Raw genomic sequence first — 57,671 nt, forward strand, 5'->3', positions numbered from 1 at the left:
TAATATTATCTAGCATGGTTCTAAATCCAAAACATCTATAAAAGCTTTTTTAGATACTTTATTCATAATAAATTTTAAATTTTTCTATAAACGAATTTTTACTATTTTTCCATCTGTACGTTAGAGATTAAATAATTTTTAATTATATCTAAAACATCATCTATTTCAGATTTTTTACATATACATCCTAAAACTTCTTTTTTTCCTCCCGCATTAAATTTTCTGTTCTTTAGTTCTTGTATTATTTCATACATATCTATTTTTTTAGCAAGTTCAGGAGAAATTCTAAAGTATATTTGAGCTTTTCCATGAAAGTTCTTATTTACAACTACTGCCCCCTTATAACCCATCTCCCAAACGACTTTTCTAGCCACTTTAGATATAACATTATATGAGCTTTTAAATTCTACAAAGGCAATGTTTTCCCTAACATCAATATTGCCAATAATATCATTTATTGTTTTTTCTATATTCTCAACATTCTTTATCCATGGATCATATTCTAAGATTTCTTTTATTTCATAATTTAAAAGAACATTAACCGCCTTTTCTACCCAATTTTTATCCATAACTATGTAATTAGAATCTATAAGTTGGACTATCATTAAAGCTTCTTTTTTTGAAATATTTTCTTGCTTTAATAATTTATTTACTAAAGAGATTTCAAAAGCTTTTTTTCCTAAATCACCAACAGCCCCTAGAGCAGAATAAGCATCCCAGTGGTTAAAATACTCTGAAATTACAATAGTTGTAGAAGGTGATGATTTTCCTTTCAACAGTGGGTTTATTTGTATAACATGAGGGTTATTTATCTTTTTTTGAATATGATGATCAAAAAATATAACCTCTTTATCTTTAATTTTTTCCAATTCATGAGGAACGTTAAAATCTAAAACATAAATTTTTTCTGATTTCTCTATATATTTCCATATCCTTGAATCAAATGAATATTCTCCTATAGGAGGAGATAAATTTAGAAAGTTATCTATCTTCAAAACTTTTATTAGAATTGCTGCTGAAGTTATTCCATCAGTGTCCCAATGATGTATTAATAACATCCAAATCACTCCACAAATGGATTTTTAAAATTCTTTATAACTTCATAAACCTCTGGTCTCATCATATACTCTGGAGGCTGCTCTTTATTAATTATCATTTCTCTTAGCTTTGTTCCACTTATCTTTATATGATACTCTCCATCATGCGGACATATTTTAGCATTTACCATTTCTCCACATTTTTTACAGTAAAAAGCTTCATATATGAACATTGGAGTAATTCCTAAGTCGGGAAACTCCTTAAATAAATCCCAAGCTTCATATGGCCCATAGTAATCTCCAACTCCTGCATGATCTCTCCCTACAATAAAATGAGTGCATCCAAAATTTTTTCTCATGATTGCATGGTGAATAGCTTCTCTAGGTCCTGCATACCTCATCTCATATCTTACTGTTGCTAAAATAGCAGAGTTTTTTGGATAGTAATGTTTAAACAAAACATCATATGCTTTAATGATGACTTCATCTTTATAATCTCCTTTTTTCTTTTTACCTAAAACTGGATTAATAAATAAGCCATCAACAAATGTTAATGCAACCTTTTGAATATATTCATGCCCCCTATGAGGAACATTTCTTGTTTGGAATGCCACAATTCTTTTCCATCCTCTATCTTTAAATAAATCTCTTGTTTCCTCTGGTCTTAAAGTATATCTACCAAAAGGATTGGGTAATTCATTTAAAAGCTCAATTTCTCCCCCAACTAAATAATCCTCCATTTTATAAATTTTAGACACTCCTGGATGTTCTAAATCCGTAGTTTTAAAAATTTTTTGAGCAAATTCTTTTTTGTTATAAGTATAAATATCCTCAACACACATCCTTGCTATAGGTAGATCATTATAATAAAGCAGAATTTCATCCCCTTCTTTAAAGGAAGGATTTTTCAAATCAAGAACTATAGGTATTGTCCAGGGTATATCATTACTTAACCTCATACAATCTAAAACAGATTGAAAATCTTCATTATTTAAAAATCCCTTGAGAGGTGAGTATACTCCATAAGCAATATTTTCTATATCAATAGCGTTCCCATAATTAATTTTAATTTTTAGAAATTCATTTTGTTCTTCTAAAATTTTCTCTTTTTCCCTAGAAGATAATAATTTTTTAACTAGCTTCCCACCATGTGGCTTAGAAATCATTTAACCACCTTAAAAATATATATTTATATGTTTATTTATTTATATGTTAATAAATTTTTAATCTTTTTTACTTTTTCTTCTTTGATAAAAAACATTTTATTTCTTTATCTTCTTCTAAATTTGATATATTTTTTAAAACATAATATCTATGTATAAATAGATTTCGGAATTAGAGGAGTTGTCGAAAATTAAAAATTGATTATTATTGATTTATTACTTGATATTACTCTTATTAAAGTTTGTATGTTGTGAACTATCTATATTATATTAATGCATTTCATTCTCCAATCTTACTGATAATTTTAAGTAGATTTTTTCCGTCTTGACCATATCTACTATCCCAAACAGCTGAAGTTATAGAAATTAAACCATAATCTTTATAATAACAAAGCTAAGATTGAAAGTTTATCATGAATTTGTTTTATTTAACCTTCTTTTTTGTAATATACATACAATCTGTTTATGGTAGCTCCGGTAGAATCTGATATATATAGCTTATCTGAACTTTTTAGAAGTTTATCAATTATTTCGTAAGTAATAGGGAGAATTTTAGATAAATCTTCTAAAGTAATTCTTTTAAATGACCTACCAAACGTAGAATGGTCAATATACGGATTAAACAGAGTTTTTGACAATGTTTCTAAATCTCTTAAACTTATTTTAAGGATAAATTTTATAATAAAGGCTGATATATACTGATTATATGATAATAAAGGATTTCTACCGACTCTACTAAACTTATTTTTGGATTCACCAAGTTAGTTATGGATAAAATTAAAATACAAGTTTGACGTAAATCAAAAAGTGAGCATCTTCTGTCCTATTTTTTCCAGTACTATTTTTACATTTTTATCCGCTCATACATTTTATTATCTCTTTAACTATATTCCATAATTTCATAATTTTTCGACACTCCCTGATGTTGGTAAAGCTTATATACTATATAAAATAATACTATATAAAATATAAGAGCGAATATTATAAAGCAAAATTTTTGTCTTGTGAAATAACGCCTCTAAGGGAATGAAAATATAACAACGGATTATTTATTAAAAAATAAAAAATAGCAAAATAACCCTTAAATAAATTTAAACTCCTTAAAAAAATAGTAAAGATTAACTCTTTTTTTCCAAAATTTCCTCTAATTCTTCCTCTTTTATCCTCTCCCCAGTTATCATATAAACTATTCTATCTCCTATAGAAGCCACTATATTCCCACTCCTCTCCAAGTATTTGGCAGCAAAGATAATATCAGTGGCTAAGGTTAGGTTCTTAGAAGGATTCTCTAAGATTTTTGAGATCATACATCTATAGAGTTCTTCATAAAGCTCATCCATCTTTTTGTCCATGTTGTAAACATCTCTTGCTAAGCCTTCATCTCTATTCTTAAAGGCTACCATGGCATTCTTTATCATGGTTATTAAGTAATCTTTCATAACTTCCAATATTTGATTTTTCCTTTTTCCTTCATACTCTGACTTTAACAAAATTTTGCAAATCTTGGCTGCATTATCTCCAACTTTCTCAAGTTTAGAAGAGATTTTAATACAAGTCATTAACTCCCTTAAATCCTCAGAAACTGGATGATGTAAAGCTATAGCTTTTATACACTTATCTTCTATTTTTATCTCCATCAAATCTATAGCTGTGTCTCTCCTTCTTATATGCTTAGCTTTCTCCTTATCTCCTTCAATAAATGTATTTACAGCAGATTCTGTTTGATCAATACAGAGCTCAGCCATCTCTAAGATATCATTTTCAATTTCTTTTAGCATCTCCTCAAATTTTTTTGGCATCTTTCCACCTTTACCCAAATCTACCTCTTATGTAGTCATCAGTTTCCTTCTTCTGTGGATTTAGGAAGATTTGCTCAGTCTCTCCAAACTCTATTAACTTACCCATCAAAAAGAAGGCTGTATAGTCAGAGATCCTACTTGCCTGCTGCATGTTGTGAGTAACAACCACTATAGTATAATCCTTAGCCAACTCTAACATTAACTCCTCTATCTTCAATGTGGAGATTGGATCAAGAGCAGAGGTTGGCTCATCCATTAATAGAACCTCTGGCTTTACAGCTATAGCCCTTGCTATACATAACCTCTGCTGCTGACCTCCAGAGAGGGCAAAGGCATTTTTATTAAGTTCATCTTTAACCTCATCCCAGAGAGCAGCTTTTTTTAATGCCCACTCAACAATCTTATCAAGCTCTTTCTTGTCCTTAACTCCATGTATCCTTGGACCAAAGGCAACATTGTCATAGATGGACATGGCAAAGGGATTAGGCTTTTGGAAAACCATTCCTACTCTTTTCCTTAGCTCATAGACATCTACATCCTCATCATAAATATTCTTTCCATCTAAGAGAACTTCTCCCTCTATTCTAACATTATCTATTAAGTCATTGAGCCTATTAAGGCATCTTAAGAATGTACTCTTCCCACAGCCAGATGGTCCTATTAAGGCTGTAATTTTATTTTTATATATTGGCATGCTTATATTATATAAAGCCTGTTTCTCCCCATACCACAAGCTTAAGTTTTTTGTTTCCATCTTAATCTCTGGCATCTTCTCACTTTTTTATAGTTTTATATCTTCTTTTAGAGCATATCTTATAGGAACAAAGATAGAGAGGAAGATGATTAGCATAACTAAAGCAGCCCCCCAGGCTATTTTATGATCCTCTGGAGAAGGACTTTGAATTAAATTATAAATTAAAAGAGGAATAGCTCCTATAGGTTGTAGAGGGTTGAGAGAATAAGTTTCATACAACCCCCCAACTGTAAAAAGTAAAGGAGCTGTCTCTCCAGCAACCTTAGCCATTCCTATTAGAATTCCTGTTAAGATTCCTTTCTTAGCCATCTTTGTTATCACTTTAAATATCACTTGAGCCCTTGTACAGCCAAGTGCATAAGCTCCTTCTTTATAAATCCTTGGAATCTCTGACATAGCCTCTTCAGTATAGACAGCAACATAGGGGGTTAGAATTAAAGCCAATGCTATAGCCCCAGCTAAGGCTGAGTAAGTTCCCATTGGAACAACAAGGACAGCCATAACAAAGGTTCCTACTAAGATGGTTGGGAACTCTAACATAATTTGTAAAAGAACCTTTGTAGCCCTACCAATAAAGCTTTTTGGAAATTCATAGGCATAAGCTCCAGCTAAGAATGCTAAAGGAACTCCTATAAGTGTGGCTAAGACTGTTAATAGTAAAGTTCCAACTATTGCTGGTCCAATACCACCATCACTTAAAGTATTTGTTAAAAAACTTATTCCTCTTTCAGCTAAGATTGGATAACCTCTCACTATAATAGAAAAAATGATATGAAAAAGAGGAAGTACAGCTAAGAAGGTTAAAAAAGAGACAACAATTAAAAAAATTTTATCTTTGATTAATCTAATCCTCTTAGTGTTGGACATGCTCTCTCCACCTCTTGAGCAAATAAATACCAATGATATTAACTATCAGCCCAATGATAAAGAGAACTAAACCAGCTGCATAGAGGACAGAGGTCATATACTCATAGAGGTTAGCATTTCCATACTGGTTAGCTATTAAGGAAGAGATTGTATAACCAGGAGCAAACAACTTATAGGTTAAGTTAAAAGAGTTTCCAATAACTAAAGAGACTGCTACAGTCTCTCCCAAGGCTCTACCAAAGGCTAAGATAATCCCTGAAATAATAGCTGGCTTAATATAGCCAATTAAAACCTTTGTAGTTTCATATCTTGTTGCTCCTAAAGCTACTAACCCCTCTCTGTAAATTCTTGGGATCATTGCATAGGCTTCCCTTATAATAGCTGCTGCAAAGGGAGTAACCATTATTCCAAGTAAGACACCAGCAGCAAAGTAGGAATAGCCTATATAAGGAGGATAGTCAAAAAGAGGAATGAATGAGAAGTGCTCATACAAAAACTTCATTATATGATCCCTTAACAGAGGCACCAAGATAAAGGCTCCCCAGATCCCATAAATAATAGTTGGAAGCCCAGCCATAATGTCAGAGATGATAATAAGAGGATACTTTAACTTCTTAGGAGCATAGTCATTAACAAAGATGGCATAAGCTATAGATAGAGGAAGAGCTATTAAAACAGCCAACACTGCTGTATATATAGACCCCCATATAGGTGCAGCTAAACCATAAACCTCTTTTGTAGGATCTTCAGAAGCTTGCCAAACATTTTTTATAAATAAGTCTATGCCATACTTAGCTATAGCTGGATAGGCATTGATGAAATAGACAGCCAACATTATGGCAAAGATGAAAAAGATGAGTGTTATAACTGGAAGTGTAATAAGCTTAAACTCATCAAACCTTTTCTTCATAATCTCTCCTTTTTGGTAATTTACTTCATTATTTGTGAATTATTAAACTAATAGAGTAGTTGATGGAAGAGCTATAAATAATTTACTTAACCAAAATTACATTCTTTATAAGAAATTCTTTCCCTCCTTCAAACTTTAGAGATAAGCTTTTACACTTAGGACAATAGATTTCAATCTCATCCAAGATCTCTGGCTTCCCCTCATAGCCACATTTTAGACACTTGCATTTTGGATCAATGAACTTTATCTTTAACTCAGCCCCTTCACAAGCTGTTCCCTCAGCAATAACTTCAAAGGCAAACCTTAACTGATCAGGGTTAATAAATATTAGCCTCCCTATCTCTAAGTGTATCTCCTTAACCTTAGCATCCTTATAATCTTTAATACTCTCCAAGATGGAGTTTAAAATAGAGTATGCATAAGAGAGTTCATGCAAACCCTTCACCCAGTAAAAAGTTTTGATGTGAAACCATGAGAGAGATTACTGAAGAGAAGTTAAATAACTATATTGAAAAAACAAGAGAAGCTATAGAGATTATTAAGAAAGGGATGCCACCAAGGAGAAGCTTATTATATGATATAGCAAAAGATTTTTTAACCATGATAGAAAGTTATTATAAAGATGCTTTAGCATTTAAAGAAAAAGGAGATTATATAAATGCCTTTGCCTCTCTCAACTATGCCTATGGCTGGATTGATGCTGGGGTTAGATTAGGACTATTTGATGTTGGAGATGATGATGTCAGGTTTACACTTGCTAAGTGAGATATTGAACTCTCTTCTCTATATTTTACCAGCCTATGTAGCCAATGCCTCTGCCTGTATATTTGGAGGAGGTAAGCCCTTAGATTTAAATAAATGCTGGCCAGATGGTAGAAGGCTACTTGGAGATGGGGTTACAATTAAAGGCTCTTTTTTTGGTATCTTACTTGGAACTTTAACAGGTTTTATAGAAGGGCTATTTTTTAATGCTCCCTTACTTTATTTAAAGTTAGGCTTCACTCTCTCCTTAGGAGCCATTTTAGGAGATGCCATAGGAAGCTTTATTAAAAGAAGGTTAAATATAGAGAGGGGTAAGCCAGCTCCTCTGTTGGATCAGCTTGACTTTGCCATTGGAGCTTTAATACTTGGCTCTCTAATAAAACCTATAGCCATTCACCAAGTATTTATTATTTTGTTGATAACTATTTTTATTCATCTATTTGCCAACATCTTAGCTTACTCTTTAAAAATTAAGGATGTTTGGTGGTAATATGAGAGTATCTATAGATATAGAGCTAAATGACAAGCCTGGAGAGCTTTTAAAGGTTTTAACACCCATATCTAAGTATAAAGCTAATATAATAACTATTATTCACTCAAGGGAGGAAATTGTTGGGGGAAGAGTGCCAATAAGATTGGTTATTGACACTGACAAGGAAAAGTTAAAAAAGATATTGGAAGAGATTGAAAAGGTTGCTATTGTAAAAAAAGTTGATGGAGAGGAGAGAGCTATTTACTTAGATGTTGTTGTTATTGGCCATGTTGTTGACACTGATGTTAAAGATACAATAGATAGAATTAATGAGATTGGCTTAGTTGAAGACCTTGACTTAATTATGCCACACCCTGATAAAGAGTCTTCAGCCATGATGAAAATTATAGTAAAGAAAGAGAATATTAAAAAGCTCTGTAGATTACTTGAAGAGATTGAAAAGGAGAAAAACTTGTTATTTATAAAGTCAGCACTGGTGAAAGGGTGAAGGTAGCAATTATAGGCTTTGGAGTTGTAGGAAGAGGCTTAGCAAAGGTTCTTTATTCAAAGGAGAAGTGTTTAAAAGAGAGGTTTGGAGAATTTAAGGTTGTTGCAGTCTGTGATAGGTCTGGAGCTGTTGTAGATGAGGATGGCCTAAATTTAAAGGAAGTTATTGAAGTCAAGGAGAAAACTGGAAAATTGATTAACCATGATAAGGGTAGAGAGTTAAGCCCTTTAGATGTTATTAGAGAGATAGACTTTGATGTTACTGTTGAAGTCACCCCATCAAATTTAGAGACTGGAGAGCCTGCTAAAACCCATATCTTGGAAAGCTTTAAAAATAAGAAACATGTTGTGACGGCAAATAAAGGGCCCTTAGCTCTATATTTTAAAGAACTTGTGGAGAATGCTAAGAAACATGAAGTTTACTTTAGATATGAGGCAACAGTTGGAGGGGCAATGCCTATAATAAACTTAGCTAAGGAAAATCTTGCAGGGAATGAGATCTTAGCCATAAGGGGAATATTGAATGGAACCACTAACTATATATTAACAAAGATGGAGAAAGAGAAGGTGGACTTTGAAACAGCACTAAAAGAGGCTCAAGAGCTTGGATATGCTGAAGCTAACCCTTCACAAGATGTTGATGGATTAGATACAGCAGCAAAGATAGTTATTTTAGCAAATTCTATTATGGGTTTAAATAAGAGTATTAAAGATGTTAGAATTAAAGGGATAAGAAAGATAACTCCAGAAGCTCTTTTCTTGGCTAATAAGAGAGGATATACAATAAAATTAATAGGAGAAATTAGAGAGAATAGGTTAGTTGTTGAGCCTATGCTTATTCCTCTGGAAAGTCCTTTAAATGTTAAAGGAACCTTAAATGTGGCAATGTTTGAAACTGACCTTGCTAAAGAGGTTGTAGTTGTTGGTAGAGGTGCTGGAGCTGAGGAAACAGCTTCAGCTATTTTGAGTGATCTCATCTGGATTAAGAAGAGGCTCTAAGCTGTTCTCCTATTAACTCATCAACTCTCTCTAAGAACTCTTTAACCTTCTCCTTAGGAACCATAGCTCCTGAGGCTATGTTATGCCCTCCTCCAGTTCCACCAAACTCTTTAGCAATAGACATAACCTTACTTAAGTTTAACCCTCTATCAACTAACTTCTTGTTCCCCCTTGCTGAGAACTTTGCCACATCTCCCTCAATATAGTAGCCAATAACTGGCTTTTCCTTGGCTAAGATTCCTGCTACAATTCCAATATATCCCTTCCTACCTTCAAAGTACTTGATATTTCTTAAGCTCTTTAGCTCAACTCTCTTAATCTCTGACAATAAAGCTTTTTTGTAATCCCAAAGTACTTTATTCCCTATTCTTATACATTCATCATCCTCCAATCCTATCCCTATGCCAATGGAAAAATAGCCATGTCTTCCAACAGCATTTAGCATTTCAGAAAGGAGATGAGCATCTCTAACCTTATGCCTTAGTAGAACTCTCTCAATAATTAACTTCTCAGCCTCTTCAGGATATTTAAAGATAAGATGAGAAATAATTTTTTTATACTCTTCTTTACTTAAATCCTTCTTCTTAGGGTCTATCTTTAAATTTAATAGAAATTTTTCAGCCTTAGCCTCTGAGTTTAGGTCTTCAATATAAGGCTTTGTACAGTAAGCCATAGCCTTGTAAATCTCAACTCCATAAATGTTATAAATTATGTCATTGAATATTTTAATATATCTTTTCTCCCTTGCCTCATTGACTATAAACTTATTTAATCCCATGGGAGGAAATTGCATATCCCCAATCATCCCAACAATAGCCATCTGGGAGAGATCATAGTAGCCAAACTCCCTCGCAACAAAATAGCAAGTGCCACTTGCAGTTATCTCCTTAGCACCATCAAATCCATACAAGTGAGGGTTTAGCTGAACAATGTTATCTATAAACTCCTCTTCTATCTCTGGAGGATGATGGTCTAAGATGATAGCATCAACCTCTTTCTCTAATATATCATGAATCTGCCCACTTCCCATATCTGCAAAGATGTAGAGAGAGTTATCTTTACTAACCAACTTATCAATAACATTCCTTGAAAGGTGTTCAACAACCTTAACTTGAAAGGTTTTATTTGCCCTAAATAGGGTTTTGGTTAAGATTGTCCCACTACTAAGCCCATCAGTGTCATGATGAGTTATAACTTTAATAAAGTCATACTCTACGATTCTATTTTTTATCTCCTTGCTAAGCTTCTCTATCTTCTCCAACCCAGATAATTCCATAATTCTCACCCAAAGGTTAGATAAAGGAAAAGGACATATAAGAGAATTAAAATAACTCCCTCTTTTCTTCCTAATTTTCCTTTAATATAGCCTATCAATAAAATGAAGCTTATTATGAATAAAAAAAGAGCCTCCCTTTCCAACCCTGGAAGGGTTGAGAATAAAGCAGATAAGCCAATCCCTGCACCAATATCTGCTATATTACTACCTAAAACATTACCTAAAACCATCCCTCCAAGTCTTCTCTTAGCTGCTGAGATTGAAACAGCTAACTCTGGAAGAGATGTTCCAAGGGCTACTAAGGTTAAGCCTATAATAGTATCAGGGATGTTTAAATAATCAGCCAATTCCTTAGCTCCATTGACAAAAAGATCAGCTCCAACTAAAACCCCTATTAACCCTATAATAAGTAAAACTAAATTTATTGGTAAATTTATATTATCCTCTTTTTCCTCTTTCTCATTGGTGTTATCATTCTTTATACTCCATCTGATATAAAAAAGGAATAGGATAAGTAATATTAGCCCATCTAATAGAGAAAATCCTCCAAAGCTTAAAATTAGGGTTAGAAGAACAAATAATATATAGAATATTAGATTCCTTTTTAAGAATTTGTCTATTTTGACAGAGTCAAAGATTAAAGAGAGACCTAAGATTAACCCTATATTACAGATGCATGAACCTAAAATATTTCCAACAGCCAAGCCTGGGAGATGTTGATAAGAGGCTATAACTGAAGTAACAATCTCTGGAAAAGAGGTTCCAAAGGCTATAATTGTTGCTCCAATCACAAAGTTTGAGATATTAAAAAACCTTGCTATCTTCTCAGCCCCTAAGACAACCCAATCACTACAGTAGTATAGTAAAATTAAGCCTGTTAAGAAGGATAAAATCCCTATTATCATGAAAGTTTCTCCCTCTTTATCATTCTAAATTTTTTACTACCACACTCACATCTTAAGCTTTCAATTCTCTCATTTAATAGCTTATGTATTTTTCCACACTTTAAGCACTTATAGTATCTAACTGTTGGCTTAACTAAGCCAGTGTATATTTTCTCAGTGTCTCCAATATTTACTTTTAGCCTTTTCCCTATCAATCTTGCTATAAAGGTTGTGTTTCCAATAATCTCACTACCTTCATAATAGTTGAAGTTAGGGATTAGCTCAGAGATTACAAAGTTCATTTTTGTTATTTCCTCTTGAACCTTTAGCCACTCATCTATTGGCTTGTGAGAGTAGGAGAGATAAGCAACTCCTTCCTCTCCTAAGCATTCAACTCCTCTTGATAAGAATAGTTTTAGCCCATCTATTGTATATGGAGGGTCAGTTGAGAAGACATCAAAGTTATTCTTTAACTCCTCTGGCATCTCTTTCCTTAAGTCATGCTTCACTATTCTAATTTTAACTCCTTCCTTCTCAGAGAAGCTTTTAATTAAATTTAATAACCTCTCATCAATATCTACAACATAAACCTCCTCAGGAAACTGAGTTAAAGCCACTGGGAGAGAGGTTAGATCATCATCACCTATAAAAATAATTCTCTTCCCTTCTAAGTCTCCTCTCTCACACATTAAAGCAGCTCTATAGACAGAGGTTTCTGGAGTGGCATAGGATTGATCAAGGAGAGTATTAACCTCTGGCCTTTTCCTAAACCATGGCTTAACCTTCTCTAAGATTTCTTTAAAAAATTCATTTAAAACAATTCCTCTACCTTCACAGAGAGGGCACCTTAAAGAACCTTTAAATTTGAATTTTAATACATTTTCAACAAACTCTAACCCCTTTTCAGTTAATACAGCTCCATTTTCTCTTTTTAAGATTCTCTCTCTTTCCAATATTGTCCTAACCTTGGCAACAATTGGAAGAGGTAACTTACAAAGTTGAGCTATCCTTTTAGTTGAGATTGGCTGATTTCTATATATAACTCTTAATATATCCTCTACCCCCCTCTCTCCCTCAGAGATATTAACCTTCTTAGCCACCCTTTTTAATAAATTTCTATCCTCTCTCTCTTTCACTTTTCCCTTTCCCATCTTTCCAATAATCATACTTCTACCTCAAGATCCTAAAATAATCTTTTTAATCTCTTCCAATTTCTCCTTTAAAGTTTCTTCATCCTCAGCCTCTAAGTTTAGCCTTAATAGAGGTTCAGTGTTTGATGGCCTTATATTGAACCAGAAGTTTTTACAGTAAACAGAGACTCCATCAAGCTCTTCAATCTTACAATCTTTAAACACTTCTTTAATCCTCTCTAAAACTTCCCTCTGGTCTTTAACCTTAAAGTTTATCTCTCCACTATGGTAATATTTACTAAACTCTTCTCTAAGCTCTGACAATTTTTTATTTTCCATAGCCTTAACAATGTAGTATAAAGCCAATAGAGGGCTTTCAAAGTAACCAATCTCTTTAAAGTAGAAGTGGTTAGAAAGCTCTCCAGCAAATTCAGCATCTTCCTTATGCATCAACTTCTTTATAAAGTAGTGGCCAACTCTACACTTTATAGCTATTCCTCCAAACTTTTCAATGGTTTCAGGAACAACCTTAGAGCATCTTAAGTCATAAATAATCTTAGCCCCTCTTTTCTCTTTCAATATTTCCCTTGCTATTATAGCTGTTAATATATCTCCTCTTAAAGTTTCTCCAGTCTCATCAACCATTCCTAACCTGTCTCCATCACCATCAAAGATTAAGCCCAACTCACAATTATGCTCTTTAACAGCTCTCTTTATATCCTTTAAACACTCCTCTTTTAGAGTGTCTGGTAAATGAGATGGAAAGGTTCCATCTGGCTCAGAGTTTATAAAAACTTTCTCTTCTAAGATCTCATCCAATATCTCTTTTTCAGCTATTGTTGTAGCTCCATTGGCAAAATCTACAGCTATTTTATGGTTAAGCCTTCCAATCCTCTTTAAGAAAAATTTTTTATAATTATCAATGACATCAACCTTCAGCTCATCTAAATTAATCTTCTCCTCCTTAACTTCATAGTATTTAAAGTAAGGCTTAATCTCTTCCAAGGGTGAGAGTGGAATAGCCTTTCTATCACACATCTTGAAACCTGTATACTCTGGTGGGTTATGAGAGGCTGTTAAGGAAACTCCTAAATCATAGCTATCCTTGGTGGCAAAGTATAAAAGAGGAGTTGAGATAACCCCAGCATAGTAAACATTGGCATTTTCCATAAGCCCAGAGATAAAATAGGGAAGAAGCTTTTCAGAGCCTATTCTTACATCTCTACCAACTAAGATATCTTTATCCTTGTAAAGCTCTCCTATCACTCTTCCCAAAGAATAGGCAAATTTTTCATCTATCTCTTCCCTATATTTTCCCCTAATGTCATAAGCTTTAAAAACCATAAGCTATCACTTTTTTAATGTTATTAAGCTTATAGTTTTTAAGAATAATATAATAAATCTTTAGGTGATGTTATGGAAAGATTTAAAGATATAAAAAATTTAGGGAAGTTGGTTAGGTTAGAAAGAATTTTCAATAAAGAGAGTGAGAGAACTGTTATTGTCCCTATGGATCATGGAGTTTCTAATGGTCCAATAAAGGGATTAGTGGATATGAAAAAAACAGTTAATGATGTTGCTGAAGGAGGGGCTAATGCTGTCCTCTTACATAAGGGAATTGTTAGACATGGTCATAGGGGATATGGCAAAGATATAGGTTTAATTATCCACCTATCAGCTGGAACCTCCATTTCTCCAAATCCTTTAAAGAAGGTTATAGTTACAACAGTTGAAGAAGCCATAAGAATGGGAGCTGATGCTGTCTCTGTTCATGTTAATGTTGGTTCTGATGAAGACTGGGAAGCTTACAAAGACTTAGGTTTAATTGCTGAAACCTGTGAATACTGGGGAATGCCATTAATAGCCATGATGTACCCAAGAGGAAAACATATAAAAAATGAGAGAGACCCTGAACTTGTTGCCCATGCTGCAAGGTTAGGAGCTGAGTTAGGAGCTGACATAGTAAAAACAAGTTATACAGGAGATATAGATAGCTTTAGAGAAGTAGTTAAAGGTTGTCCAGCTCCTATAGTTGTTGCTGGAGGTCCAAAAACAAGAACTGATGAAGAGTTCTTACAGATGATAAAAGATGCTATAGAAGCTGGAGCTGCAGGAGTAGCTGTAGGAAGAAATATATTCCAACATGATGATGTAGTTGGAATAACAAGAGCTGTTTGTAAAATAGTTCATGAGAATGCTGAAGTTGAAGAAGCCTTAAAAGAGATTAGGAAAAAATAATTATTCTAAAAATCTCATTCCACATCTTCTACCTCTTCCTCTACCTAAACCTCTGCCTCCTGGATCAACTCTATGTATAAACTCTTCTGAAGCTCCACAGTAAGGGCATGAGGAAGGCTTAGGAGTTCCATAGGGAACTTCAATAATATTTTTGCACTTAGTACAGATAAATTTTTTCATTGTTAATCCCTTTTTTCTCTTTTTAACCTTTCTAACTCAGCCTTAATTTTCTCAATCTCTTCCTCTAAGGCCTTTTTCTCATCAATTAACTCCTTTAAGTAACTTTCTAAGTAGTCTATATCATAGTAATATATGTCCCAAGCATGAACTACTCTTCCTCTATCATCTACATAGTAAGCATGAGGACCAAATCCACATCTACATGGGCCTATGTATCTAAACCCTCTTAATAACCTTCTCCACCTTCTTCCAAACATTCCTATCACCTTTTCCTTTTCTAATTATGTCACATATGTGTAATAATATATAAAGTTTTTTATTTTGTTAGTTTGAATATTTAAAATTTACAATAAAAAAGCTTATTAATAAAGAATTTTTATAATAGTGACTTAAAAACTAACTTAAGGGAAAAGAATGAAGATTAAGCTAAATGCCATAGAAATTTTAGTTATTGTTGCAATTCTTATAACTTTGTCAGCTTTCACCTATAAATTTCTATTTCATAATGAGAAATATGTGTTTTCTGGAGATGAGATGTATAAATGTGCCTGGATGTGTAATAAAATATTAGGCCAAGGATTTCCCTTAAATGCTACAGTCATAGGAGTTTGGACAAAAAGTAAGGAAAAGTTTAATGGGACAGTTGAGATTTACTCAGCAAGGGGAGGAACATTATATGCCATCTATAACAACAGTCCAATAACCATAGGTGGAAGATTAGCTTATAAAGAAGATGTAGCTGCTGAAAAAATTATCTTAAAGCCTATTGGGAAGAAAATAGATATTTATGAGTTAGAACCAATTGAGGGAAAAGATCTTAGAGAAGTTATTAATAAGATAGAGAGCTCAATCAATGAAAGTAACATTTTAGCAGTAAAAATTAGTGGAACTATTGGAATTAACTCAAAAACTTACAAACCAGCTGATCAAATTGAGCTATTGAATAAAGTTTATATAGAAAGTTTAAAAGGAATGAGAATTCAATTTTTAGACAATGGCTTAATAGTTTCTGGAACTTACTATTTAGAAGGGTTAAAAGAGCTTAGCAAGTATGTAAATGCCTCAAAAGTAGTTACAAATAGATTAAAAATTTATGTCATAACTAATTAAAGGGAAAGAGTGATGATAGAACTAAGCCATCTCTTCCTATTGATTTCTTGTATTTACTTAATATTTTCAAATGTTTCATTATATGCTTTTTTAGCATTTCTCTCTTCAGCCATAATTTTCTACATCTCATTTAATATTGGAAAAAAATTTTCTTTTTTAGTTAAGGTAAAAGAGCTTTGCAATTATAAAAGAGATGAGAAAATTGGATTAATATTAATGGTTATAGGAATTATATTTTTAGTTCTTGACCTACTTTGGGTTAGAGACATTCCTCTTTTTAACCCAGAGGTTAGGAGATTTTTAAATGTTGGCTTTACATTAATCTCAAGGTTTTTTATCTTAGGTTGGGCAATATACTTAGCCTCTTCAAATTTAGATAAGAAGAGAGCTATAATATATACATTAATTTTTTCAGCAATGGTCATGTTAATTGGCTATAGGACAAGTGTTATAGTCCTCTTAATATCATCAATCTTTGCCCTATACTACAAAGGAGAAATTAAAAATAGAGAGTTGTTAGCTCTATTCTCTATTGTCTTCTTAATCTTTTTATTAATGTCTATTATAAGATTGATGGTTTTAAAGGTTTCAGGAAATCCTATAATTTCAAGGATCTCCTTAACCATGAGTGTCTATGATATAATCTTTAACTACTTTAATGGATCATTTAATTACTATCTACACTACTCAGCAATCCTCTCCTATTTAGGTTTGGCAAAGGCTCCAAGGGCTGTTATAGCTAACTTCTTAGGGATTTATGGAGTAACTATAACCCCTACAGTTGTAGGAGCAGTTGTTGGGGACTATGGAACCTTAGCCATAATCCCATATTTTGGAATATTGGGGATGTTTTTAGGCTTTTATTATATGATTGCCAAAAAATTGAAAGGAATCTATTTAGGAGTTTATAGTGTTTTGGCTGCTTATACTTTGGTTAGTATAGAGAGTGGAATCTTAGACTTAGATGTCATTTTCTACTACTTCTTAGGGTTGTTATTATGCATCTATGCAATATTATCAAGAAAGTTAAGGAAGTAAATATTTATCATCCTGTTTCAATTGTGATCCTTGGACATTTAGCTTTAATCATCTTAGCCCTACCATTTATTTACAAACTTGGTTTTATAAATTTGGCTAAGATAATTCTAATTTTATCTCTATTTATTTTCTTCTTCTCTCTTCCTTTTTTATTTAAGGAATACTTTAAATTTAAAAATAATAGGTTTATTTTACTACTTTCTTATACTTTTTTAGTGGCTTTCTCATTTTATGGAGCTTATAAAGTAACTAACTCTATAGCTTTATCTATAGCCTATGTTATCTTTATTTTAATTATTTTAGAAATTTTTTGTAAATTTTATAAGAATAAGTACTTTACAGACTTCCTTTTCTCCCTTGGAGTTCTATCTTTCTTATTAATTATTATAAAGTATGGAGGAATTCCACTATTTGACTATAAAATAAGGATGGCTATCAACTTAGAGCCTTTAAGATTAATAGCTATGGGATCTCTAATCTATGGAGGAATTGAAAAGAGGAGTTATTTTTTAATTGCTTTCATCTTACTTTCTTTACTTGGCTACAAAGCAGGGATTGTTATGCTCATCTTCTCCTACTTAGTTTATAAAAGGATAGATATTAAAAAAGCTCTTATAATTTTTTTATCTTTAATCCTTTTTTTGTCAGTTATTAGTCAAGTTATTTTATTAAGCTCTTCCCAAACTTGGAAATATAAATTCCTTACTCTCTTATCCTATAGAGCTTACTTTGACCTAATGGTGTTCTCAAAGATTATTAATAGTAATCTTATAACCTATGGAAGCATTATTTTTATACCAAATGGAGAGGCTAAGGTAGGAGAGTTATTATTTAACTATAGCCATAATTTTACAACCACACTTTTTGGAACTGTATATCTGGACTTTAGCTTAATTGGCTTACTCTTCTCCTTATTCCTTGGAATTGTGTCAAAATATTTATATAAAGGAGATTGGAAACTCTATTCTATCTATGCCTCTCTACTTTTAGCATACTGTGATATTGGCATTAACTATGGTTTTTTAGTGGTTCTCTTCCTATTGATGTGTGCCAATGCAAAAATAAAAATGAGGGAGCTTAAATGAAAGCTCTATTTATATATCATGAAGGGAACAAGATTATGGAAAAGTTCTACAACAACTTAATTAATGCTCCAGACTTCTGTAAGATATGTGAAGATTGTTACAACTGTAGGGGAGATTGGAGTTATAAGAATTATGTTGATAAGATGATTATAAAGAAAGCTGATGAAGAGTTTATAGATGAGCCTGAGGAATACTTTGAAGATGTGCCTAAGGCAGAGTATTACATAGCTCAGCTACATGAAGATCTTCTTTACCATCTTGCTCATCTCATTGAAGGGAAAGCTTTAATTGTTCCTTCAGAGAGCCCTCATGATTTATCCTTAGGGATGAGAAGAGAGTTAGAAAAAATTTGTAAAGAGAGAGGGATTATTTTTAAAAATCCTAAGCCCTTCTGCTCCTTAGAAGGGTTGGATGAATTCACCAACTTCTTTAAGATTGGAAAGCCAAAGGTTGAAGTAATTGTTGAAAATGATATAATAAGGAATGTTAAAGTTCTTGTTTCTTCTCCATGTGGGGAAACTTATTATATAGCTAAGAGGCTAAAGGGGAAGAAGTTGGATGAGATGGATAAAGAGATTGCTGATGCTCACCATAACTATCCATGCTTAGCTAGTATGGAACTTGATAAAGAGCTTGGAGATACTATTTTACATAAAGCTGGCTATATAGCAAGAGAAGCTTTTAAATTAGGCTAAATATTCTAAGGCTTTTTCTGTCTTTTTATCAAATAAAATTACTCTATCTTCTCTAATAATTACTGTAACCTTCTCTCCAAAATTAAATTTCTCATCTTCTGAAGTAAGGACTTTAATAAATGTATCTCCAATAGATATAGTTACTATCTGCTCTTTACCAAGAGGTTCAAAAGAATATATTTCTCCATATATTCCATTATTAAATGTTCCTTTTATTATATTTGCATCATGAGGTCTGAATCCAAGAATAACCTTGTTTATATTAAGTTTTTTAATAATTCCTTTATAATGTTGAGGTAACGGAATTTTGTTATCATTTACTATTAAAAAGTCATTTTCAACATTAGCCTCAATGAAATTCATAGGAGGATTTCCAAGAAATTTTCCAACAAATTTATATTTAGGTTTATAATAAACTTCATATGGTGATCCTATCTGAAGAATTTTTCCTTTTCTAATAATAGCAATCCTGTCAGCCATTGCTAAAGCTTCAGCTTGATCATGCGTAACATAAACAGTGGTAATTCCCAATTCTTTTTGTAGTCTTTTTAATTCAGCTCTAACTTCAATTTTAAGTAAAGCATCTAAATTACTTAATGGTTCATCTAACAATAAAACATTTGGTTCTTTTACTAAAGCTCTTGCTATAGCCACTCTTTGCTGTTGTCCTCCACTTAACTGATGTGGGTATCTATTGAGAAGGTGATCAATTTGAAGCATTTTAGCAATTTCCTTTACCTTTTTTTCAATTTCTTGTTTTGGATATTTTCTTAATTCCAAAGGAAATGCTATATTATTAAAAACTTTCATGTGAGGATACAATGCCCAATTTTGAAAAACTAACCCTATATTTCTATCTTTTGGAGGCAATTCTGTAACATCTATGTCATCAAAATAAATTTTGCCACTTGTTGGTTTATAAATTCCTGCTATTGTATATAATAATGTAGATTTACCACTTCCAGAAGGTCCCAATAATGCCATGAATTCTTTATCACGAATCTTTAAATTAATATTATCCAAAGCTGTATATCCACTAAACTTTTTAGTAATATTTTCTAAAACAATTTTAGTCATATTCTCACCAAAAAATTATTTACCCTTTAACCCCTCCAGAATAACTTTTTAGTAAAAGTTTTTGGGCAATAATGAAGAATACTATAGTAGGTAGTAAATATAATGTACCAACAGCTGCTATTAATGGCATTTGGGAAAATTCGACATTTATATTAGATTCAATAAAGGTCGCTAATGTTTGATCAAATAAGAAAGTTCTTACGTAAATAATATCTTCCCACCCTGCTAAAAATGCAAATAAAGATACAGCAAGTATCCCAGGTTTAACAAGTGGAAGCATAATCTTCCACCAAATTTTAATTCTTGACGCTCCATCAATCACTCCTGCCCATTCAAGTTCCCACGGAATATTATCAAAAAACCCTTTCATTATCCAAACTGACATTGGGATTTCAAGAGCAGCTCTTGCTAAAATAACGTATATAAAAGAGTATACTCTAATTAAATCATAACTTTTTGGTAAAGTTAAAAAATAAAGCAAATATACCCCAATAATTAATGCAACTCCTGGAAAGGCATGTAAAAGTAGTAATAAAATCATTAGTTCTTTCCTACCTTTAAAATCCATTCTTGATAGAGAATATGCAGATAAAGTACTTACAAAAGTCACTACTATAGAAACTCCTAAGGCAACTATACATGTATTTAAAATAATACTACTTATATCATTTTTAATCCCTCCTAATGTAGATAGATTCCCTTGAAAGATCATTATCCAGTTTTTTAGAGTAAAAGAAAATGATGTAAAATCCAAATTTGTAATCATATGAGTACTAAAACTTGATAATATAAGTAACAAATAGCCTAATATTATAGGAAAACTTAATATTAATAATATCAATATAGTAATATATGTATATTTCTTTTTTCCTGTTTCAATATCTCTCATTTATATCTCTCCTTTTGGCTTTTTCATCATTTTATCAAATTTTAAAACCTTTAAAGTTATAATTCCACCAATAATGCCTATTATTGAAAGAACTACCGCAGCAGCAGAAGCTAAACCCTGATCTAACACTCCTTTTCCAAATGCTGTATTAAAAACATATAATGCAAGGGTAGTTCCATAGCTATTATCCACTAAATTCCACTCAACAAGTAAGAAGATATGGGAATATGTTGTTAGCAAACTTAAAAACTGCCAAGTTAACACATAAAGAAGATGCCATTTTATTAAGGGAATTAATATTTTTCTTGAAATGTCCCAAGTTGAAGCTCCATCAATTCTTGCAGCAATTATAAGTTCTTTTGGAATTTGATTTAATGCTGAAGTAAAAACTATCATTCCAAAGCTTATTCCAACAAGACCATTTACAAAGATAATTATAGTCCAAGCTCCCCAGGGAATTATTTGCCCCCAAGGAATAGGATTGGAAATAATTCCTAATTTCATTAAAATTGAATTTAATGTTCCAATTTTACTACCATGGAAAAAATAATACCATATTAAACTATAAACTGCAATTGGTGTCATTCTTGGAAGTAACCATAAAAGTCTAAAAAAAGATCCAGATTTTTCATCTATAAAATATGTAAATAATGATAATAGTAATCCACCAAAGACATTAATAATAAGTGTAATTCCAATAAACACTATTGTAGTTAAAATAATAGCTTTAAATGTTGGATCATGTTGGAACATGTAAAATAACTTTTCATAATTGAAAAGTCCTACAAAATTATTTAAATATTTTTCAACATTCCAATTTTTCATGTCTGTAAAACTTATGTATATGGTTATAAGTAAAGGAATAAGATAAAATAACATAATCATTATTATCATAGGAAAAAGAAAAAAGGAAAGAGTTTTTATTTTTTCTCTACTATTCATATCCTATTCCCCAAAAACTTGTTATTGTGGAAATTTCCAGTTTTTAGGAACTTTTCCTATAATTTCAGTATTTTGTTTTAGATCGGGATTAGCATTAATTTTTTGTATGATAAATTCTATAGCTTCTTTAGGAGTCATTTCTCCTCTAAGAACCTTATCTACAGCTGTAGTAAATATATCAGCTAATGCTGGGTATTCAGGATGTGAAGGAGCGAAATGAGTGTAGTTTAACATATAAGTTAAACTAGCTAAGAATTTAGCATTAATTGGATTGACTGTTCTTTTAACTATGTCTTTTATGGAATTTTTGACCTCTGGACTAAAATTAATGTCTAAATTTTTAACTTTATTTATCCAGTTATCATTCTCTAATAATTTTGCAGCTTTTTCTCTAATTGGTAAATGAGCACTAATTATACAATGGATAGCGTTTATATCAGGATCATTTGCCTTTAAGACCATTAAGAAAGCTAACTTTTGATAAACATCTTTTAGTTCATTATACTTACTATTTTCCTCACCAACTTTAGAATTTATCATCCAAACAAATGGTTGGCTAAGTGTTACAGGTTTACACCCTCTTTCTCCTGCTGGGAAGAGGGAATAGCTAAACATATTTCTCAATTCTTCAGCGGTAAATGGCTTGCCAACATAATTTTTAGTTTGCCATTCTGCCCAATTCCAAGAACCTCCTATCCAGAATAATGTCTCCCCTTTAAGTACTGTTGGATGGATTTGCTTTCTCCAATCCCATACCATCATATCTTTAGGAATTAACCTATCTCTAGCAAACTTCCATTCTACATATAACCATTTGTAAACCGCTGGAACATCTAAAACCAATTTATTATTTTTCTTGTCATAGAGGGTACCATTAAAAGCATAAATAAATTGTATTAAATCTGGATGAGCTGAACCTTTTCTATGTAAAATACCCCATTTAACTAAGCCCATATTTTTAGCTTTTTTAGCATAGTTATAGATATCACTCCAAGTAATTTTACCTTCTTCAACTTCTTTTGGGAAGTTTTTAATATCAATACCTATTTTCTCTGCAACTTTTTTATTAATATATAATGGCCTAACTTCTGTATCTTGTGGCAGTGCATAAAATTCTCCATTGTATTTACAAACTTTTAAAAGAACTGGATAATAATCACTTAAATCATGTTCATATTTTTTAACATATTCATTTATATTTAAAATATAACCTTCTTTAGCTAAAATAGGAACGTAAACATAACTATTTACAAAAAAGTCTCCTGCCATACCTAATGGCTGTTTACTCAAATAATCCTTATAAAGATTTTGGAATGAAGAAACATAATAAGTGTCTACCTTAATTTTAACATCTATCCCGTTATCTTCCCAAATTTTATTTATTCTATTTGCAGCCTCTACAATACCATAAACTCTCATAACACTATTTGGATCCCCTGCTCCCCAAACTGAAAACTTTACAACTTTAATTCCATTATTTTCTAAGGTTTTTCCAATATTAATAACATCTTTTTTAAAATTTCCAGTCAATTCAACATTCTTCATGCTGCTTTTGCTGGTAGTTTCATTATTAACACAACCACTAATGATACTACAAATAATCATTCCAATCATTAAGATTACAAATATTTTTACATGTCTCATTACTAATCCACCTTAATATAATTATAAATAAAGTGGTCAATAAATGTATTTGTGTTCACAATATATATACTTTATTTTACTTAAAGATTATAAACCAGAAAAGAAATATCTTTAAATTTAGCTTATTATAAAATAGGGAAACTATGAGGATTAGAGATTTTATAAAAACAAGTGAAGGTTTGTACTTTGCTGTTAACTCCTATGTCCATCCAGAGGATAGAGTTTTTGCCTTTTTAAGATATGTGCCTTATGAGCTTGGGAAACACTACAGTGATGAGGTTAGAGAGATAGATGGAGAGAAGTATGTTAAGCTATCAGATAGTAAAATAGCCTATAAATTCTTAGAGGAGAACTTTAAAGATTATTTATTCTATGATAACTATCTAAATGTTTTAATGCATGCTGTACCTAAAGAAAAGATTGAAAAAGTTTATTATCCAAAGAGGAGGTTAGAGGAAATTATAGAAGAGCCAAAAAATAGGTTGGAGGAGAAGATTAGAAAGTTAGCTCTAATCTTTGAAGATTATGGAATTCCAATGAGTCAGATGGGAGTGACTGGATCAACATTAATAAGGCTAAATAATGAAAATTCTGATATAGACTTTATCATTTATGGTAGCAAGTGGCACAGGTTGGGAAGAGAATACTTAAAGATGGCTGTTGAAGAAGGGAAGTTAGAAAGCCTAAATTTAGAGTTTTGGGAAAAAGCTTATAAAAAGAGGATAAAAGATAATACTCTAAGCTTTGAAGACTTTCTCTTTCATGAAAAAAGGAAGTGGAATAGGGGAGTTATAGATAATACTATGTTTGACCTCCTCTTTGTTAGAGAGTGGGATGAAATTAATGAAAATTATGGGGAGAAAAGATTTAAGCCTTTAGGTTATGTGAAGATAAGAGCAAGAGTTTTAGATGACAGCTTTATCTTTGACAATCCAGCTTTATATATAGTTGAGCATGAAGAAGTAAGAGAAGTAGTTTCCTTCACCCATACTTATGCTGGTCAGTGCTTTAAAGGGGAAGAGATGGAGGTTAGGGGAAAGTTAGAGGAAGTGATAACTAAGGAAGGAAGCTATAAGAGGGTTGTAGTTGGAACAACAAGAGAGGCTTACAATGAATATATAAAGCTGATAAGATGAAGGCTAAGGGAAAGGTTATTTTCTTTGGAGAGCATGCTGTAGTCTATGGCTATACAGCTCTCTCTTTACCAATAAATTTATCCACCAATGTAAATATTAAAAAAAATGATAATTTAGTTATTGAGCTAAAGAATCTTAATAAAAAGTTAGGTTTTGAAGAGGCTAAGAAAGATAAGGACTTTAGATATGTTATTAAAGCTATAGAGCTTTTAAAGGTTAAAGAGCCTTTCTTTTTATCTGTAAGTTCAGAGCTTCCAGTGAGTTGTGGGCTTGGAAGCTCTGCCTCTGTGGTTGTAGCCACTATAAGGGCTTTATCAAAATTTTTTAACCTTAACTTACCTAAGAAAGAGATAGCCAAGCTTTCCCATAGGGTTGAGAGAGAAGTTCAAGGAAAAGCAAGTATCACTGACACTTACACAATCTCCTATGAGAGGGCATTAAAAATAAGAAATAATGAATTTAGTTTCATTGATGAATTTGAAAAAACTGTTAGAGAGGAAAAGTTGTATATAGCTTATGTTGAAGAGAGGGAAATGAAGACAGCTGATCTTATTAAAGTGGTTTCTGAAAAAGAGGAGAAGGAGGAGATTTTTAAGGAGATTGAGGAAATAACAAGGGAAGCCTTAAGCTCAGATGTGGAGAGAATTAAAGAGCTTATGTTAGAGAATCATAAGCTATTAGATAAATTAGGAGTCTCTACAAAAGGGTTAAATAGAGTTGTTAGATTAGCTAAAAAATTTGGTTGTGGGGCTAAGCTAACAGGGGCTGGGGGAGGAGGATGTGTAATTATCTTAGGGGATTTAAATGAAGAAGAAAAAGAGTTAATAGAAAAGATTGTTAAAAGCCTCTACCTTGCATAAAAATGGAGCCTCGGGCGGGGTTTGAACCCGCGACCTCCTGCTTACCAAGCAGGCGCTCTGACCAGGCTGAGCTACCGAGGCACGAAAAATAAATTTAAAAAGGTAGTATATAAATTTTACTACAAATCAAAGAATTTATAGAATTTAATAAATCAGAGTTTCTAAGATAGGATGGCCTAAAGTAATATGAAAAGAGCAAATAAAATTATTAAATTAACTGAGACAGTGTGATTACGATATTCCTTTCTTTATTAGTTCTTTACTACACTCTTTAATTACTTCATAAAACGATAGTCCATATTTCTGGCTTAAATATTCTATGCAGTTTGATACCATTACCATAAATCTAACGAATTCAATGTTACTCTTTTTAGACGTTAGATAGTTTCCTTCAATTTCTAAAATCGATTTGTCCCTTCTATGTTTTTCTTCTATCTTTGATCTCTTCATATACTCGTTTATTATGTTCTCTGCCTTACTTTTTATAGTTTGTAGAGACTAAATACATTAGTTTTCGCTTACGAAGTAAGTGAGCAACGAAATGCGAAGCATTTCGTCTAATTTCTGATTTTCCATTAACACTGCAACGATTTTAACTTTACCAACATCGGGAATATTCACGATTTTAGTAGATAATCTAAACTTTATTCCATTAATAGTCCTTAATTTAAGCTTTTCTTTCTCGAAATCTTTCCTAAACAATTCTTCTATCTTAACCTTCTTACCGAAATACTCAACTATGATGTTTTTCTTAAGTTTACCAATATATTACATTACCTAATTCTTTAGATTTCTTCATAATTTTCTTTGTCGTTACAAAAGTGTCTCCTACAACCGTCCTGATATTTATGTGAGATAGAAATCTAATAATTTCTATGAATATATCTGTAGATTTTTTACTAAGTGGTTTTATTGTGGTGTAAATTGTATATATCCCTTTTTTTTTTCGTGATAAATACAGTAGTTTATTTGTTCTTGATATGGTTTACTATGTCTTTCGATGTAGTTGTGTCTAATACTGCATCCATAAACTTTTTCACTCCATCCTCTTAGTAGTGTTGAATCGATTATTGTAGTGTATTTAAATCTATTGTCATCCAAAATACCGGGAAGGTTAGATAGTTGAGTATATAAATAAAACTCGTCTTCAGATAGTTTTTGTAGGTTTTTAACGATAGTTGTTCTGTGAATTCCCGAGATATGCTCTGAAAATGCTTTGGTAGTTTTTATCGGCGTTAGTATTCTAACCTGTGCGAACTTGGATAACTCTTCTGAACAGTTAAATCCTAACCTATTTATAGAATTAGTTGAGTATACTATTAAGTGCTGTTAGCATGGTGGTTTCACCGTTTTTTTAACGAGTTATTTGAGTGCTACATATTTCTATTTTTTGGTTTTAAAGTTAGTGTTGTTAAATCACACTATCAGTTATATTTAAATTTAATTCTTATTTGGCCATAATTTTTGAATTTGAGCATAAAAATTATGCTTTTTGTATAATTATTATGATGAATCATAAAATTTTAAGGTTAAGCATAATTATTATGATACTTTATAAATTGAAAGAATTAAAGATACAGATATAAAATAGAAAAAAAATAAAGATTAATTTGACTTTTTCCATAAAATATAACCAAGAATTATAAAGATTACCATAACAACTACATATATGTAATAATTTGTTGCTATATTTTCAAATTTTCCTTTTATTATTTTGTTATTGGAATTTTGAATATTTTTATTGTCAAATTCATTCAAATTAGCAATTTTTTTATATGTTCCATTGTTAAATATATATAATGATGAATCATTTCCAATTAAAAGAAATTCTTTCCCATTATATTCTATCTCTATAGGATTTAAACTATCAGTATCTATTTCAGTAACTTTATCATTCTTTAAATTAATTTTTTCAATGCCTAAGATGTAGTTTTTAACTCTGTATTCGTAATTATTGCTCTCTAAATTTGATAAATCTTTAATATCCACTACTTTTTCTCCAATTTTTGTTTCTCTATATTTTGTAATATAAAGAGGAGGCGTTTTATTATACTGCTTATATTTTTCCACGATCTCCTTACTAAGATTATTTTTAACTCTAATCTTTTCTATTTTCAAAATTTCTACAACTGCCTTTTTGGGATAAATTAAATAAATATTATTTCTATCTATTGGAAAAACTTTATATATGCTTTTGTTTAGGTTAATAGTTTTTATTATACTTATATTATTATCCAAAATGTATAATTTGTTCTTGTTAACCCCAATCCACTGATTTCCATATTTATTATAGACAATCTGAGATAATAAATAATTAAAATTTTTAAAATCATAAAAAGTGCCATTGTATTTCACAAAGCATGAAATGTTGTTATCTACATACTTTATACTCGTATCTTTTTTTAAATAACCAACTAAATAATCCCCATTAACATAAATGAGCCAATATTTATCTTTTGAATTGTAATCAAAAGTATAAGGTTGAAGTTCAAAATCATATGTATAATAATCCTTAAAGTGATTAACATATTTGAACAAATATTCTTCTAACTCTAAATTTAGCCCATAAAAACTATCCCCTTTATAAGTTAGCCCATATTTAGATGATTTGTTGTATTTTAATTCAATTAATATTGGCTTTGCCCCCATACCCTCTTTATTATCAAAACATGCCAAAGCCTCTTTGCCATTACTTTTCAAACTGTGATATTTTCCAAAAGGAATCCAAGGATATAGATAAAGCTTTCTATTATTGATATCCAATTTACCTATACGGCATCCATCCCATGCATCACATACAAAATAAGTTTTATTTGCTAAATAAAAACTGTCAATATAAAATAAGTATCCATAATGTTCATTAATTTCACTACTGGTGTATGTTTTATTAAAAAAAACAATATATTTTGGAGTAATATTATATAAAGTTCCATTGTATAGGTAAATGTTATTGTTGTATATGATTACCCAATTGTCTGAAGTGGTTATAAAAATCCTATTACCTGATGCATTTACTGTTATAATTGATAGTAATATAAGAAAACTTAAAAGAATGAATTTTTTTGCCATTATATCACCACTAAAAAAATATAATCATATATAAAATAATTATCTACCATTCTGGACAAGTGTATCTAACTCTATCAATTACTTCCTTTTGTGTACTAAAGTAATATGCTCTCTGTGGCCAAATATCGCCAACTACTGAATCTTTCTGTGCTTTAACATATTCACATGCCCTTGATATTTTATCAGAATCTTTAAGAACTTGATTATCTGCTTCTAATTCAATATATGATACTAAGAGGATGGAGTGAAAAAGTTTATGGATGCAGTATTAGACACAACTACATCGAAAGACATAGTAAACCATATCAAGAACAAATAAACTACTGTATTTATCACGAAAAAAAAAAGGGATATATACAATTTACACCACAATAAAACCACTTAGTAAAAAATCTACAGATATATTCATAGAAATTATTAGATTTCTATCTCACATAAATATCAGGACGGTTGTAGGAGACACTTTTGTAACGACAAAGAAAATTATGAAGAAATCTAAAGAATTAGGTAATGTAATATATTGGTAAACTTAAGAAAAACATCATAGTTGAGTATTTCGGTAAGAAGGTTAAGATAGAAGAATTGTTTAGGAAAGATTTCGAGAAAGAAAAGCTTAAATTAAGGACTATTAATGGAATAAAGTTTAGATTATCTACTAAAATCGTGAATATTCCCGATGTTGGTAAAGTTAAAATCGTTGCAGTGTTAATGGAAAATCAGAAATTAGACGAAATGCTTCGCATTTCGTTGCTCACTTACTTCGTAAGCGAAAACTAATGTATTTAGTCTCTACAAACTATAAAAAGTAAGGCAGAGAACATAATAAACGAGTATATGAAGAGATCAAAGATAGAAGAAAAACATAGAAGGGACAAATCGATTTTAGAAATTGAAGGAAACTATCTAACGTCTAAAAAGAGTAACATTGAATTCGTTAGATTTATGGTAATGGTATCAAACTGCATAGAATATTTAAGCCAGAAATATGGACTATCGTTTTATGAAGTAATTAAAGAGTGTAGTAAAGAACTAATAAAGAAAGGAATATCGTAATCACACTGTCAGTAAATTAAAATAAAAAAATTAGTTTATCTCAAATTTTATTAGCTTCCAAATTGGATGATAAATAGCTTTATAAACCTCTCTTGCAAAGTTTAAGAAGCCAGTGAAGCCAGTGAATGGATAGTTATCCTGTGGAAAGGATAAGAAAGGAATTCCTAATTTAAGGGCTAAGAACTTCTCTTTAGTCCCTCCTATAAAGATGTCTGGCTTTTTGTTTTCCATCATTATCTGTAAATCTACATTAGAGGCATCATCTACCAAAATTGTGTTATCTTCAGCATTTATATAAGCCTCTAAGTAATCCTCTAAGCTTCCAAATTGAGAGCCTATAATGATTGGCTCCATCCCTATATCCCTAAAAGCTGCTGAAAGTAAGCCAATCTTTGACCCTCCCATGAACATGCCAACTTTCTTACCCTCAAGCTTCTCTAAGTAAAATTTAAGCTCTTCTTTAATTTTGTTGTATTCCTCTTTTATCACTTCTACAGCTCTCTCCTCAATATTAAAAAACTTTCCTATCTCCAATAGGGACTTTTGAGTGTTAGAGATTCCAAAAAATGAAACCTTCATTTGAGGAATCCCATACTTCTCTTCCATATAGTTAGCTATATATTTCCCAGTTGACCTACAATGAACCAAGTTTAACTTAGCCTTCTTAGACTCTGACATGCTCTTAAGATCACAATCTCCTGTAAAGGTGCAAATAACCCTTATCCCTAACTTACTTAGTAACTCTTTTATCACTTCCAAGTCATGGGAAACATTAAACTCTCCAATAATATTTACTGTTAATTCCTCATCCTTTGAAATCTTATAAAACTTGTATCTTCTCTTTTTCTTTATTAACTCTTTAGCACTATCTACATTTCTATCAATTAGCCTAAATAAAGCTTTCATCCCTATTTCATGCCCTTTAGCTTGGGAACAGCCAGCAAAGCCAGGAGAATAGACAGGAATTACAGGAATTTTTAAAATCTCTTCAGCTTCTCTACATACAGCCTCTATATTATCTCCATTTAATGCTGTTGGACATGTCAAATAAACAAAAATAACCTCTCCCTTAAGTTCTCTTGCAGCCTCTAAAATAGCTTTTTTTAACTTTTTCTCTCCTCCATAGATAATTTCAATCTCACTTATGTCAGAGCTTGCTATTGTGTAAGTTTTTTTCCTAACAGTTGCTCCATAGTATGCACAACCTATAGGGCTATGAATAATATGAATACTATTCTTTATAGGAGCTAAGATCCACCTTGCTCCATAATAGACACAGCTCCTCTGTGTTATAACCCCTGGAGTAGACCTTGTTCCACACCTTGGTAAGCCATCCTTTTTTAATGTCACCTTGTAAGGAGTTATCTTAAAATTTTCAGAGGCCATGGTTACACCACACAGCTTAGAATCTCAATTAACTTTACATAATCCTTAAACCCTTCCCTTGGTGGGTGTAAAATATATAAAGAGCCTTCTCTGTAAATTTTAATTCCTAAAACTTCTTCCTTTTCATTTGAGAATAGAACTTCATAATCCAAAGTTTCATAGTCAGAAAAGAGTGTTAGAGAATCAACTAAACCAAGCTTTCCATTTTCATCAGAGATATTATAGATATGGCTATATCTCCCAATTAAATCAATATATGGCTTAAATTTCTCATCCTTCACCTTAATATCTTCTCCCTCCTTAACCTTAACTGTAAATTCATCCCTTGTTATGTGCTTCATTAAATAATGCTCTAACACCCTTCCCCTTGAGATATCTTTAAAGTAGGGATCTATAACTACAACATTACAGTTAGGCTTTTCTAAGCACTCCATAATTTTCAAGTCTTTTAAGATGGTTATAACACTGGCTTGATTTGCTGAGTAACTTGTTAAGTCTTTAAAGAAGAGTGGTAAGTAGATGATAGATAAGTTATACTTTGCTATATCTATAGCATTGAAAGGAAGGAACATACAATCCTCAACATTGTAAGACTCTACTCCATCCAACTCTTTCCCTAAAAATAAGGTTTTCATGCTTTTCCACCAATTTAAAATTTTAGGAAATAGGAAAGTTATTTCCTAAGGGAAATAAAAAATTATAGGTAGCTAAGTCTTGGGCTAAATAATGATCTTATAATATTCTTCAACCCCTTAAGTGAGATATTTAAATTTAAAGTTTTAAATTCATAGTCAAAGTGATAGGCATTATAAACCATTATCTTATCTCCAACCTTTATATCCTCTGGAATTGGAATAGAAAGCTCTACTATCTCCTTATTAACCTCTATCAAAGGAATCTTTTGCCCATCTCTAATTATAAATCCTCTAAATATCCCTATCTCTCCATGGCACATGGCTATTCAGCCTCTCTAACTTTAAATAGCCAATTGATTCCATACTTCCTTAGAGTCTCTTTTATAGTATCTATTATATCATCAGGTACTCCATACTTCTTTAGCTCTTCAACATCCTTAACCTCCTCTGGCTTTCCATATCCACTTTCAATTTCATCAATTAAATACCTTGCCACAATTCCAGGGATATTTTCAACCTTAACAGCTTCAAAGAGTATAGCATTCTCATGGGGAATCTCTTTCTTTTTTATGTAAAAGACAATACAATGAAAATTATCACCTTCTACAATGTTCCCATACTCATCATATTTTTTAAACTCCACTATCATACTTTCCCTTTTTTTTTACTGTTGCTTTTGATCCCATGGAACCTGTGTATCTAAGATAGTATTCACAATCTCATCAAAGAATCTTAAGCTTCCCATGTATCCAACTATTGGCCATCTGAAATAGCCAACTCTATCATAGATTGGGAAGCCCATCCTTACTAATCCAATTCCCAAGTCTTCAGCTATCTTAACCCCTCCCCTTGGATGGCCTATTAAGAGATCTACTCCAATCTTTTTAACAGACTTTTCAAAGTCCCATAAGTCAGAGAACTGAACCTCTATATCTACATTATACTCATTTGCTATCTCTTCCATTGCCTTCTTGTAAGTATTTGAAGGGGTTTGAGTATTAACCACCACTGGCTTCATTCCAATCTCACAGCAGAATCTTGAAACAGCTATGACAAAGTCAGGATCTCCAAAGATCCCAACTTTCTTATCCATTGTATAATGGACAGTATCAACAATGGCATCAATTAACTTCCCTCTCTCGTCTAACAGCTTGTCAGGAATGTCTAAACCAGTAACTTTAGCAATATTTATTATGAAGTCATCAGTATTCTTTATTCCAATTGGTAAGCCATAGTAGGCTGGAACTTTATATTTCCTCTGTAAGTAAAGAGCTCCAGCTCCACCAGCATGCTTACAGAGGGCAAAGGTTGCCTTTGCATTGGCAGCATCAACAAATTCCTCAACCTTTGTCCCACCCTTTGGATAGTAAGGAATCTCCTTTATAGGCTCTCTTAAAGGTTGGTATAGAGTTTCACTTATATCAAACAGTATTGAATAATCTTCTCCCTCTTTCAATCCAAACATGTCTAAGATTCTTTTAATTTCTAAGATGTCTCCAGGGTTCACTCCAAAGCCAGGGATAATATTTATCTTATGTGGCTCTTTCTCCTCATCTTTCTTAGCTAAATACTCCAAGAAAGCCTTTGATGCATTGTCATAGCCTTTAACATGGCTTGCCTGATAGGATGGGCAATGAACTGGAATAATTGGAAGCTTAGCCTTCTCTTCTCCAAACTCCTTAGCTATCTTCTTCCTTGCAGCTCTTATAAATGCTTCAATATCATCCCCAATAGTTTCTGAAGAACATGTAGTGACAACAGAGATTAAGTCAGGATCATATCTTGCCACTAAGTTCCTTATCCCCTCAACTAAATTTTTCATCCCTCCATAGACAGCAGCATCTTCATGGAAAGAAGCTACAGCTATGGAAACTGGTTCTCTAAAGTGTCTATTAAATGTATATCTCACATAGGTACAGCAACCCTGTGATCCCTGAACAAATGGGATAGCTCTATGAACCCCAAGGGTTGCCCACATGGCTCCAATAGGTTGGCAAATTTTATTAGGGTTTATTGTTACAGCTCTCTGCTTTTCAACATAGGTTATTCCCATAGATATCACTCTTAATTATTCTTTTTCTTAAATTCTTCAAACTTCTTCTCTCCCTCTTTTAAGATGTCCCAAATTGGATGACAGACAGCTTTGTAAATATCTCTTGCAAAGTTAACAAATCCTCTAAATCCTGCGTATGGCCCTTGTTCATAGCTGTGAGAGTTGATAGTTGGAACTCCATACTTTCTAAATAGATATCTCTCCTTCAATCCTGTAAGCATGAAGTCTGGCTTATACTTGTGAATAGCCTCTTCTAACTCAAGCTCATTAGGAGCATCTATAACCAAAGTTCCCTTTAGCCCAGCTTTCTTTAAATTTCTATTTAACTTCTCATAGTCATCTTCATGGGCAAAGGTACAGCAGGCTACTACAACATCAACTCCAAGCTCTTTAAACATTCTAATCCAGTGCCAAGTTCTTGGTCCTCCAACATAGACTAAGCATCTTTTACCCTCTAACTTAGACTTGTAAAATTCTAACTGTGGCTTAATTGCCTCAACTTCTTCCTTAATGACTTGCTCAACCTTCTCCTTATCTATTCCCAAAACCTCAGCTGTCTTTCTTAAAGCTTCAGCTGTTTGCTCTATTCCAAATAGAGAAACCCAAACTCTTGGGACATTGTATCCATCTCTGATCATTTCAGCAATATAGTTAGCTGATCTTTGACAATGGACAACACAGAGCTTTACATCTGGTAATTTGAAGAGATCATCTAATGATGCATTTCCTGTAAAGACAGCCACAACTCTACAGCCAATTTTTTCAAATAATGGTTTTATAACCTTCAAATCCCAGTCCATGTTATATTCTCCAACTATTGCAATATCATAAGGAGTCTTTTCCTCTTCCTTTAAGCACTTTTCAGGATATTTTTCCCTTGCCTTCCTTAACCATCTGTAAAATTCTGTGTTAAATATATGATGCCCCTTTGATTGAGAACAGCCAGCAAACCCTGGAGAGTTACAGGCAAAGACAGGCTTTTTTATCTTTTCCTCAACCTTTCTTGCCACTGCCTCTAAGTTGTCTCCTATTAAGGCTGTTGGACAGGTGGCATAGATGAAAATTCCCTTAGCCTCTGGAAATTCTTCAGCAGCTTCTATACAAGCCTTCTCTAATTTCTTCTCTCCTCCATAAACTATATCAGCCTCTTGCATATCTGTTGAAAAACAATATCTCCTATGAAGCTCAAAATCTGACAAATTTCTCCTTGTTCCCCAAGTGTAAAAGGCACAACCAATAGGACCATGAACCATATGGATGACATCTTTTACTGGCCCTCCTACAACCCCCCTTGCTCCTGCAAAGGAACAGCCTCTTTCTGTCATATCCCCAGGGATTGTCTTTATATTACATGCTGGAATTATCTCCTCTTCAGGATCATAGATGTAAGTATGTTTCATCCTTTCAGGAATTGGCTTATCACAATCTAATAACACAAATGGCATCCTCTCACCTTTAATTTCCTATGGCTTGCTCTCCAGTCTCTCCTGTTCTTATCCTTATAGCTTCCTCTACTGGTAGAACAAAGATCTTCCCATCTCCATGCTTCCCAGTTCTATTAACCTTCATAATAATTCCTACAACTAAAGGAACATCTTCATCATTTACAACTATTGAGATCAGCCTTTTTGGAATATACTTAATGAATCTTCCTTCCTTCTCTCCCTCTTCAATAACCTTCTTTATATCAACACAGCACTCTGGTAAATTTACATCAACATATCCCTTCTGCTTTCCCCTACCAAAGCACTCTATAACAGTCATTGCTGGAAAACCTACAGCTTCCAATGCTTTCCCTGTCTTAGCCACCATCTTAGGCCTTATTATAGCCATAACTTCTTTCATGAAATCACCAGAAAACTTAAAGTCCTTTTTCTCCTGTTCTAATTGTATAAGCTTCCTCAATTGGCTGAATAAAGATTTTTCCATCCCCAAAGTTTCCAGTATAGGCATTATTTTTTATTATTTCAACAACCTCATCAAGCTCATCATCATTAACCCCTATGAGAAGCATAACCTTTGGCAACTCATCATAAAAGATCTCTCCAACCTTTATTCCTCCCTGCTTCCCTCTACCAACAACATTTATTTTTGTGAAAGAAGGATAGCCTGCTTTCTCTAAAGCATCAACTACATCATCAACCTTCTCTGGCCTGATAATAGCTTTTATTAACTTCACTTACTCCACCTCACAAATGATTAAAAATTAAAAAATTTAAATTTATTTGTCATATAACCCATACTTCTCAACCAACTTCTCCAACTCATCCATGCTTAATGGAGTTGGAATTACAAGTTCATCATTGTCCATAATCTTCTTTCCTAACTTCTTGTACTCTAAAGCCTGTGGATGATCTGGAGCAAATTCAACTACTGTCATCTTGTTAAACTCAGCCTTCTGAACTATATTGTCTCTTGGAATGAAGTGAATAAGCTTAGTTCCTAACTTATCACAGAACTCTTCCATTAACTCTCTTTCTCCATCAACATTTCTTGAGTTACAAATTATTCCTCCTAATCTAACTCCTGACTGCTCAGCATATTTTAAGATACCCTTAGCAATGTTGTTAGCTGCGTAAAGTGCCATCATTTCTCCAGAGGAAACTATGTAAATTTCCTTAGCCAACCCATCCCTTAGAGGCATGGCAAAACCTCCACAGACAACATCCCCAAGGACGTCAAAGAAGAGAAAGTCTAAATCATCTGGATATCCACCAAGCTCTTTCATTAGATTGACAGCAGTTATAACCCCTCTTCCTGCACATCCAACCCCTGGCTCTGGTCCTCCAGATTCAACACAATAAATTCCACAGAATCCTACTTTTCTAACCTTTTCTAAGGTAACTCCTTCTTCTCCTTCTTCTCTCAAAACATCCATAACTGTCTCTTGGGGCTTTCCATGTAATATCATTCTTGTTGAATCCGCCTTAGGATCACAGCCGTGAATCATTCCCTTTAATTTGTAGTAGTATGCTAAAGCTGCTGCTGTATTTTGTGTAGTTGTACTCTTCCCTATCCCTCCTTTTCCGTAAATTGCTACTTTCTTAGCATTTGGGGCAATTTCGTCAAAGCTCATCATCTCACCTATGCTCTTTATGTAGGAAGTAGGAAGCTTATTTCCGAGAGCTAAATAATACTTCTAACTTGTAGTATATAAAACTTTCGGTATTAGGAAACCTATTTCCCAATATAAAGAATGGGCATAAAACCAAAATATATTTAAAAGGACAAGAAAAGAGTAATAAGTTAGGTGAAAATGATGGAGAAGTGGTTACTAAAAAAGAAAACTACATGCTTTAACTGTAAGCAGTATGTTGATCAAATAATTGAGATCTTCTTAAATCAAGCTTTAATTACTTGTTCAAACTGTGGGGCTAAAAGATACTATATTATAAAAAATGTTGGAGTGATGAGTGAAGATATTATAAAAGAGGAGAAAGAGAAAAAGCATAAGTATGAGCCTTGGTTTTTAGAAAAGTTGGCTGTCTGTTTCAACTGTAAAAAGGAGAGTGTACAAGACATTATTTTAACTGAGAGTAAGTTAATAGTTAGATGTAGAAACTGTGGATTCACAAGAATTTATAATTTCCATATATTGGAAATTCCTGAATAAAAAAGTTTATATAGAACTTCAAAGGAATATAATTCATAAAATATGAAATCAGGTGAAATAAATGGTTAAAGAGTTGAAGGTTGCTGAAGCTTATCAGGGAGATGTAGGTAGAGGGATAGCAAGAATTGACCCTTATGTAATGGATGAACTTAACTTAAAACCAGGGGATGTTATAGAAATTGAGGGACCAAAAGGAAAGGCTTATGCTGTAGTTTACAGAGGTTTCTTAGAAGATGCTGGTAGGAATATAATTAGAATTGATGGTTATATTAGACAGAATGCTGGAGTTGGGATTGGAGATAGAGTAAAGGTTAAGAAGGTTGAAATAAAAGAGGCTAAGAAGATTGTTTTAGCTCCAACTCAGCCTATAAGGTTTGGTCCTGGATTTGAAGACTTTGTTAAAAGAAAGATAATAGGACAAGTTTTAAACAAGGGATCTAAATTAACTATAGGGGTTTTAGGGACAGCTTTAACCTTTGTAGTTGTTAAAACTGAACCTAAAGGGCCTGTTAAGGTTACTGAATTCACTCAAGTAGAGTTAAGAGAAGAGCCAACTAAAGAGGTTGAAGAGAGTAGAATTCCAGATGTCACTTATGAAGACATTGGAGGATTAAAAGAAGAGGTTAGAAAAGTTAGAGAGATGATAGAGCTTCCAATGAAACACCCTGAGCTCTTTGAGAAGTTAGGAATTGAACCACCTAAGGGGGTTCTCTTAGTTGGACCACCAGGAACAGGGAAGACTTTATTAGCCAAGGCTGTAGCTAATGAGGCTGGAGCTAACTTCTATGTCATAAATGGACCAGAAATAATGAGTAAGTATGTTGGAGAAACTGAAGAGAACTTAAGAAAGATATTTGAAGAAGCTGAAGAGAATGCTCCTTCCATCATCTTCATTGATGAAATTGATGCTATAGCTCCTAAGAGGGATGAGGCTACAGGAGAAGTTGAGAGAAGGTTAGTAGCTCAGCTCTTAACCTTAATGGATGGATTGAAGGGAAGAGGGCAAGTTGTAGTTATTGGAGCTACAAATAGGCCAGATGCTTTAGATCCAGCTTTAAGAAGACCTGGAAGATTTGATAGAGAGATTGTTATAGGAGTTCCAGATAGAGAGGGAAGAAAGGAGATATTACAAATACACACAAGAAATATGCCATTGGCTGAAGATGTTGATCTTGACTACTTAGCAGATGTAACCCATGGATTTGTTGGAGCTGACTTAGCTGCTCTATGTAAAGAGGCAGCAATGAGAGCTTTAAGAAGAGTGCTTCCAGATATAGACTTAGAGGCTGAAGAGATTCCTAAGGAAGTTCTTGACAACTTAAAGGTTACAATGGATGACTTCAAGGAAGCTTTAAAAGATGTTGAGCCATCAGCAATGAGAGAGGTTTTAGTTGAAGTTCCAAATGTTAAGTGGGAAGACATTGGAGGGTTAGAAGAGGTTAAGCAAGAGCTTAGAGAGGCTGTAGAATGGCCATTAAAGGCTAAGGATGTCTTTGACAAAATTGGAGTTAGACCTCCAAAGGGAGTATTACTATTTGGTCCACCAGGAACAGGGAAGACTTTATTAGCCAAGGCTGTAGCTAATGAGGCTGGAGCTAACTTCATAAGTGTTAAAGGGCCAGAGATATTTAGTAAGTGGGTAGGTGAGAGTGAGAAAGCTATAAGAGAGATATTCAAGAAGGCAAGACAGAATGCTCCATGTATCATATTCTTTGATGAAATTGATGCTATTGCTCCAAAGAGAGGAAGAGATATAAGCTCAGGAGTTACTGATAAGGTTGTCAATCAAATATTAACTGAGCTTGATGGTTTAGAAGAGCCTAAGGATGTTGTTGTCATAGCAGCTACAAATAGGCCAGATATTATAGACCCAGCACTATTAAGACCAGGAAGGTTAGATAGAATCATCTTAGTCCCAGTTCCAGATGAGAAGGCAAGGTTAGACATATTCAAGATACACACAAGAGGCATGTCCTTGGCTGAAGATGTTGACTTAGAAGAGCTTGCTAAGAAAACTGAAGGATATACTGGAGCTGACATAGAGGCTGTATGTAGAGAGGCTGCAATGCTTGCAGTTAGAGAAGGAATAGGAGAGCCTTGGGACATTGAGAAAGATTTAAGAGAGCTAATTAACTACTTACAAGCAATCTCTGGAGCATTTAGAGCCTTAGCTGTTGAGCTTAACAGTGTTATAAAGGCTACTAAGGAAAAGGAAAGTGTCAGTAAGAAAGAGTTTGATGAATTGAAGAGATCATTGGAGAAGATTATTAGCTTATCTGATCCACTAAGAGAGAAGATTGAGAAAGCTGAGAAAGATATAGAAAGCTTCCTTAAGAAAATAGAAGAACTTGATCTAAAACCATCTGAAAAAGAGAATGCCAAGAAGTTAGCTAAGTACTTAAAAGACTTACTTAAAAAGTTAGAGGAAATGGTTAATAGCATAGTTAGCTTAAAGGATAAGATAGCTGGGCTAAAAGAGGATGTAAAGGCTGAGGAGATAAGTGAAATTATAAAGAGTGCTCAAAACATCCTACAGAGATTTGGCACTTCCTTAGATGAGCTAAAGAATGCTCTAAAGGATATTGAAAGTATAAGATTAAAGGCTACAACAAAAGACATTAAAGTTAGAAAAGAGCACTTCATGAAGGCTCTCAAGAAGATAAAGCCATCTGTTAGTAAGGAAGATATGAAGGTTTATGAGAGGTTAGCTAAAGAGTATGGAAGAGCTACAAGTTTAGAAGAGTCTGAAGAAGAGGATAGAGAAGTTATTTAATCCCTTAAATTTTTTTATTTTTTAGTCATATTTAAGAAGTAATCTAAGAACTCTAAGCCTCCTCCATAGTTTACAGCTTTTGGATGAATTGACAAACAGAATAGATATTTTGAAGATTCATAATCTTTCTTAGCTAATTTTTTAGCAGATTCAAGATAATCTTTTGGAAGGTACCAAGTATACTCTCTATTGGTTATCAGAATTTTTTTAATTGAATCATTTTCTTTTTTTAGTATGTAATGGTCTGTAATAATTGTAATATCCCTACTTAGAAATACTTCTTTTGCATCTTCTGATATTTTATACCTTGGTGGAATAAAATATTTTATTTTTTTAGTATTAAATCCACACTCTTTTATTATTTTAAATGAATTATTTAGCTTTTCTTCTGCAACAGACTTATTACAGTTAAATTCTTCTCCTATATGATTATATCCATGATATTCTATATGATATCCCTTACTTTCTAAATGATGTAAGTACTCAACAAATTTAGGGTAGTTTTTAAGATTATACTTATTTGCATGGTTAACAATGATAAATAAGTAAGTTCTATCTTGATAGTTATATTTATCTATTATTTTCTCAATATCTTTTAATTCATTAAAATATTTTGGGCTAACATCATGAATAAAAATTATTGGCTCTTTTATAGTGTTATTTGAGTTTAGTGCATAACCTAAAGGATCAACTTCATTATTATTTCCAAAAGTAACTGTAAATAATATTGATAGAGCTAATACAAGTCCTAAAAATATAAAATAATGTGGTTTTTTCATAGTATCCCATAGTTGGTTTTATTTAAGTAATTTACTAAATTTTGTTACATATATATTTAATTTTTGATAGTTTTAAGATCACTTACTTTATTTTGTTTTATGGTTTTATCTTGTTTGAAGTTTTTGTTTTTAGGTTTTTGTTACTTTTTGGGTGAGTTTTTGATTTTTGTGAGTTTTTAGTTAGCTTCGGAGGGTAGCTTTGTATTATTAATTTAAATATTCGGTTTTTATGAATTATTGGGATTTTTTAGTTTTTTAGGTTATTTGTTTTTAGAGTTTTGTTTTCCCTTTGGAAATTTCGTTTTTGGTTTAAAGGTTTAATTTTATTTTAGTATTAAGGAAAGTAAGTATTTTTATCAAACTTCGGATCTTTTTAAATAAATAGGAAAACCTAACCTTCATCCCGTTGATTAGGGATAAAGCTTATATACTATAAGAGCGAATGTTATAAACAAGCAAAATTTTACCTTGTAAAATAACGCCCCTAAGGGGATGGAAACAAGCTAAAAAATATAATTAAAGAAGCTACTAAAAGCGTAAAATAACGCCCCTAAGGGGATGGAAACTAATTTTATTTTTACTATTATAAATCAATAGACTCAAATAAAAAAATTAATTAATTCAATAATAACTTTTATAAACATCACCACAAAATAAAATTTAATAAATTTAACAAAGAGTTAAGGGGTTTTGTATGGAGAATGGTGAATATTTTATCAATCCTAACTTAGATCCAAGAAAAGATCACATACTATACAAAGATAAGGAACACATGGTTATTTATCTTGGAACTTCTGGGTTTGGAAAAGGAGATGTTGAAATTAATAGCTATTTGATAGTTAATAAAGGAAAAGGCTTCCTTGTTGATCCAGGAGGATATAAGATATTTCCAAGGGTTTTAGCCAACATATCAAAGTATATTAATCCAAAAAATATAGAATATATTTACATGTGCCACCAAGATCCTGATGTTTGTGGAAGTATCCCACTATGGAGAACTATAACCAATGCTAAACTTGTTACAAGTTGGCTATGGATAAGGTTCTTACCTCACTTTGGTTTTGAAGATGTAGATGCTGTTGCCTATCCATTGGAAGATGAAGGGCATGTTTTAAAATTTGGCTCCTCCACCTTAGAGTTTATCCCAGCTCACTTTTTACACAGTCCAGGACATTTTACAATTTATGATAGGAGGAGTAAATTTTTATTTACAGGAGATATTGGGATAGCTCTTTTAGAAAAGCCTTACTTGGTTGCTGAAGATATAAGTAAGCATATTGAGGCTATGAAACCTATACATGAGAGGCTAATGGCTAACAATGTAGCTTTAAAAAATTGGGTTAAAAGGGTTAGAGGCTTAAGTATTGAAGCTATCCTTCCACAGCATGGGGCCATTATACAGAAAAAAGATATAGGTAGGTTCTTCAACTTCTTAGAAAATCTGAAGTGTGGAACTGATTTAATTAGGTGAGGAAATTGAAAAAGAATTATATTATCATTGAAAAGGCTTCAAATGTTCTCTCAGATGCTGTTAGGTTAGAAGCTGGGAATAAAGAAACTTCAAAAATTATCAGTGAGTTGGCTGAGGAAATATCTGGTAAGTTCTTGGAGAATAACAATATAATTATTATAAATATTGGTGAACTCTCAAAGATTGTCAGAGACTTAGAGAAGTTTAGGGAAGATTTTTTACCATTCTTCCAAAAGCTTGAAACCTTTTCTAAGGAGTTCAATAAGTTGGTTGAGAACCTAAAATATATCTCAGATATTAGCAATTCTATAGGAGAGGTTGCTAAGCATACTAACTTAGTGGCTCTAAATGCCTCTATTGAGGCTGAGAGGGCTAAGGAATATGGGAGAGGTTTTGCTGTTGTAGCTGATGAGATAAGAAGAATGGCTGTAAAAACTATGGAGCTAACAAAGAGGATAAATAAGTTTAACTCTGAAATTCTTCAAAACTTGGAAACCTTAGCTGATGTCCTTGAAATTATTGATAAGATTAAAGAGGGAACAGAGGTTCTTAGCCAAGATATTGATAAAATTATTAATATTAGTAAAACCTTAGATGAGATCTCAAAAGAGCAGGAAATTATTGTTCATGACATTAAAGGATTAAAAGGATTGTCCTTAGCTTTAGAAGAGCTTAATAAGATGCAGTCAAAATTTAATAAAGAGCTTGGTACCCTCTTAATTGATCTAACATCACAGTTAGAAGAAAAAAAGAAATAATTTTAATCTAAATTTAAGAGATTCTTTAGAAACTCTATAACTTTATTTTTTCCTTCCTTACTTCTAACTTCATAAACTTTTAGTGGATTTATAGCCTTATATATCTCTTGCTCATCAATTCCCAAATCTTTGCTCCTTGCTTGGCACACTCTCACAGCTACATCATTTATTTTTGAATCAGTTTCATCTGCATAGTGAACTATATAGGCTTCAATAGACTGGGGCCTTGTTGGGGAAAATTCTCCATGATGTGAAGCCACTATTTTAATAACTTCTAAAGGAAACTCTCTTTTATAAAGTTCAGCTACAGCAAGGGTTAAGTGATCTAAGTTAAAGAGATCATAGTGATCAAACCCTTCCTCTGTCTTTATGTAGTTGTAAGGCTTCATAATGTCATGAAGTAGAGAGCCAGCTATAATATAGTCTCTATTAACCTTAACTCCATAAACCTCCTCAAAGACATCAGCCATTTTTAAAGCCAACTTTGTCACAGCAACAGTATGCTCTATTAAACCTCCTTCATATCTATGGTGCCAGTTAATACTTGCTGGAGCCTCTTCTAAGCTAACTCCTGTATCCTTAACCTCAGGATGAGTAGCCTTAGGATTCTTTATAAACTCTATAACCTTCTCCCTTAACTTCTCATCTTTTATCTCCTTAGCCAACTCTATCAATCTTTCCATAGTATCTCCTCATAAACCTCTCTCACTTTTTTAACTGTTTTTTCCCAACTAAATTTTTTTGAAAATTTTTTAGCATTTCTTCCTAACTCTTTTCTTAAGTCTTCATCTTCAATTAATAGCTTAATTTTCTCTCTCATTTCTTTTACATCATTAACCAAAAATCCATTATATCCATTTATAACTATCTCTCTAAGTCCTCCAGTGTTCATGGCTATAACTGGCTTTTCACAAGCCATAGCCTCTAAAGCAACAATTCCAAAGCCTTCAACTCTTGAAGGAACTACTAAGAAGCTACACATTCCCATATATTTTAAGGTTTCCTCATGACTTAGCTTTCCTAAGTATTCTATATTCTCCCTATTTTTTCCAAGCCCTCCAATAATTTTAAACTTAAAGTCTATCCCTTCAATAGCCTTTAATAATAAATCTAATCCTTTCTGCTTAACAAATGAACCCACATATAAGCCAAATCCATGATCTCCTAAATTTTTCCCCTCATCTACTCCATTGTAAATAACTACACTCTCTCTATCTATCTGAGAAGCTAAGTACTTACTAACACAGATTATTTTATCTGCTCCTCTAAGAGAGTAGTTAAAAAATAGCCTTCCTAAGAAAGATTTTCTTAAGAAGAGGACATCACTACCATGTAAAGTAAGGATGTGAGGACAATATTTTCTAAGGTAAGAGCCAACACAACCCTGAGGAAAGGCATAGTGAGAGTGAATTAAATCTATATCCTCTTTTTTAAGAATCTCTTTTCCTATCCTTATAGCATTTATTAAGTATGTTAAGCCTCTCATCCTCTTCAAGTGAGGGACTTGATGAATAACAACATTATTATACTTAGGTTCATAATAATCATATGTCAAGATGTGAAATTCAATATCTTTCAATCTCTTTATAATGTTCTCTACATGAATAGTTATTCCCCCTATGTGTGGATAAAAAATAGTTGGCATTAAAACCTTCATAACAATCACAAGAGAGATAACTATGAGAAATAAAGAGTTTTCAGTGTTTATAAAGCTGTTCATTTTAGGTTTAATGTTATTCTTTGTTTATATGATCATTCCCTATCTTGATGTCTTTGCCTATGCTATAGCCTTTTCATACATGGCCTTACCAATCTACAAATTTTTAAGGAAATTCTTTTCTTCATCAGTTAGCTCTTTCTTAGCCATAGCTCTCTTTATTGTTCCTCTAATTCTAATATTTATTTATAGTATTTCAGTGCTAATAAAGTTAATCTTATCCTTAGACATTAATTATTACATAAACCTACTTTTAAAATACAATATTAACTTAGAATATCTCTCCAAACTTCTACCAGAATATTTTAAGTATATAAATACATACTTATCTTCTTTAATTTCATCTATCCCAGAGAAAATTTTATATCTTTCTGATCTTGCCTTAAAATTAATTATGGTTGTTTTCTGCACATACTACTTTTTAAAGGATGGAGAGAAAATAAAGGATGTAATTTTAAAGATAACTCCAACTGAGTATGAATATAAAGTAGAGATTTTATTAAAATACTTGCATGAGATATATAAGAGTCTATTTATTAGTTGCTTGTTCCTCTCAGTTATTATAGGTTTCTTAGCCTTCATCATCTATTATCTCTTCTCCATCCCATACCCAGAACTTTTAGCTGTTTTAACAGCAATCTTTGCCTTCCTACCAATCATTGGAGCTTGGATCATCTACTTACCAGCATCTCTTTATATAGCTCTAGCTAATCCTATAAAAGGTCTATTCTTCCTTATTCTTTGTATTGTCTTTTTAAATATAATCCCTGATTATATACTAAGGCCTCATATAGTTTCCACTGATATACATCCTATACTTGTTGTTATAGCCTTTCTTATAGCTCCTCTAACCCTTGGCTTAGCTGGCTTTGCCATAGGTCCTTTAATTGTTGGTTTTTTAAATGCCTTTTACTTGGCCAAATATAGGGACAAAAAAATTTAAACTGTGAAAGGATGAAAAGAGTTGTAGCTGCTGGAACCTTTGACATCTTACACCCTGGACATTATGAATTTTTAAAATTTGCTAAGAGCTTAGGGGATGAGTTAATAGTTATTGTTGCAAGGGATAAAACAGTTGAGAAAATTAAAGGTAGAAAACCAATTATCCCTGAAGAGCAGAGGAGAGCCATGGTTGAAGCTCTTAAGCCTGTTGATAAAGCCATACTTGGAAGCTTAAACAATAAGTTAGAGCCAATTATAGAGTTAAAGCCTGACATTATTGTTCTTGGTCCTGATCAGAGAACATTTGATGAGGAAGAGTTGAAGAGAGAATTAAAGAAGTATGACTTATCTCCTAAAATAGTAAGGTTTAACAAATATATTAAATGTCCATTCCATAGCTCTTATGATATTGTTAAAGAAATCCTTAAAAGATATGGAGGGAAAGAATGATAGGAGTCTTAGCTATACAAGGAGCTGTTGAAGAGCACTTAGAAGCTTTAAAAAGAGCTGGATATGAAGGGAAAAGGATTAAGAGGGTTGAAGATTTAAAGGATGTTGAAGCTTTAATTATTCCTGGAGGGGAGAGTACAACAATAGGAAAGTTGATGAAGAAATATAACTTCTTAGATGTATTAAAAAAAGGGACTGTCCCAATCTTAGGAACCTGTGCTGGAATGGTTCTTCTATCCAAAGGAACAGGAATTAATCAAATACTATTAGAACTTATGGACATAACTGTTAAGAGAAATGCCTATGGGAGACAGAGGGAGAGTTTTGAGAAGGAAATAGAGGTTAAGGGCTTAGGAAAAATTAATGGAGTCTTTATAAGGGCTCCAATAGTTGATAAAATATTAAGTGATGATGTTGAAGTTATAGCTAAGAATGATGATAAGATAGTTGGGGTTAAACAAGATAAATTTATGGCTCTATCCTTTCATCCTGAACTGTCTGAAGATGGCTATAAGATTTATGACTACTTCTTAAAAGAATGTGTCTATAAGTGAGAAATTATGGCTGAAGTTAAGGCATATAGCTTAGAGAACATAGCCAAGAAATTAAATTTAGAGGTTAGAGATATAAGTAGAGCTGTGAAGAGGAAGATTTTAAGAGAGTATGAATATAAAGACACTAAAATATTGCTATTTAAAAAAGAGTTTAAACACATTGAAAAAGGAACAGTTGTCTTTTTAAATGATAACTTGGATGTTGTAAGAGGTTATCCTAAAACCTATAGGGCTCTAACCCTATATCCAACAATAAAAGAGCATTTTATAGATAAGGTTGTAATTGAAGAAAAACTAAATGGTTACAACATTAGAGTTGTCTATATAAATGATGAGTTCTTTGCCTTAACAAGAAGTGGCTACATCTGCCCATTCACAACAAAGAAGGTTAAAAAATACTTAAAGCTTGACATATTAAAGGAGTATCCTAACTACATGCTCTGTGGAGAGATGATAGGGTTAAATAATCCTTACACCCCAAAGTTCTATGAAGAGGCTCAGCAAGAGGATGAAAATTTAGCCTTCTACATCTTTGATATAAAGGAGAGGGAAAGTAATAAGTCTTTAACTGTTGAAGAAAGGTTAAAGCTTTGTAATATATATAAATTGCCACATGTAAAGCCATTGGCTATAGTTGATAAAGAGAAAGCACATGAGAAGATAAAAGAAATTATTAAAGAGCTTGAGCATAAAAAGAGAGAAGGGGTTGTTTTAAAAGACCCTAATATGGATGTAGTTCCTTTAAAATACACTACCCACTATACTCAGTGTGATGACTTAAGAGAGGCTTTTAAATTTTTCTTTGATATGGGGTTAGACTTTCTATTTAGTAGAGTGGTTAGAGAGGGATTTATGAGCTATGAATTTAGGGAAAGCTTGGAAGAGAGGAAGAAGAGAGCTAAGGATATAGGTGAAGCCATAATATTACCAATGGCTGAAACTATTGAAAAAATAGCCAGTGGGGAAAGAGTTACTGAGGACATTGAATTAATCTTTGACTCTGAAGAAGACTTTTATGAATATTTAGAATTCTTGAGAAAGGTTAAGATCTTGGTTAAGATAAAGGATATTAAAGAGCTTAATGGTAAGTTAAAGGTTTTAATTGGTAAGGTTTATAATAAAACAAATGACAAGGTGTTAGCATATCTGAATGGAACTCTTTGGGGAGAGTAATAGAGGAATTAAAAAGATTTAGGGAACTTGACATTAAATATTCAGAGGGTAGAATATTTGGCTCTATGTGCTCTTCTATCCACCCATTGGCTAAGGAAATAGTTTCTCTTTTCTTAGAAACAAATCTTGGAGATCCTGGACTATTTAAAGGGACTAAATTGTTGGAAGAGAAGGCTGTTAAACTCTTAGGAGAAATCTTAAAAAATAAAGAACCTTATGGCTTTATTGTCAGTGGAGGAACTGAAGGGAATTTATTGGCTATGAGAGTTGTAAAGAAGATGAAAGGGAGAACTATAATTTTACCTAAGACAGCCCATTTTTCTTTTGAGAAGGCTAAGGAGATGATGGATCTAAATTTAGTTTATGCTCCTCTAACTAAGGGTTATGAGATTGATGTGAGGTTTGTTAAAGACTATGTTGAAGACTATAAAGTTGATGGAATAGTTGGAATAGCTGGGACTACAGAGTTTGGAACCATTGACAACATTGAGAAGCTTAGTGAGATAGCTAAGGAGAATGATATTTATTTACATGTAGATGCTGCCTTTGGAGGCTTTGTCATCCCATTCTTACCTAAAGAGTATAGGAGAAAGGAGATTAATTACACTTTTGACTTCTCCTTAAATGTTGATTCTATAACTATTGACCCCCATAAGATGCTTCTCTGTCCTATCCCAGCAGGAGGAATTATTTTTAAAAATAGCTCTTATAAAAGATACTTGGAAGTTGATGCTCCTTACTTAACTGAAACTAAACAAGCCACAATCTTAGGAACAAGGCCAGGGTTTGGAGCAGCTTGCACTTATGGTTTGTTAAGATACTTTGGAGAGGAAGGGTTGAAAAAGTTGGTTAAGGAAGTTATGGACAGAACCTTTTATTTTAAAGAGAGGTTGGAGAGAGAAGGATTTAAGCTTCTTTTAGAGCCTATCTTAAATATTATTGCTATTGAAGATGAGAATCATATAGAAACTTGTAAGAAGTTAAAGGAGATGGGTTATTATCCTTCAGTTTGTTTCAATGCCAAGGCTTTGAGGATAGTGGTAATGCCTCATATAAGAGAGGAGCATATAGACAACTTTATAGAAGTGTTAAAAGAAGTAAAAAGGGATTGAGCTTGAAACAGATAGGGTTTTATGGGAAAGGGGGAATAGGGAAGAGTACAACAGTTTGTAATATAGCCAAGGCCCTCTCTGAGGAGTATAGGGTTTTAGTTATTGGCTGTGATCCTAAGGCTGATTGTACAGCTTTACTAAGAGAGGAAGATATAAAAACTGTCTTAGAAGTCTTAAGGGAGAAAAGAAGTGTGAAGATTGAAGATATTGTTGTAGAGGGAGGAAAAAATATTTACTGTGTTGAAGCTGGAGGACCTAAGCCAGGAGTTGGCTGTGCTGGAAGAGGGGTTATAGTGGCTATAGAAACATTAAAAAAATTAAATGTCTTTGAAAATTTAGATATTGACATTGTTCTCTATGACATCTTGGGAGATGTTGTCTGTGGTGGCTTCTCCCTACCTTTAAGGTTCTTAGATGATGTTTATATCATAACTTCATCTGACTACATGTCTCTTTATGCAGCCAACAATATTGCTATGGGAGTTAAAGAGCTAAAAAATAAATTGTCAGGGGTTATTTATAATGTTAGAGGTTCTTATGACAATGAAGAGGTTGTTAAAGAATTCTGTAAAAGAATCAATACTAATTACATTGGAAAGATTCCAAACTCTCCATTAGTAGCTAAGTCTGAAGTCTTAGGAAAGACTGTTATTGAAGCCTTTCCTGATAGTGATATAGCTAAAATTTATAAAGAGTTAGCAAGGAAAATTTATGAAAATAGAGAGAAGAGAGAGCCAATGCCATTAAGTAAGAGAGAGCTAAAGGAGTTGGCTTTAAAATATTTGAAGTGATTCATCATGTTGGCTAAGGAGGTTATTGAACTAATAGAGAGTAAAGCTCCAAAGGAGTTAGCTTTAAATTGGGACAATGTTGGCTTACAAGTTGGAAGATTGGAAAAAGAGGTTAGTAAGTTAGGAGTAGCCTTAGATCCCTCTCTAAAGGTTATTGAAAAAGCTTCTAACTTAGGAGTAGATTTTCTATTTACTCATCACCCATTATTTTTTAAGCCAATAAATAGGGTTGATGGCTTAGTTTATGAGAAGCTGTCTTTAATATTTAAAAATGATATGGTTGTTTACTCAGCCCATACTAACTTAGACATTAGTTATTTAAATGATGCCCTATCCTCTCTATACAATTTAAAGGATGTTGAGCCTCTCTTAGACAATGGCTTAGGAAGAATTGGAACCTTTAAAGGCTCTTTTGAAGAGCTACTAAATATTACTGAAGAGAACTTAACTAAACCTGTTGTTGTTGGAAGCTGTGAAGAGGAAGAGTTTAAAGTTGCAGTTCTCTCTGGGAAGGGATTAACAGAGGAGTTAATAAAGATTTGTAAGGAGAAAGGAGTAAGGGTTTTCATCTCTGGAGATCTAACCCATCATGCAAAAATCTTAGCTGAAGATTTAGACATCTGCTTAGTAGATGCCACCCACTACCATACTGAAGTTTATGGGCTAAAGAAGTTTATTGAAGAGCTTAACCTTAATTTCATTACCTTAGATTTTTAACATCTCCAATAGGAAACTTTCTTATCCCTTCCTCAGTAGCTAAACTAATTCCTTCAAAGTCTATATCAAATACTGTCCCTCTAACCTCTTCATTGGGAAGGGTTAATTTAACATATCTCCCTATAGTCTCTGACAATTTTTTATATTCTTTTAAAATTTCTTCCTCTCTTATTTCTCCACTTAATAGCTTTTTATAATATTCTAAAAATAAATTTAGGAAGTTGTTAAAGATTTCTTCCTTTTTCACTTCTCCTTTAATCTCCTTTAGTGAGATGGCTACATCTAACCCCTCTAAGTCATTCTCTACATTTATCCCTATGCCCACAATTATCTTATCTTTATAATGCTCTATCAAAATCCCAGAGAGCTTTTTTCCTTTATAGACTATGTCATTAGGAAACTTTATTTTGGCATCTACATCAATAGCTTTAATAATTAAGATAGGGATTAGAATAGGGAAAATGTAACTAAACTTATTTTCCAAAACTATAGAAAAATAGAGACCCCCAGGCTTTGAGAGCCAAGTTCTTCCTAACCTTCCTTTTCCCCTATATTGCTTATCAGCAATGACTAAAAAGTTACTTTCTCCTTCATCAATTAGCTTCTTAGCGTACTCATTGGTTGAATCCACTTCCTTAAGTTTTATTATTTTCATACTTAGCCCTTATATACTCTATAAGTTTATCAACATCATTAAAATAGATTGGATATTCCAACTTAGGCTTTTCTAAAACTAAAACATCAGCTCCAGCTTCTAAGGCTCCAAGAACCTTATCTTTAAAGCCTCCAGTGTCTCCACTCTCCTTAGTTATGATGGCTTCACAACCATAATCTAAAATTAAATACTTATTCAACTCCTTAGAAAAGGTTCCATACATAGCCACAATATTCTTCTGTGGCAAAATATTAAGAGCCTCTGGCACAGATATAGGAAGGACTCTTGCTACTACTTTTTCCTCTCCTAAGTGATCAACAACTCTTTTTAAATTTTTAATCCCAGCCATGTAAAAAACTCTTTTATATCCCTTAGCCTCTTTAAGTAGGCTATCAAAGTCTTTAAAGTATTTAACTTTCTCATGAGTTATTCTTTCACTTTTTCTTTCAAATCTTATATAATCAACATTTTCCTCTTTACAGGCTAAAATAGCATTCTTACTTGCATTTATTGCAAAAGGATGAGTGGCATCTATTAAGATGTCAATTTTATAATCTTTTAAAATAGCCCTTAGCTCTTCCAAGTTTAAAGGTTTCTTTATAATTATATTGGCAAAGTGTTTAGCAAGCTCTCCTCCATAGTTGGTGGTTGAAGTGTAAATTAAAAAAAGATTCTTTAAATTTTTTCTAAGCTCTTCTCCTAAAGTTTTACTCTCTGCTGTTCCTCCCATGAGTAAGATATTCATAGCCCTCACATTTTTTAAGAGAGAGTGTCCCCCGGGGGAGCGCGAGGAAACTCATCGCGCCGGAAAGCTCGTTTCCCACGGTTTCCCGGGGGTTAAAGATTTTAGACAATGAAGTCTATTCCTCCAATTCTATCTCTTTTAACATTTGAGGTTTTAGGAATAATCTTCTTATTATCTGTTACTATATCCTTCCCTAAGATATTTTTAGACTTTACTCCTGTAATGATAGCCATAACCCTTATACAACCTTCCATCTCTTTCTCTATCCTTGCTCCCCAGATGACATTAGCATCTGGAGAGAGCTCTTTTGTTAACCCTTCTCCAATATCATTAGCCTCTTTCAATGTTAAGTCTGGCCCTCCAGTTATGTGTATTAAAGCTCCTTTAGCCCCTTTATAATCAACATCTAACAATGGACAGTTTAAGGTTTCCTTAACAACATTTTGTACTCTATCTCCTCTATCTGTTTGATCAACTTCTCCAACCCCAATCATTGCCACTCCGCCATTCTTCATTACAGCCCTAACATCAGCAAAGTCAATATTTATTAAGCTTGGCACAGTTATGGTTTCAGTTATCCCCTTAACAGCTTGGGCTATTATCTCATCAGCCACCTTAAAAGCATCATTTATTGGCAAGTTTGGAACAAGTTCAACCAATTTATTATTATCTATTATAATTACTGTGTCACAAACCTTAGCCATCTTTTCAATTCCTTCATCAGCCTTCTTCATCCTTGCTCTCTCTATTTTAAATGGATATGTCACTACTCCAACCACTATTGCCCCTAACTCCTTAGCTATCTCAGCCACAACTGGAGCTGATCCTGTTCCTGTCCCTCCTCCCATTCCAGCAGTTATAAAAACTAAGTCAGCTCCTTTTAATTGCTCCTCAATAACATTCCTTGCCATCTCAGCAGCTTTCTGACCTATCTCAGGATAACCTCCAGCTCCTAAACCTCTTGTTAATGAAGCTCCTATCAATATCTTTTTATGAGCTTGTATAACTTCTAAATGTTGCTTATCTGTATTAATAGCTATAGTCTCAGCTCCTTGAATCCCAAGTTCCATAAGCCTATTAATTGTATTATTCCCAGCTCCTCCACAACCAACTACAACTATCCTTGCTTCCCCAAAATCTGTATTAACTGTTGGAGTTTCTCTTGATAAGGCATCTCTTACTAATTTCATACTTACCACATTTAATTATTGTAATCTTTAAATTTTGATTTAGCTTAAAAAATGAGTTATAAAAATTTAGCAATTAGTTTATGTTATATATAACACTTTTTAAGTATTTATCTTTTGTTGGAGAGTATATGAATACAAACAGTTCCTCCTGTTCCACCAACATTTGCTGCTAAGCCATAACCATTTTTAATTTCAACTTGTCTATCCTTAACTTCCTTATCTCCTTTTAATTGCCAGTAAATCTCCCCAACTTGTCTTATTCCTGTAGCCCCTAAGGCATGGCCAGCAGCCTTTAAGCCACCACTTGGATTTACAACTAAGCCATCAGTTTCTAAACTTATTTCCCTATTATAAATAGCTTTTCCAGCCTCTCCTTTCTTGTAGAAACCTAAATCTTCCAACAAGATTAAGCCATTTATAGCAAAACAGTCATGAACTTCAGCTACATCTATTTTACTTGGCTCTATCTTAGCCATCTTATAAGCCTTTTCCCCAGCTATCTTAGCAGCTTTTAGCTCTGTTATCTTCTCTCTACTGTGTAGGGCTATAGTATCTGAAGCCTGAGCTGAAGCCTTTATATAAATAATTTCATCCTCACTAACAAATTCCTTAGCCTTCTCAGCTTCACATAGTATAAGAGCAGCAGCTCCATCAGAAACAGGAGAGCAGTGAAGTAACCTTAAAGGTTCTGCAACTGGAGAAGAGTTAAGAACTTGCTCTAATGTAACCTTAAATGGAAATTGAGCATATCTATTTTTGGAAGCATGTTCATGCATAATGACACTCCACATAGAAAGCTCTTCCAAAGTTAAGTTATATTCATACATATATCTCATAGCCATCATAGCATAGAGGGAAGGAAAGGTTACTCCAAACAGAGCTTCCCACTCCTGATCTGCTGCTGAAGATATAGCTTTAGTTGGATCAACCACATCAGTCATTTTTTCTACTCCACCAACTAAAACAATATCTGAAGAGCCACTTGCTATATTTAAGATAGCTTGCCTTAAAGCTAAACTTCCAGAGGCACAGGCTGCTTCAACTCTTGTACATGGGATTGGATTTAAGCCAGCTTCATCAACTATTAAAGAGGCTACATGCTCTTGCCCAACAAAGAGGCCGGCACTCATGTTACCTATATACATCTCATCTATATCCTTTCCATCTATCCCAGCTGATTCAACAGCCTTAACCCCAGCTTCAACTATTAGGCTTCTAAAACTTCTCTCCCAAAGTTCTCCAAACTTTGTTTGTCCATATCCAATAATAGCTACATCTCTCATAACATCACCCTTATAGCTCTCCAGACTAAGAAGCTTTGAGGTTTTAAAGTTCCTTTAATAGGATCTAAGAATAGAATATTCTTTTTAACTAAGAGCTCTCTAACTTTTTTATTTATTGTTATATCTTCAACCTCATAACTATTTTTGAATACTTTTAAAGCGTCCAAGATTTCTTTATAAAGAGTTTCATTTTCCTCTTTAACGTCTTCTAAGAAGTATTTTAGTTTTTGTTTAGCATCGCTTAATAAATAGTCTAAAATTTCCTCTAAATCATCAGTTTTTAAGCTTTTTATAACATAAACTATATCTTTTGGTTTCCCTCCAACGTAGGAATAAATTAATTCTTTCTCTTCAGTTGATAGTTCTTTACCTAATATTTCCTTAGCTAAAAAATCCATAAACTTTAAAGCAGTCTCTTTATCAAAGTCATCAACTAATAAATATTTAGCTCTACCGTTTAACATCGCCTCGCTATAAACCTTCTCAATAAATAAAGAATCTGAACTTAAACAAAATACATAAGATAAATGAAGCTCTTTAGTTAAACTTATGAAGTAATTAAAAAGCTCATAAATCAAAAAGCCGTTAATTTTTAAATCCCCTATTTTCTGTAACTCATCTAAGATAATTATCGGCTTCTTTCCCTCTTTCTTAAGCTCTAATAAAATATTAGTTATATACCTAAAAACATTCCTCTCTTCTTTTTTTGTTAATAATACTTCCAAAACGTTCTTAGGAACAGGAATTCCAAAAAGAACGGAAGAATCTTTAACTAAGCTCTTAACCAATTCAATAGGATCTTTATCCTCTTCATACTCCTCAAAGAGAACCTCTATAAAATCTTCATATTTAGAAATAAAGTATCTCCTAAGGTTTATGTAAAACACTACATATTTCTCATCAAGCTTATTAATAACTTCGTTAATTAAAGCTGTTTTTCCACTATTAATAGGCCCGTAAATAAAATAAATATCATCTGGCTCTTCCCCTAATATAGATAAAATTTTCTTAATCTCTTTCTCTCGGTTAAAGAATTTCATGATTAAACCCTGATCTTTCTTCTAAACTTTATGTATAAGGAGTAATCAATGTATTCCTTATTTTCAATATAGTATGATGTTGGCTTAGCTAAGTTTTTAACTTCATTAATTTTTTCATTAACTTCTATGTCAAAGGCATCACTTCCAGCTCCACTACCATAGGAAACTGCTAATATTCTCTCTCCACCCTCACAGTTGTCTAAAACATAAGATAAGGCTAAAGGAACAGCTCCTGAGTAAGTATTCCCTATATAAGGAGAGAGAAGGCCAAGCTTATACTGCTCTTCCTTGAAGCCAAGCATCTTAGCAACTCTAAGATAAAATTTACCATTTGGCTGGTGGAATATACAATAGTCATAATCCTCTGGCTTAGTTCCCATCTTCTCCATCAATCCCTTAGCAGCATTCATAACATGCTTGAAGTAAGCAGGCTCTCCTGTAAATCTCCCTCCATGTCTTGGGTAAGGTCTTCCTTCTCTCCTCCAAAAGTCAGGAGTGTCAGTTGTAAATGAATAAGTTCCCAATATCTCAGCTATCCCCTTCTTTCTCCCTATAATGTAAGCTGCTCCTCCTGCTGCAGCAGTAAATTCTAAAGCATCTCCTGGAGCCCCTTGGGCTGTGTCTGCACCAATGGCTAAGCCATATTTTATATAGCCACCATCTACTAAACCCACACACATCTGAATTCCTGCAGTTCCAGCCTTACAGGCAAACTCTAAGTCAGCAGCTGTTAGCTCTGGAGTGGCATCTATAGCTTCAGCTACAATTGTAGCTGTTGGCTTAACAGCATATGGATGGCTTTCACTTCCAACATATACAGCTTCTATATCCTTTGGATCTATCTTAGCCCTCCTTAAGGCATTCTTTGCAGCTTCAACTGCTATTGTTGCTGTATCCTCATCTAAATAAGGAACAGATTTTTCATAAACAACTAACCCCTTTTTAATAGCCTCTGGATCTTTATTCCAAACCCTTGCTATCTCTTCAACTTTAATCCTATACTTTGGAATGTAAGAGCCATAGCCAACAATATATGCCATTTCTCTCCCTCTTTTTATTCTATTTCACTTAGCCTTTTAATTAGCTCTTCAATATCTAAGTTTGTGACAACCAAGGGAATCTTATCTATCTTAGCCAGCTCTATAGCCAATTTATCAACTCTATTTTTTAAAATTCCCTGTAAAACTATAACCCTTGGCTTCATTGGAGAAACTCTTATAGCTACTAAAGGGCTTCTACCACTTGACACATTTGTAAAGATTAAGGCTCTCTCAGTAGTCCAGCCATAGAGATGATAAAACTCTTCCCCACTCAGCTCTTTAATGGCTTTTAAGCTATCTATAACTGTATGCCCATAAATTTGAGCATCTCCTTCTGTTAAAAGAGTGCCATCAATGGTTTCTACAAACTCCTCTAAGCTTATAGGTTTTGGATATTCCTTCATATCTAAGATAGCTCTCATTGATGGTGACTTTTCAAGCATTCTTTTTAAAGCCTTAACAGTTTTTCCTCCTTTATTTTTATCTATCTCAATTAAGGCAAGGACATATTTCCTTATAAAGCTTGCCCCTGGATTTTTTCTTCTTCCTGTTTCATAGTCACTTATCACAGATGGAGATACATTTAAATATTTAGCTAACTCAGTTTGTTGGATATTAAAGAGTTTCCTCCACTTTTTTAATACACTTCCAGGACATTCAGATAAAACAATATCTCCAATTATATAGATTGCTACCTTCTCCATATCTCTCACAGGATTGAATTTAGAGCTCAAGATATAAAATATTTATGATTTTGTTGAAACAATTTATAGCTAACGCCGTAGGAGGGTATTAATTTAACTTCTTGAATGTATGTTAATAATTAAACAGAAAATTATAATAAGTCTAAAAAATAGAGAAATTTTTATTGAGTCTTTTATTTGGTGATAAAAATGAAAGGAGTTTTAATAAATGTTAAATCTAAAAAGTTTGAGGTTATAGAGAAAAATTTCTTGCCCATTGAGTGGGGATTCTATTGGCATGAGAAGTTTGAAACCTATAAGTTAGATCCTTATCATCCCAACAATGTCTTTACCATGAGCTCTGGAGTTTTACCAATTGTTGGAGGACATAGGTTAGTCTTTACCTTTAAATCTCCACTGTGGGATGGTTTTTACTTCTCAACCTTGGGAGGAGCTGGCTATCAATTTAAAAAAACTGGATTAACTCATTTGGCAATTGTTGGAAAGGCTGAAAAGCCTTCTTTAGTGGTTATAG

Annotated in this window: 60 protein-coding genes and 1 tRNA gene (1 of these 61 running past the window's edge); 23 read left to right on the forward strand and 38 right to left on the reverse strand. The window is 32.9% G+C overall.

The window, feature by feature from the left end; all coding sequences use genetic code 11:
* Positions 1 to 101 precede the first annotated feature (101 nt).
* The 7 genes from METIN_RS00005 to hypA form a co-directional block, all read right to left on the reverse strand.
* Complete coding sequence (locus tag METIN_RS00005; RefSeq protein ID WP_013099421.1) at positions 102 to 1,058, reverse strand: DHH family phosphoesterase; 957 nt, start codon at positions 1,056 to 1,058, stop codon at positions 102 to 104.
* Positions 1,059 to 1,063: 5 nt separating this feature from the next.
* On the reverse strand, positions 1,064 to 2,203 hold the full coding sequence (gene sat / locus METIN_RS00010) for a sulfate adenylyltransferase (RefSeq protein WP_013099422.1): 1,140 nt from the start codon (positions 2,201 to 2,203) through the stop codon (positions 1,064 to 1,066).
* 1,115 nt (positions 2,204 to 3,318) lie between these two features.
* Positions 3,319 to 3,999 carry a phosphate signaling complex protein PhoU gene (gene phoU / locus METIN_RS00015; protein ID WP_013099423.1) on the reverse strand — a complete coding sequence of 227 codons (681 nt, stop codon included), beginning with the start codon at positions 3,997 to 3,999 and terminating at the stop codon, positions 3,319 to 3,321.
* Between the two features lie 10 nt (positions 4,000 to 4,009).
* Positions 4,010 to 4,768 (reverse strand): phosphate ABC transporter ATP-binding protein PstB, encoded by a 759-nt coding sequence (gene pstB, locus METIN_RS07690; protein WP_048203239.1) that lies wholly within the window; start codon positions 4,766 to 4,768, stop codon positions 4,010 to 4,012.
* A gap of 12 nt (positions 4,769 to 4,780) precedes the next feature.
* Positions 4,781 to 5,620 carry a phosphate ABC transporter permease PstA gene (gene pstA, locus METIN_RS07695; protein ID WP_013099425.1) on the reverse strand — a complete coding sequence of 280 codons (840 nt, stop codon included), beginning with the start codon at positions 5,618 to 5,620 and terminating at the stop codon, positions 4,781 to 4,783.
* Positions 5,607 to 6,530, reverse strand: a complete 924-nt coding sequence (gene pstC / locus METIN_RS00030; protein WP_013099426.1) for a phosphate ABC transporter permease subunit PstC — start codon at positions 6,528 to 6,530, stop codon at positions 5,607 to 5,609. The genes pstA and pstC overlap by 14 nt, the downstream gene beginning before the upstream one ends.
* Before the next feature lie 82 nt (positions 6,531 to 6,612).
* Positions 6,613 to 6,966 carry a hydrogenase maturation nickel metallochaperone HypA gene (gene hypA, locus METIN_RS00035; RefSeq protein WP_013099427.1) on the reverse strand — a complete coding sequence of 118 codons (354 nt, stop codon included), beginning with the start codon at positions 6,964 to 6,966 and terminating at the stop codon, positions 6,613 to 6,615.
* Between the two features lie 35 nt (positions 6,967 to 7,001).
* Between hypA and METIN_RS00040 the strand changes: the two genes are divergently transcribed.
* From METIN_RS00040 to METIN_RS00055, 4 genes are read left to right on the forward strand one after another with little or no spacing between them, the layout of a single operon-like run.
* Positions 7,002 to 7,295: a DUF357 domain-containing protein gene (locus METIN_RS00040; protein ID WP_013099428.1), complete on the forward strand. Its 294-nt coding sequence runs from the start codon at positions 7,002 to 7,004 to the stop codon at positions 7,293 to 7,295.
* Positions 7,270 to 7,782, forward strand: a complete 513-nt coding sequence (locus tag METIN_RS00045; protein WP_013099429.1) for a CDP-2,3-bis-(O-geranylgeranyl)-sn-glycerol synthase — start codon at positions 7,270 to 7,272, stop codon at positions 7,780 to 7,782. Before METIN_RS00040 ends, METIN_RS00045 begins: the two co-directional genes overlap by 26 nt.
* A 1-nt stretch (position 7,783) precedes the next feature.
* On the forward strand, positions 7,784 to 8,272 hold the full coding sequence (locus METIN_RS00050) for an ACT domain-containing protein (protein WP_013099430.1): 489 nt from the start codon (positions 7,784 to 7,786) through the stop codon (positions 8,270 to 8,272).
* Positions 8,269 to 9,270 (forward strand): homoserine dehydrogenase, encoded by a 1,002-nt coding sequence (locus METIN_RS00055; RefSeq protein ID WP_013099431.1) that lies wholly within the window; start codon positions 8,269 to 8,271, stop codon positions 9,268 to 9,270. Before METIN_RS00050 ends, METIN_RS00055 begins: the two co-directional genes overlap by 4 nt.
* On the opposite strand, the gene METIN_RS00060 is transcribed toward METIN_RS00055, so the two are convergent.
* Genes METIN_RS00060 through METIN_RS00075 form a run of 4 tightly spaced genes read right to left on the reverse strand, consistent with a single transcriptional unit; the run spans position 9,254 to position 13,904 of the window.
* On the reverse strand, positions 9,254 to 10,546 hold the full coding sequence (locus METIN_RS00060) for a DHH family phosphoesterase (RefSeq protein WP_013099432.1): 1,293 nt from the start codon (positions 10,544 to 10,546) through the stop codon (positions 9,254 to 9,256). The genes METIN_RS00055 and METIN_RS00060 overlap by 17 nt on opposite strands.
* A 5-nt stretch (positions 10,547 to 10,551) precedes the next feature.
* Positions 10,552 to 11,451, reverse strand: coding sequence for a calcium/sodium antiporter (locus tag METIN_RS00065; protein ID WP_013099433.1), 900 nt, complete (start codon positions 11,449 to 11,451; stop codon positions 10,552 to 10,554).
* A complete protein-coding gene (locus METIN_RS00070; RefSeq protein WP_013099434.1) occupies positions 11,448 to 12,596 on the reverse strand; it encodes a bis-aminopropyl spermidine synthase family protein in 1,149 nt (382 codons plus the stop codon). The genes METIN_RS00065 and METIN_RS00070 overlap by 4 nt, the downstream gene beginning before the upstream one ends.
* A gap of 9 nt (positions 12,597 to 12,605) precedes the next feature.
* The gene (locus tag METIN_RS00075; RefSeq protein WP_013099435.1) at positions 12,606 to 13,904 is read right to left on the reverse strand and encodes a phosphomannomutase/phosphoglucomutase; all 1,299 of its coding nucleotides are present in this window, start codon (positions 13,902 to 13,904) and stop codon (positions 12,606 to 12,608) included.
* A 72-nt stretch (positions 13,905 to 13,976) separates the two neighbouring features.
* Between METIN_RS00075 and METIN_RS00080 the strand changes: the two genes are divergently transcribed.
* A complete protein-coding gene (locus METIN_RS00080) occupies positions 13,977 to 14,798 on the forward strand; it encodes a 2-amino-3,7-dideoxy-D-threo-hept-6-ulosonate synthase (protein ID WP_013099436.1) in 822 nt (273 codons plus the stop codon).
* Here the strand turns inward: METIN_RS00080 and METIN_RS00085 are convergent, their stop codons facing one another.
* Both METIN_RS00085 and METIN_RS00090 read right to left on the reverse strand, forming a co-directional pair.
* Entirely contained in the window at positions 14,799 to 14,978 is a 180-nt protein-coding gene (locus METIN_RS00085; protein WP_013099437.1) for a hypothetical protein, read from the reverse strand.
* 2 nt (positions 14,979 to 14,980) lie between these two features.
* The gene (locus METIN_RS00090; RefSeq protein ID WP_013099438.1) at positions 14,981 to 15,235 is read right to left on the reverse strand and encodes a hypothetical protein; all 255 of its coding nucleotides are present in this window, start codon (positions 15,233 to 15,235) and stop codon (positions 14,981 to 14,983) included.
* Positions 15,236 to 15,392: 157 nt separating this feature from the next.
* On the opposite strand from METIN_RS00090, the gene METIN_RS00095 reads away from it, so the two are divergent.
* From METIN_RS00095 to METIN_RS00110, 4 genes are read left to right on the forward strand one after another with little or no spacing between them, the layout of a single operon-like run.
* A complete protein-coding gene (locus METIN_RS00095; protein ID WP_013099439.1) occupies positions 15,393 to 16,088 on the forward strand; it encodes a TrmB family transcriptional regulator sugar-binding domain-containing protein in 696 nt (231 codons plus the stop codon).
* A gap of 12 nt (positions 16,089 to 16,100) precedes the next feature.
* Entirely contained in the window at positions 16,101 to 17,126 is a 1,026-nt protein-coding gene (locus METIN_RS00100) for an oligosaccharide repeat unit polymerase family protein (protein WP_013099440.1), read from the forward strand.
* Complete coding sequence (locus tag METIN_RS00105; RefSeq protein ID WP_013099441.1) at positions 17,087 to 18,211, forward strand: hypothetical protein; 1,125 nt, start codon at positions 17,087 to 17,089, stop codon at positions 18,209 to 18,211. The genes METIN_RS00100 and METIN_RS00105 overlap by 40 nt, the downstream gene beginning before the upstream one ends.
* Positions 18,208 to 18,906 (forward strand): DUF166 domain-containing protein, encoded by a 699-nt coding sequence (locus tag METIN_RS00110; protein ID WP_013099442.1) that lies wholly within the window; start codon positions 18,208 to 18,210, stop codon positions 18,904 to 18,906. Before METIN_RS00105 ends, METIN_RS00110 begins: the two co-directional genes overlap by 4 nt.
* Here METIN_RS00110 and METIN_RS00115 read toward each other — a convergent pair.
* The 4 genes from METIN_RS00115 to METIN_RS00130 are packed head-to-tail and all read right to left on the reverse strand — an operon-like array spanning position 18,898 to position 23,458.
* Positions 18,898 to 19,983, reverse strand: a complete 1,086-nt coding sequence (locus tag METIN_RS00115; protein WP_013099443.1) for an ABC transporter ATP-binding protein — start codon at positions 19,981 to 19,983, stop codon at positions 18,898 to 18,900. The two genes, METIN_RS00110 and METIN_RS00115, sit on opposite strands and share 9 nt — an antisense overlap.
* A gap of 19 nt (positions 19,984 to 20,002) precedes the next feature.
* Complete coding sequence (locus METIN_RS00120; protein WP_013099444.1) at positions 20,003 to 20,872, reverse strand: carbohydrate ABC transporter permease; 870 nt, start codon at positions 20,870 to 20,872, stop codon at positions 20,003 to 20,005.
* Complete coding sequence (locus METIN_RS00125; RefSeq protein ID WP_013099445.1) at positions 20,873 to 21,814, reverse strand: carbohydrate ABC transporter permease; 942 nt, start codon at positions 21,812 to 21,814, stop codon at positions 20,873 to 20,875.
* 21 nt (positions 21,815 to 21,835) lie between these two features.
* Positions 21,836 to 23,458, reverse strand: a complete 1,623-nt coding sequence (locus METIN_RS00130) for an extracellular solute-binding protein (protein WP_013099446.1) — start codon at positions 23,456 to 23,458, stop codon at positions 21,836 to 21,838.
* 143 nt (positions 23,459 to 23,601) lie between these two features.
* Between METIN_RS00130 and METIN_RS00135 the strand changes: the two genes are divergently transcribed.
* The gene (locus tag METIN_RS00135) at positions 23,602 to 24,594 is read left to right on the forward strand and encodes a nucleotidyltransferase domain-containing protein (RefSeq protein WP_013099447.1); all 993 of its coding nucleotides are present in this window, start codon (positions 23,602 to 23,604) and stop codon (positions 24,592 to 24,594) included.
* The gene (mvk, locus tag METIN_RS00140; protein ID WP_013099448.1) at positions 24,591 to 25,454 is read left to right on the forward strand and encodes a mevalonate kinase; all 864 of its coding nucleotides are present in this window, start codon (positions 24,591 to 24,593) and stop codon (positions 25,452 to 25,454) included. Before METIN_RS00135 ends, mvk begins: the two co-directional genes overlap by 4 nt.
* 3 nt (positions 25,455 to 25,457) lie before the next feature.
* On the opposite strand, the gene METIN_RS00145 is transcribed toward mvk, so the two are convergent.
* From METIN_RS00145 to nifH, 11 genes are all read right to left on the reverse strand, one after another.
* Positions 25,458 to 25,535, reverse strand: a tRNA-Thr gene (locus tag METIN_RS00145).
* A 1,524-nt stretch (positions 25,536 to 27,059) separates the two neighbouring features.
* Positions 27,060 to 28,523: a hypothetical protein gene (locus METIN_RS00150; RefSeq protein WP_013099450.1), complete on the reverse strand. Its 1,464-nt coding sequence runs from the start codon at positions 28,521 to 28,523 to the stop codon at positions 27,060 to 27,062.
* A 1,083-nt stretch (positions 28,524 to 29,606) separates the two neighbouring features.
* The gene (locus METIN_RS00155; RefSeq protein WP_013099451.1) at positions 29,607 to 30,962 is read right to left on the reverse strand and encodes a nitrogenase component 1; all 1,356 of its coding nucleotides are present in this window, start codon (positions 30,960 to 30,962) and stop codon (positions 29,607 to 29,609) included.
* 2 nt (positions 30,963 to 30,964) lie between these two features.
* Positions 30,965 to 31,597 (reverse strand): hypothetical protein, encoded by a 633-nt coding sequence (locus METIN_RS00160; RefSeq protein ID WP_013099452.1) that lies wholly within the window; start codon positions 31,595 to 31,597, stop codon positions 30,965 to 30,967.
* Positions 31,598 to 31,659: 62 nt separating this feature from the next.
* Positions 31,660 to 31,917 (reverse strand): hypothetical protein, encoded by a 258-nt coding sequence (locus METIN_RS00165; RefSeq protein ID WP_013099453.1) that lies wholly within the window; start codon positions 31,915 to 31,917, stop codon positions 31,660 to 31,662.
* A gap of 2 nt (positions 31,918 to 31,919) precedes the next feature.
* Positions 31,920 to 32,246: a hypothetical protein gene (locus METIN_RS00170; protein ID WP_013099454.1), complete on the reverse strand. Its 327-nt coding sequence runs from the start codon at positions 32,244 to 32,246 to the stop codon at positions 31,920 to 31,922.
* 15 nt (positions 32,247 to 32,261) lie between these two features.
* Entirely contained in the window at positions 32,262 to 33,650 is a 1,389-nt protein-coding gene (locus METIN_RS00175) for a nitrogenase component 1 (RefSeq protein ID WP_013099455.1), read from the reverse strand.
* Positions 33,651 to 33,661: 11 nt separating this feature from the next.
* A complete protein-coding gene (locus METIN_RS00180) occupies positions 33,662 to 35,095 on the reverse strand; it encodes a nitrogenase component I subunit alpha (RefSeq protein ID WP_013099456.1) in 1,434 nt (477 codons plus the stop codon).
* Between the two features lie 10 nt (positions 35,096 to 35,105).
* Complete coding sequence (locus tag METIN_RS00185) at positions 35,106 to 35,495, reverse strand: P-II family nitrogen regulator (protein WP_013099457.1); 390 nt, start codon at positions 35,493 to 35,495, stop codon at positions 35,106 to 35,108.
* Between the two features lie 16 nt (positions 35,496 to 35,511).
* Positions 35,512 to 35,829 (reverse strand): P-II family nitrogen regulator, encoded by a 318-nt coding sequence (locus METIN_RS00190; RefSeq protein ID WP_013099458.1) that lies wholly within the window; start codon positions 35,827 to 35,829, stop codon positions 35,512 to 35,514.
* 42 nt (positions 35,830 to 35,871) lie between these two features.
* The gene (gene nifH, locus METIN_RS00195) at positions 35,872 to 36,726 is read right to left on the reverse strand and encodes a nitrogenase iron protein (RefSeq protein WP_013099459.1); all 855 of its coding nucleotides are present in this window, start codon (positions 36,724 to 36,726) and stop codon (positions 35,872 to 35,874) included.
* 183 nt (positions 36,727 to 36,909) lie between these two features.
* Between nifH and METIN_RS00200 the strand changes: the two genes are divergently transcribed.
* The gene (locus tag METIN_RS00200; RefSeq protein WP_048203244.1) at positions 36,910 to 37,263 is read left to right on the forward strand and encodes a hypothetical protein; all 354 of its coding nucleotides are present in this window, start codon (positions 36,910 to 36,912) and stop codon (positions 37,261 to 37,263) included.
* A gap of 61 nt (positions 37,264 to 37,324) precedes the next feature.
* On the forward strand, positions 37,325 to 40,036 hold the full coding sequence (locus METIN_RS00205; RefSeq protein ID WP_013099461.1) for a CDC48 family AAA ATPase: 2,712 nt from the start codon (positions 37,325 to 37,327) through the stop codon (positions 40,034 to 40,036).
* 14 nt (positions 40,037 to 40,050) lie between these two features.
* Here the strand turns inward: METIN_RS00205 and METIN_RS00210 are convergent, their stop codons facing one another.
* Entirely contained in the window at positions 40,051 to 40,815 is a 765-nt protein-coding gene (locus tag METIN_RS00210) for a DUF2334 domain-containing protein (RefSeq protein WP_013099462.1), read from the reverse strand.
* 694 nt (positions 40,816 to 41,509) lie between these two features.
* Here METIN_RS00210 and METIN_RS00215 point away from each other — a divergent pair.
* Together METIN_RS00215 and METIN_RS00220 are read left to right on the forward strand one after the other, a co-directional pair.
* Complete coding sequence (locus METIN_RS00215) at positions 41,510 to 42,286, forward strand: MBL fold metallo-hydrolase (RefSeq protein ID WP_013099463.1); 777 nt, start codon at positions 41,510 to 41,512, stop codon at positions 42,284 to 42,286.
* Between the two features lie 5 nt (positions 42,287 to 42,291).
* Complete coding sequence (locus tag METIN_RS00220; RefSeq protein WP_013099464.1) at positions 42,292 to 43,044, forward strand: methyl-accepting chemotaxis protein; 753 nt, start codon at positions 42,292 to 42,294, stop codon at positions 43,042 to 43,044.
* A gap of 2 nt (positions 43,045 to 43,046) precedes the next feature.
* Here METIN_RS00220 and METIN_RS00225 read toward each other — a convergent pair whose 3' ends face one another.
* Complete coding sequence (locus tag METIN_RS00225; protein ID WP_013099465.1) at positions 43,047 to 43,727, reverse strand: HDIG domain-containing metalloprotein; 681 nt, start codon at positions 43,725 to 43,727, stop codon at positions 43,047 to 43,049.
* Positions 43,715 to 44,701 carry a glycosyltransferase family 4 protein gene (locus METIN_RS00230; protein WP_048203246.1) on the reverse strand — a complete coding sequence of 329 codons (987 nt, stop codon included), beginning with the start codon at positions 44,699 to 44,701 and terminating at the stop codon, positions 43,715 to 43,717. The genes METIN_RS00225 and METIN_RS00230 overlap by 13 nt, the downstream gene beginning before the upstream one ends.
* A gap of 22 nt (positions 44,702 to 44,723) precedes the next feature.
* Between METIN_RS00230 and METIN_RS00235 the strand changes: the two genes are divergently transcribed.
* Genes METIN_RS00235 through METIN_RS00265 form a run of 7 tightly spaced genes read left to right on the forward strand, consistent with a single transcriptional unit; the run spans position 44,724 to position 50,500 of the window.
* Entirely contained in the window at positions 44,724 to 45,704 is a 981-nt protein-coding gene (locus METIN_RS00235) for an AI-2E family transporter (protein WP_013099467.1), read from the forward strand.
* Positions 45,705 to 45,715: 11 nt separating this feature from the next.
* Positions 45,716 to 46,153: an adenylyltransferase/cytidyltransferase family protein gene (locus METIN_RS00240; RefSeq protein WP_013099468.1), complete on the forward strand. Its 438-nt coding sequence runs from the start codon at positions 45,716 to 45,718 to the stop codon at positions 46,151 to 46,153.
* Positions 46,150 to 46,707, forward strand: coding sequence for a pyridoxal 5'-phosphate synthase glutaminase subunit PdxT (gene pdxT, locus METIN_RS00245; RefSeq protein WP_013099469.1), 558 nt, complete (start codon positions 46,150 to 46,152; stop codon positions 46,705 to 46,707). Before METIN_RS00240 ends, pdxT begins: the two co-directional genes overlap by 4 nt.
* A 6-nt stretch (positions 46,708 to 46,713) precedes the next feature.
* Positions 46,714 to 47,880: an RNA ligase gene (locus tag METIN_RS00250; protein ID WP_013099470.1), complete on the forward strand. Its 1,167-nt coding sequence runs from the start codon at positions 46,714 to 46,716 to the stop codon at positions 47,878 to 47,880.
* A complete protein-coding gene (gene mfnA / locus METIN_RS00255) occupies positions 47,868 to 48,992 on the forward strand; it encodes a tyrosine decarboxylase MfnA (RefSeq protein ID WP_013099471.1) in 1,125 nt (374 codons plus the stop codon). The genes METIN_RS00250 and mfnA overlap by 13 nt, the downstream gene beginning before the upstream one ends.
* Before the next feature lie 2 nt (positions 48,993 to 48,994).
* Entirely contained in the window at positions 48,995 to 49,783 is a 789-nt protein-coding gene (locus METIN_RS00260; RefSeq protein WP_013099472.1) for a nucleotide-binding protein, read from the forward strand.
* Positions 49,784 to 49,789: 6 nt separating this feature from the next.
* Complete coding sequence (locus tag METIN_RS00265) at positions 49,790 to 50,500, forward strand: Nif3-like dinuclear metal center hexameric protein (protein ID WP_013099473.1); 711 nt, start codon at positions 49,790 to 49,792, stop codon at positions 50,498 to 50,500.
* Here the strand turns inward: METIN_RS00265 and METIN_RS00270 are convergent.
* The 7 genes from METIN_RS00270 to METIN_RS00300 form a co-directional block, all read right to left on the reverse strand.
* Entirely contained in the window at positions 50,484 to 51,155 is a 672-nt protein-coding gene (locus tag METIN_RS00270) for a biotin--[acetyl-CoA-carboxylase] ligase (RefSeq protein WP_013099474.1), read from the reverse strand. The two genes, METIN_RS00265 and METIN_RS00270, sit on opposite strands and share 17 nt — an antisense overlap.
* Entirely contained in the window at positions 51,136 to 51,900 is a 765-nt protein-coding gene (cobK, locus tag METIN_RS00275; RefSeq protein ID WP_013099475.1) for a precorrin-6A reductase, read from the reverse strand. Before cobK ends, METIN_RS00270 begins: the two co-directional genes overlap by 20 nt.
* A gap of 101 nt (positions 51,901 to 52,001) precedes the next feature.
* A complete protein-coding gene (ftsZ, locus tag METIN_RS00280) occupies positions 52,002 to 53,090 on the reverse strand; it encodes a cell division protein FtsZ (RefSeq protein ID WP_013099476.1) in 1,089 nt (362 codons plus the stop codon).
* Between the two features lie 107 nt (positions 53,091 to 53,197).
* Positions 53,198 to 54,373 carry a thiolase domain-containing protein gene (locus tag METIN_RS00285; protein ID WP_013099477.1) on the reverse strand — a complete coding sequence of 392 codons (1,176 nt, stop codon included), beginning with the start codon at positions 54,371 to 54,373 and terminating at the stop codon, positions 53,198 to 53,200.
* A complete protein-coding gene (locus METIN_RS00290) occupies positions 54,370 to 55,413 on the reverse strand; it encodes an ATP-binding protein (RefSeq protein WP_013099478.1) in 1,044 nt (347 codons plus the stop codon). Before METIN_RS00290 ends, METIN_RS00285 begins: the two co-directional genes overlap by 4 nt.
* Before the next feature lie 2 nt (positions 55,414 to 55,415).
* Entirely contained in the window at positions 55,416 to 56,453 is a 1,038-nt protein-coding gene (locus METIN_RS00295; protein ID WP_013099479.1) for a hydroxymethylglutaryl-CoA synthase, read from the reverse strand.
* 14 nt (positions 56,454 to 56,467) lie between these two features.
* Positions 56,468 to 57,157, reverse strand: a complete 690-nt coding sequence (locus tag METIN_RS00300; protein ID WP_013099480.1) for a helix-turn-helix domain-containing protein — start codon at positions 57,155 to 57,157, stop codon at positions 56,468 to 56,470.
* Between the two features lie 189 nt (positions 57,158 to 57,346).
* On the opposite strand from METIN_RS00300, the gene METIN_RS00305 reads away from it, so the two are divergent.
* Positions 57,347 to 57,671: the 5' end (the start) of an aldehyde ferredoxin oxidoreductase N-terminal domain-containing protein gene (locus METIN_RS00305; RefSeq protein ID WP_048203249.1), read on the forward strand. It continues 1,526 nt past the right edge of the window; the window shows 325 of its 1,851 coding nt (coding positions 1-325); it begins with the start codon at positions 57,347 to 57,349; its stop codon lies beyond the right edge, outside the window.

The sequence above is a fragment of the Methanocaldococcus infernus ME genome (assembly GCF_000092305.1).
Classification (GTDB): Archaea; AGJL01; Methanococci; order Methanococcales; family Methanocaldococcaceae; genus Methanocaldococcus; species Methanocaldococcus infernus.

Bases quoted from the DNA above. Each gene is read 5' to 3' on its own strand.
- METIN_RS00005 (WP_013099421.1), bottom strand. From the start codon at position 1,058: ATGTTATTAATACATCATTGGGACACTGATGGAATAACTTCAGCAGCA.
- sat (WP_013099422.1), bottom strand. From the start codon at position 2,203: ATGATTTCTAAGCCACATGGTGGGAAGCTAGTTAAAAAATTATTATCT.
- phoU (WP_013099423.1), bottom strand. From the start codon at position 3,999: ATGCCAAAAAAATTTGAGGAGATGCTAAAAGAAATTGAAAATGATATC.
- pstB (WP_048203239.1), bottom strand. From the start codon at position 4,768: ATGCCAGAGATTAAGATGGAAACAAAAAACTTAAGCTTGTGGTATGGG.
- pstA (WP_013099425.1), bottom strand. From the start codon at position 5,620: ATGTCCAACACTAAGAGGATTAGATTAATCAAAGATAAAATTTTTTTA.
- pstC (WP_013099426.1), bottom strand. From the start codon at position 6,530: ATGAAGAAAAGGTTTGATGAGTTTAAGCTTATTACACTTCCAGTTATA.
- METIN_RS00040 (WP_013099428.1), top strand. From the start codon at position 7,002: ATGAGAGAGATTACTGAAGAGAAGTTAAATAACTATATTGAAAAAACA.
- METIN_RS00045 (WP_013099429.1), top strand. From the start codon at position 7,270: ATGTCAGGTTTACACTTGCTAAGTGAGATATTGAACTCTCTTCTCTAT.
- METIN_RS00050 (WP_013099430.1), top strand. From the start codon at position 7,784: ATGAGAGTATCTATAGATATAGAGCTAAATGACAAGCCTGGAGAGCTT.
- METIN_RS00060 (WP_013099432.1), bottom strand. From the start codon at position 10,546: ATGGAATTATCTGGGTTGGAGAAGATAGAGAAGCTTAGCAAGGAGATA.
- METIN_RS00065 (WP_013099433.1), bottom strand. From the start codon at position 11,451: ATGATAATAGGGATTTTATCCTTCTTAACAGGCTTAATTTTACTATAC.
- METIN_RS00070 (WP_013099434.1), bottom strand. From the start codon at position 12,596: ATGATTATTGGAAAGATGGGAAAGGGAAAAGTGAAAGAGAGAGAGGAT.
- METIN_RS00075 (WP_013099435.1), bottom strand. From the start codon at position 13,904: ATGGTTTTTAAAGCTTATGACATTAGGGGAAAATATAGGGAAGAGATA.
- METIN_RS00080 (WP_013099436.1), top strand. From the start codon at position 13,977: ATGGAAAGATTTAAAGATATAAAAAATTTAGGGAAGTTGGTTAGGTTA.
- METIN_RS00085 (WP_013099437.1), bottom strand. From the start codon at position 14,978: ATGAAAAAATTTATCTGTACTAAGTGCAAAAATATTATTGAAGTTCCC.
- METIN_RS00090 (WP_013099438.1), bottom strand. From the start codon at position 15,235: ATGTTTGGAAGAAGGTGGAGAAGGTTATTAAGAGGGTTTAGATACATA.
- METIN_RS00095 (WP_013099439.1), top strand. From the start codon at position 15,393: ATGAAGATTAAGCTAAATGCCATAGAAATTTTAGTTATTGTTGCAATT.
- METIN_RS00100 (WP_013099440.1), top strand. From the start codon at position 16,101: ATGATAGAACTAAGCCATCTCTTCCTATTGATTTCTTGTATTTACTTA.
- METIN_RS00105 (WP_013099441.1), top strand. From the start codon at position 17,087: ATGCATCTATGCAATATTATCAAGAAAGTTAAGGAAGTAAATATTTAT.
- METIN_RS00110 (WP_013099442.1), top strand. From the start codon at position 18,208: ATGAAAGCTCTATTTATATATCATGAAGGGAACAAGATTATGGAAAAG.
- METIN_RS00115 (WP_013099443.1), bottom strand. From the start codon at position 19,983: ATGACTAAAATTGTTTTAGAAAATATTACTAAAAAGTTTAGTGGATAT.
- METIN_RS00120 (WP_013099444.1), bottom strand. From the start codon at position 20,872: ATGAGAGATATTGAAACAGGAAAAAAGAAATATACATATATTACTATA.
- METIN_RS00125 (WP_013099445.1), bottom strand. From the start codon at position 21,814: ATGAATAGTAGAGAAAAAATAAAAACTCTTTCCTTTTTTCTTTTTCCT.
- METIN_RS00130 (WP_013099446.1), bottom strand. From the start codon at position 23,458: ATGAGACATGTAAAAATATTTGTAATCTTAATGATTGGAATGATTATT.
- METIN_RS00135 (WP_013099447.1), top strand. From the start codon at position 23,602: ATGAGGATTAGAGATTTTATAAAAACAAGTGAAGGTTTGTACTTTGCT.
- mvk (WP_013099448.1), top strand. From the start codon at position 24,591: ATGAAGGCTAAGGGAAAGGTTATTTTCTTTGGAGAGCATGCTGTAGTC.
- METIN_RS00150 (WP_013099450.1), bottom strand. From the start codon at position 28,523: ATGGCAAAAAAATTCATTCTTTTAAGTTTTCTTATATTACTATCAATT.
- METIN_RS00155 (WP_013099451.1), bottom strand. From the start codon at position 30,962: ATGGCCTCTGAAAATTTTAAGATAACTCCTTACAAGGTGACATTAAAA.
- METIN_RS00160 (WP_013099452.1), bottom strand. From the start codon at position 31,597: ATGAAAACCTTATTTTTAGGGAAAGAGTTGGATGGAGTAGAGTCTTAC.
- METIN_RS00165 (WP_013099453.1), bottom strand. From the start codon at position 31,917: ATGTGCCATGGAGAGATAGGGATATTTAGAGGATTTATAATTAGAGAT.
- METIN_RS00170 (WP_013099454.1), bottom strand. From the start codon at position 32,246: ATGATAGTGGAGTTTAAAAAATATGATGAGTATGGGAACATTGTAGAA.
- METIN_RS00175 (WP_013099455.1), bottom strand. From the start codon at position 33,650: ATGGGAATAACCTATGTTGAAAAGCAGAGAGCTGTAACAATAAACCCT.
- METIN_RS00180 (WP_013099456.1), bottom strand. From the start codon at position 35,095: ATGCCATTTGTGTTATTAGATTGTGATAAGCCAATTCCTGAAAGGATG.
- METIN_RS00185 (WP_013099457.1), bottom strand. From the start codon at position 35,495: ATGAAAGAAGTTATGGCTATAATAAGGCCTAAGATGGTGGCTAAGACA.
- nifH (WP_013099459.1), bottom strand. From the start codon at position 36,726: ATGAGCTTTGACGAAATTGCCCCAAATGCTAAGAAAGTAGCAATTTAC.
- METIN_RS00200 (WP_048203244.1), top strand. From the start codon at position 36,910: ATGGAGAAGTGGTTACTAAAAAAGAAAACTACATGCTTTAACTGTAAG.
- METIN_RS00205 (WP_013099461.1), top strand. From the start codon at position 37,325: ATGGTTAAAGAGTTGAAGGTTGCTGAAGCTTATCAGGGAGATGTAGGT.
- METIN_RS00210 (WP_013099462.1), bottom strand. From the start codon at position 40,815: ATGAAAAAACCACATTATTTTATATTTTTAGGACTTGTATTAGCTCTA.
- METIN_RS00215 (WP_013099463.1), top strand. From the start codon at position 41,510: ATGGAGAATGGTGAATATTTTATCAATCCTAACTTAGATCCAAGAAAA.
- METIN_RS00225 (WP_013099465.1), bottom strand. From the start codon at position 43,727: ATGGAAAGATTGATAGAGTTGGCTAAGGAGATAAAAGATGAGAAGTTA.
- METIN_RS00230 (WP_048203246.1), bottom strand. From the start codon at position 44,701: ATGAAGGTTTTAATGCCAACTATTTTTTATCCACACATAGGGGGAATA.
- METIN_RS00235 (WP_013099467.1), top strand. From the start codon at position 44,724: ATGAGAAATAAAGAGTTTTCAGTGTTTATAAAGCTGTTCATTTTAGGT.
- METIN_RS00240 (WP_013099468.1), top strand. From the start codon at position 45,716: ATGAAAAGAGTTGTAGCTGCTGGAACCTTTGACATCTTACACCCTGGA.
- pdxT (WP_013099469.1), top strand. From the start codon at position 46,150: ATGATAGGAGTCTTAGCTATACAAGGAGCTGTTGAAGAGCACTTAGAA.
- METIN_RS00250 (WP_013099470.1), top strand. From the start codon at position 46,714: ATGGCTGAAGTTAAGGCATATAGCTTAGAGAACATAGCCAAGAAATTA.
- METIN_RS00265 (WP_013099473.1), top strand. From the start codon at position 49,790: ATGTTGGCTAAGGAGGTTATTGAACTAATAGAGAGTAAAGCTCCAAAG.
- METIN_RS00270 (WP_013099474.1), bottom strand. From the start codon at position 51,155: ATGAAAATAATAAAACTTAAGGAAGTGGATTCAACCAATGAGTACGCT.
- cobK (WP_013099475.1), bottom strand. From the start codon at position 51,900: ATGAATATCTTACTCATGGGAGGAACAGCAGAGAGTAAAACTTTAGGA.
- ftsZ (WP_013099476.1), bottom strand. From the start codon at position 53,090: ATGAAATTAGTAAGAGATGCCTTATCAAGAGAAACTCCAACAGTTAAT.
- METIN_RS00285 (WP_013099477.1), bottom strand. From the start codon at position 54,373: ATGAGAGATGTAGCTATTATTGGATATGGACAAACAAAGTTTGGAGAA.
- METIN_RS00290 (WP_013099478.1), bottom strand. From the start codon at position 55,413: ATGAAATTCTTTAACCGAGAGAAAGAGATTAAGAAAATTTTATCTATA.
- METIN_RS00295 (WP_013099479.1), bottom strand. From the start codon at position 56,453: ATGGCATATATTGTTGGCTATGGCTCTTACATTCCAAAGTATAGGATT.
- METIN_RS00300 (WP_013099480.1), bottom strand. From the start codon at position 57,157: ATGGAGAAGGTAGCAATCTATATAATTGGAGATATTGTTTTATCTGAA.